This is a genomic window from Pseudoalteromonas sp. NBT06-2 (genome assembly GCF_002276045.1).
GTDB lineage: Bacteria > Pseudomonadota > Gammaproteobacteria > Enterobacterales > Alteromonadaceae > Pseudoalteromonas.
In genome coordinates this window covers 1-57671 of sequence record NZ_NQMR01000013.1, presented here as the reverse complement: position 1 = coordinate 57671, position 57671 = coordinate 1, and the positions used below count along the sequence as shown (strand labels likewise).

43 protein-coding genes and 4 tRNA genes (1 of these 47 running past the window's edge) are annotated in these 57671 nt (G+C 34.0%); 28 read left to right on the top strand and 19 right to left on the bottom strand.

The genetic code is table 11. The annotated features are described in order from the left end of the window. Both bamC and CJF42_RS03975 read left to right on the top strand, forming a co-directional pair. On the top strand, positions 1 to 641 hold the 3' portion of the coding sequence (bamC, locus tag CJF42_RS03980) for an NlpB/DapX family lipoprotein (protein WP_095365437.1). The gene continues 421 nt to the left of window position 1, outside the view; only the last 641 of its 1062 coding nucleotides appear in the window; the start codon falls outside the window, past its left edge; the stop codon is at positions 639 to 641. A gap of 157 nt (positions 642 to 798) precedes the next feature. Continuing rightward, positions 799 to 2172, top strand: a complete 1374-nt coding sequence (locus tag CJF42_RS03975) for a YjiH family protein (protein ID WP_095365436.1) — start codon at positions 799 to 801, stop codon at positions 2170 to 2172. A gap of 46 nt (positions 2173 to 2218) precedes the next feature. On the opposite strand, the gene CJF42_RS03970 is transcribed toward CJF42_RS03975, so the two are convergent. Next, a complete protein-coding gene (locus CJF42_RS03970) occupies positions 2219 to 2383 on the bottom strand; it encodes a DUF2897 family protein (RefSeq protein ID WP_095365435.1) in 165 nt (54 codons plus the stop codon). A 156-nt stretch (positions 2384 to 2539) separates the two neighbouring features. Here CJF42_RS03970 and CJF42_RS03965 point away from each other — a divergent pair, with 156 nt between their 5' ends. Continuing rightward, entirely contained in the window at positions 2540 to 3877 is a 1338-nt protein-coding gene (locus CJF42_RS03965) for an ankyrin repeat domain-containing protein (RefSeq protein WP_141235475.1), read from the top strand. 202 nt (positions 3878 to 4079) lie between these two features. Here the strand turns inward: CJF42_RS03965 and CJF42_RS03960 are convergent, their stop codons facing one another. Then, complete coding sequence (locus CJF42_RS03960; protein WP_095365433.1) at positions 4080 to 5108, bottom strand: LacI family DNA-binding transcriptional regulator; 1029 nt, start codon at positions 5106 to 5108, stop codon at positions 4080 to 4082. 276 nt (positions 5109 to 5384) lie between these two features. Here CJF42_RS03960 and pgi point away from each other — a divergent pair, with 276 nt between their 5' ends. The 4 genes from pgi (at position 5385) to CJF42_RS03940 (ending at position 12587) form a co-directional block, all read left to right on the top strand. Continuing rightward, entirely contained in the window at positions 5385 to 7028 is a 1644-nt protein-coding gene (pgi, locus tag CJF42_RS03955) for a glucose-6-phosphate isomerase (protein ID WP_095365432.1), read from the top strand. A gap of 285 nt (positions 7029 to 7313) precedes the next feature. Further along, positions 7314 to 8024, top strand: a complete 711-nt coding sequence (pgl, locus tag CJF42_RS03950) for a 6-phosphogluconolactonase (RefSeq protein ID WP_095365431.1) — start codon at positions 7314 to 7316, stop codon at positions 8022 to 8024. Between the two features lie 310 nt (positions 8025 to 8334). Beyond that, positions 8335 to 10962 carry a TonB-dependent receptor gene (locus CJF42_RS03945; RefSeq protein ID WP_095365430.1) on the top strand — a complete coding sequence of 876 codons (2628 nt, stop codon included), beginning with the start codon at positions 8335 to 8337 and terminating at the stop codon, positions 10960 to 10962. An 86-nt stretch (positions 10963 to 11048) separates the two neighbouring features. Continuing rightward, positions 11049 to 12587, top strand: a complete 1539-nt coding sequence (locus CJF42_RS03940) for a tryptophan halogenase family protein (RefSeq protein ID WP_095365429.1) — start codon at positions 11049 to 11051, stop codon at positions 12585 to 12587. Between the two features lie 33 nt (positions 12588 to 12620). On the opposite strand, the gene CJF42_RS03935 is transcribed toward CJF42_RS03940, so the two are convergent. Beyond that, positions 12621 to 14159, bottom strand: coding sequence for a tryptophan halogenase family protein (locus CJF42_RS03935; protein ID WP_095365428.1), 1539 nt, complete (start codon positions 14157 to 14159; stop codon positions 12621 to 12623). A 220-nt stretch (positions 14160 to 14379) separates the two neighbouring features. Between CJF42_RS03935 and CJF42_RS03930 the strand changes: the two genes are divergently transcribed. Further along, positions 14380 to 15081, top strand: coding sequence for a SapC family protein (locus CJF42_RS03930; protein ID WP_095365427.1), 702 nt, complete (start codon positions 14380 to 14382; stop codon positions 15079 to 15081). A gap of 589 nt (positions 15082 to 15670) precedes the next feature. Here CJF42_RS03930 and CJF42_RS03925 read toward each other — a convergent pair. Both CJF42_RS03925 and CJF42_RS03920 read right to left on the bottom strand, forming a co-directional pair. Then, positions 15671 to 16651, bottom strand: a complete 981-nt coding sequence (locus CJF42_RS03925; RefSeq protein ID WP_095365426.1) for an ion channel — start codon at positions 16649 to 16651, stop codon at positions 15671 to 15673. 79 nt (positions 16652 to 16730) lie between these two features. Next, complete coding sequence (locus CJF42_RS03920) at positions 16731 to 18386, bottom strand: tetratricopeptide repeat-containing response regulator (RefSeq protein WP_095365425.1); 1656 nt, start codon at positions 18384 to 18386, stop codon at positions 16731 to 16733. An 85-nt stretch (positions 18387 to 18471) separates the two neighbouring features. On the opposite strand from CJF42_RS03920, the gene CJF42_RS03915 reads away from it, so the two are divergent. Continuing rightward, positions 18472 to 19161 carry a M48 family metallopeptidase gene (locus CJF42_RS03915; RefSeq protein WP_095365424.1) on the top strand — a complete coding sequence of 230 codons (690 nt, stop codon included), beginning with the start codon at positions 18472 to 18474 and terminating at the stop codon, positions 19159 to 19161. A 134-nt stretch (positions 19162 to 19295) separates the two neighbouring features. On the opposite strand, the gene CJF42_RS03910 is transcribed toward CJF42_RS03915, so the two are convergent. The 4 genes from CJF42_RS03910 to CJF42_RS03895 all read right to left on the bottom strand — a co-directional run bounded on the left by CJF42_RS03910 (position 19296) and on the right by CJF42_RS03895 (position 19827). After that, positions 19296 to 19380, bottom strand: a tRNA-Tyr gene (locus CJF42_RS03910). 64 nt (positions 19381 to 19444) lie between these two features. Continuing rightward, positions 19445 to 19529, bottom strand: a tRNA-Tyr gene (locus tag CJF42_RS03905). Positions 19530 to 19593: 64 nt separating this feature from the next. Then, a tRNA-Tyr gene (locus CJF42_RS03900) sits at positions 19594 to 19678 on the bottom strand. 64 nt (positions 19679 to 19742) lie between these two features. Then, a tRNA-Tyr gene (locus tag CJF42_RS03895) sits at positions 19743 to 19827 on the bottom strand. Between the two features lie 199 nt (positions 19828 to 20026). Here CJF42_RS03895 and CJF42_RS03890 point away from each other — a divergent pair. Further along, positions 20027 to 20542, top strand: a complete 516-nt coding sequence (locus CJF42_RS03890; RefSeq protein ID WP_095365423.1) for a VC2046/SO_2500 family protein — start codon at positions 20027 to 20029, stop codon at positions 20540 to 20542. 355 nt (positions 20543 to 20897) lie between these two features. Here CJF42_RS03890 and CJF42_RS03885 read toward each other — a convergent pair whose 3' ends face one another. Together CJF42_RS03885 and CJF42_RS03880 are read right to left on the bottom strand one after the other, a co-directional pair. Beyond that, positions 20898 to 21356: a YchJ family protein gene (locus CJF42_RS03885; protein ID WP_095365422.1), complete on the bottom strand. Its 459-nt coding sequence runs from the start codon at positions 21354 to 21356 to the stop codon at positions 20898 to 20900. 66 nt (positions 21357 to 21422) lie between these two features. Further along, positions 21423 to 21857 carry a SulA-like leucine-rich domain-containing protein gene (locus tag CJF42_RS03880; protein ID WP_095365421.1) on the bottom strand — a complete coding sequence of 145 codons (435 nt, stop codon included), beginning with the start codon at positions 21855 to 21857 and terminating at the stop codon, positions 21423 to 21425. 404 nt (positions 21858 to 22261) lie between these two features. On the opposite strand from CJF42_RS03880, the gene CJF42_RS03875 reads away from it, so the two are divergent. Together CJF42_RS03875 and CJF42_RS03870 are read left to right on the top strand one after the other, a co-directional pair. Next, on the top strand, positions 22262 to 23551 hold the full coding sequence (locus CJF42_RS03875) for an NCS2 family permease (protein WP_095365420.1): 1290 nt from the start codon (positions 22262 to 22264) through the stop codon (positions 23549 to 23551). 127 nt (positions 23552 to 23678) lie between these two features. Then, a complete protein-coding gene (locus tag CJF42_RS03870; protein ID WP_095365419.1) occupies positions 23679 to 24743 on the top strand; it encodes a CDP-glycerol glycerophosphotransferase family protein in 1065 nt (354 codons plus the stop codon). On the opposite strand, the gene CJF42_RS03865 is transcribed toward CJF42_RS03870, so the two are convergent. Both CJF42_RS03865 and CJF42_RS03860 read right to left on the bottom strand, forming a co-directional pair. Next, positions 24740 to 25822: an iron-containing alcohol dehydrogenase gene (locus CJF42_RS03865; protein ID WP_095365418.1), complete on the bottom strand. Its 1083-nt coding sequence runs from the start codon at positions 25820 to 25822 to the stop codon at positions 24740 to 24742. The two genes, CJF42_RS03870 and CJF42_RS03865, sit on opposite strands and share 4 nt — an antisense overlap. Further along, positions 25823 to 26242 carry an FAD synthase family protein gene (locus tag CJF42_RS03860; RefSeq protein WP_095365477.1) on the bottom strand — a complete coding sequence of 140 codons (420 nt, stop codon included), beginning with the start codon at positions 26240 to 26242 and terminating at the stop codon, positions 25823 to 25825. Positions 26243 to 26376: 134 nt separating this feature from the next. Here CJF42_RS03860 and CJF42_RS03855 point away from each other — a divergent pair, with 134 nt between their 5' ends. Beyond that, positions 26377 to 26931 (top strand): RICIN domain-containing protein, encoded by a 555-nt coding sequence (locus CJF42_RS03855; protein WP_095365417.1) that lies wholly within the window; start codon positions 26377 to 26379, stop codon positions 26929 to 26931. A gap of 13 nt (positions 26932 to 26944) precedes the next feature. On the opposite strand, the gene CJF42_RS03850 is transcribed toward CJF42_RS03855, so the two are convergent. Both CJF42_RS03850 and CJF42_RS03845 read right to left on the bottom strand, forming a co-directional pair. Continuing rightward, positions 26945 to 27961 (bottom strand): CDP-glycerol glycerophosphotransferase family protein, encoded by a 1017-nt coding sequence (locus CJF42_RS03850; protein WP_095365416.1) that lies wholly within the window; start codon positions 27959 to 27961, stop codon positions 26945 to 26947. A 114-nt stretch (positions 27962 to 28075) separates the two neighbouring features. After that, complete coding sequence (locus CJF42_RS03845; RefSeq protein ID WP_095365415.1) at positions 28076 to 29692, bottom strand: alpha-glucosidase family protein; 1617 nt, start codon at positions 29690 to 29692, stop codon at positions 28076 to 28078. Between the two features lie 709 nt (positions 29693 to 30401). On the opposite strand from CJF42_RS03845, the gene CJF42_RS03840 reads away from it, so the two are divergent. The 11 genes from CJF42_RS03840 to CJF42_RS03790 all read left to right on the top strand — a co-directional run bounded on the left by CJF42_RS03840 (position 30402) and on the right by CJF42_RS03790 (position 44066). Next, positions 30402 to 33254 carry a TonB-dependent receptor gene (locus tag CJF42_RS03840; RefSeq protein ID WP_095365476.1) on the top strand — a complete coding sequence of 951 codons (2853 nt, stop codon included), beginning with the start codon at positions 30402 to 30404 and terminating at the stop codon, positions 33252 to 33254. Positions 33255 to 33335: 81 nt separating this feature from the next. Further along, positions 33336 to 34826 carry a tryptophan halogenase family protein gene (locus tag CJF42_RS03835; RefSeq protein WP_095365414.1) on the top strand — a complete coding sequence of 497 codons (1491 nt, stop codon included), beginning with the start codon at positions 33336 to 33338 and terminating at the stop codon, positions 34824 to 34826. Between the two features lie 130 nt (positions 34827 to 34956). Next, positions 34957 to 36306 carry an SPM autocatalytic domain-containing protein gene (locus tag CJF42_RS03830; protein WP_095365413.1) on the top strand — a complete coding sequence of 450 codons (1350 nt, stop codon included), beginning with the start codon at positions 34957 to 34959 and terminating at the stop codon, positions 36304 to 36306. A 147-nt stretch (positions 36307 to 36453) separates the two neighbouring features. Beyond that, positions 36454 to 38343 carry an alpha-amylase family protein gene (locus CJF42_RS03825; RefSeq protein ID WP_095365412.1) on the top strand — a complete coding sequence of 630 codons (1890 nt, stop codon included), beginning with the start codon at positions 36454 to 36456 and terminating at the stop codon, positions 38341 to 38343. Further along, positions 38336 to 39826, top strand: coding sequence for an MFS transporter (locus tag CJF42_RS03820; protein ID WP_502694771.1), 1491 nt, complete (start codon positions 38336 to 38338; stop codon positions 39824 to 39826). Before CJF42_RS03825 ends, CJF42_RS03820 begins: the two co-directional genes overlap by 8 nt. 191 nt (positions 39827 to 40017) lie before the next feature. Further along, positions 40018 to 40758 (top strand): ABC transporter permease subunit, encoded by a 741-nt coding sequence (locus CJF42_RS03815; RefSeq protein ID WP_095365410.1) that lies wholly within the window; start codon positions 40018 to 40020, stop codon positions 40756 to 40758. Then, positions 40755 to 41672 carry an ABC transporter ATP-binding protein gene (locus CJF42_RS03810; RefSeq protein ID WP_095365409.1) on the top strand — a complete coding sequence of 306 codons (918 nt, stop codon included), beginning with the start codon at positions 40755 to 40757 and terminating at the stop codon, positions 41670 to 41672. Before CJF42_RS03815 ends, CJF42_RS03810 begins: the two co-directional genes overlap by 4 nt. Further along, positions 41650 to 42651, top strand: a complete 1002-nt coding sequence (locus tag CJF42_RS03805) for an aminoglycoside phosphotransferase family protein (RefSeq protein WP_170940470.1) — start codon at positions 41650 to 41652, stop codon at positions 42649 to 42651. Before CJF42_RS03810 ends, CJF42_RS03805 begins: the two co-directional genes overlap by 23 nt. A 12-nt stretch (positions 42652 to 42663) precedes the next feature. Beyond that, positions 42664 to 43038 (top strand): PH domain-containing protein, encoded by a 375-nt coding sequence (locus CJF42_RS03800; protein WP_095365407.1) that lies wholly within the window; start codon positions 42664 to 42666, stop codon positions 43036 to 43038. A 198-nt stretch (positions 43039 to 43236) separates the two neighbouring features. After that, the gene (locus tag CJF42_RS03795; RefSeq protein WP_170940469.1) at positions 43237 to 43701 is read left to right on the top strand and encodes a putative porin; all 465 of its coding nucleotides are present in this window, start codon (positions 43237 to 43239) and stop codon (positions 43699 to 43701) included. 14 nt (positions 43702 to 43715) lie between these two features. Continuing rightward, on the top strand, positions 43716 to 44066 hold the full coding sequence (locus tag CJF42_RS03790) for a putative porin (RefSeq protein WP_095365405.1): 351 nt from the start codon (positions 43716 to 43718) through the stop codon (positions 44064 to 44066). 59 nt (positions 44067 to 44125) lie between these two features. Here CJF42_RS03790 and CJF42_RS03785 read toward each other — a convergent pair whose 3' ends face one another. Next, positions 44126 to 47263 (bottom strand): TonB-dependent receptor, encoded by a 3138-nt coding sequence (locus tag CJF42_RS03785; protein WP_095365404.1) that lies wholly within the window; start codon positions 47261 to 47263, stop codon positions 44126 to 44128. A gap of 385 nt (positions 47264 to 47648) precedes the next feature. After that, positions 47649 to 49487 (bottom strand): M2 family metallopeptidase, encoded by a 1839-nt coding sequence (locus CJF42_RS03780; RefSeq protein WP_095365403.1) that lies wholly within the window; start codon positions 49485 to 49487, stop codon positions 47649 to 47651. Positions 49488 to 49936: 449 nt separating this feature from the next. On the opposite strand from CJF42_RS03780, the gene CJF42_RS03775 reads away from it, so the two are divergent. Next, positions 49937 to 52213, top strand: coding sequence for an acyl-CoA dehydrogenase (locus CJF42_RS03775; protein WP_095365402.1), 2277 nt, complete (start codon positions 49937 to 49939; stop codon positions 52211 to 52213). Between the two features lie 44 nt (positions 52214 to 52257). Here the strand turns inward: CJF42_RS03775 and CJF42_RS03770 are convergent, their stop codons facing one another. Together CJF42_RS03770 and cysK are read right to left on the bottom strand one after the other, a co-directional pair. Continuing rightward, entirely contained in the window at positions 52258 to 52701 is a 444-nt protein-coding gene (locus tag CJF42_RS03770; RefSeq protein WP_095365401.1) for a hypothetical protein, read from the bottom strand. Between the two features lie 228 nt (positions 52702 to 52929). Then, positions 52930 to 53898, bottom strand: a complete 969-nt coding sequence (gene cysK, locus CJF42_RS03765) for a cysteine synthase A (protein WP_095365400.1) — start codon at positions 53896 to 53898, stop codon at positions 52930 to 52932. A 243-nt stretch (positions 53899 to 54141) separates the two neighbouring features. Between cysK and uvrY the strand changes: the two genes are divergently transcribed. From uvrY to pgsA, 3 genes are all read left to right on the top strand, one after another. Further along, complete coding sequence (gene uvrY / locus CJF42_RS03760; RefSeq protein WP_095365399.1) at positions 54142 to 54795, top strand: UvrY/SirA/GacA family response regulator transcription factor; 654 nt, start codon at positions 54142 to 54144, stop codon at positions 54793 to 54795. A gap of 39 nt (positions 54796 to 54834) precedes the next feature. After that, entirely contained in the window at positions 54835 to 56655 is a 1821-nt protein-coding gene (gene uvrC / locus CJF42_RS03755) for an excinuclease ABC subunit UvrC (protein ID WP_095365398.1), read from the top strand. 188 nt (positions 56656 to 56843) lie between these two features. Next, positions 56844 to 57395 carry a CDP-diacylglycerol--glycerol-3-phosphate 3-phosphatidyltransferase gene (pgsA, locus tag CJF42_RS03750; protein ID WP_095365397.1) on the top strand — a complete coding sequence of 184 codons (552 nt, stop codon included), beginning with the start codon at positions 56844 to 56846 and terminating at the stop codon, positions 57393 to 57395. Positions 57396 to 57671: the final 276 nt, after the last annotated feature.

Here is a 57671-nt window from a genome sequence, read left to right as displayed (position 1 = left end):
TTCATACGATAGAAGATGTTTGGTTTTGGGAAGAAGAAAAGGAAGTTAGTAAACAAAAATTCAAATTTACCATTGAACAAAAAGAGCATCAAAGAACGGCTTCAATGACAACTGAATTATTAGATTTTCAAAGTAAAGATGAAACTTTAACGCCTATTTTACGTCAACAACTTGAAGCAGGCGCATTGAATTCTTATGTAAATCAGTTTGATTTTAAATATCGTCAACTCGCGGTTGAGGTGAATAAGCAAAAAGGCATTGTTTCTTTAGAGCTTGGTTTTGATAATCAAGGAAATGCTGCTTTAGTGACTGAACAAAGTTATGAAGCTATTTTTGAACGTTTTTCTTCATTTATAGAAAAATTAAATTTTACAATCAATGAGTTAAAAAATGATAAAGGTTTAATAATTGCAACTTATGAGAAGCCAGACTCCAGTGTTTGGGATTCTATATGGGGAGATGATATTGCTGAATTACCATTAGAGTCAGGACAATATCAAATGTTATTAAATAAAAATAATTCAGGTGGCACCAGTATTACTTGGATGGACGAAGAAGGCGAAACTTTAGAACCTGGTACTATGAATGATTTACAACAAGCATTAGTTAAAGTATTACGTGAAAAAGGTATTGATATTTAAGTATAAAAATTTAAATTATATACAATATTAAAATTTAAGAAATACATAAAAGAGCGCTATTAGCGCTCTTTTATGTATTAGTTTATTAAGCAATTTCATTAATTAATTTGTTAAATCACAATTTAATTAATGAAATTGATGCAGTAGAGGTTTATTTATGAACTCACAACAAATCGATAATCAAATATTATATCATTGGCGCACAATACTGACTTTTATTGTACCTTCTCTAATTGGGGTGTTTTTATTTATGACCCCCGTTCAAACTGGCGAAGCCTTTACCATACCTATTGCGATTTTAGCTAAAGAAATTCAAAGTATTACAAGTGCTTATATTACACATATAGTATTAGCCGTAATTTCGACAACAGTATTATTGAGTTTAATAACCAAAGCATTCAAGCCAAAATTCATAATGAAGCGTGATTTTTTACGCCATTTATTCGATGTTTCTCTAATTTGGCTTGTTACACGTACTACGGGCATGATTTTTGTTTTAGTTACTTTTTTTAAAGTCGGACCTGAAGCTATTTACTCTGCCAATACGGGGACTTTAGTTTTGCATGATCTCATGCCGGTATTGTTTTCTGTTTTTATTTTAGCGGGATTATTATTACCTTTATTGCTTAATTTTGGCTTATTAGAGCTTGCCGGTACTTTATTAACAAAAGTGATGCGTCCTTTATTTAAAGTACCAGGACGAAGCTCAGTGAATTGTGTGGCTTCTTGGTTAGGTGATGGTAGTGTGGGGGTTTTAATGACATCAAAACAATACGAAGAGAAATTTTATACTCAAAAAGAAGCTGCTATTATAGGCACAACTTTTTCTGCTGTATCAATTACATTTAGTTTAGTAGTAATTGGTCAAGTGAAATTAGAGCATTTATTTGCACCATTTTATCTTACAGTTTGTTTAGCTGGGGTTGTCGCAGCTTTAGTTGTACCAAGGTTACCACCACTTAGAAATAAAAAAGATGTGTATATAGATGGCACGGTTAGGGAAGGGGAAGTCGAGGCTTTACCAGAAGGAAAAGCATTATTTAAGCATGGATTACATGTTGCGCTTAGAAAGGCCTATAAATCTAAAGGGGTCAAAGGTACATTATCAGAAGGCCTCAAAAATGCAATTGATATGGTATTTGCAGTATTGCCAGTTGTTATGGCTATTGGCACTTCTGCTTTGATCATTGCTGAATATACACCATTTTTTCAATGGTTAGGAATGCCATTTATTCCTTTATTAGAGTTATTACAAATCCCAGAAGCGCAACAAGCTTCACAAACAATTGTTGTTGGTTTTGCTGATATGTTTATTCCATCAATTTTAGCTGCTAATACAATTGAGAGTGATATAACACGTTTTGTTATTGCAGCGATGAGTGTAACGCAACTTATTTATATGTCTGAGATCGGCGCTTTAATTTTAGGCAGCAAAATACCTGTGAGTTTATGGGAACTATTTTTAATATTTTTACTGCGTACTTTAGTTACGCTCCCTGTAATTGCTTTGATGGCTCACTGGTTAATTTAATTATTTTCTAGAATGAAAAAATCCTTGCAGTTATTTGCGAGGATTTTTATTTTTTAGCGTCTTTTTCTTTTAATGATGCTTTGGCTTTTTCTATCGGATCTTGATTGAATTTTTTCACATCAAATTTTGTAGAATATTTTAATAACGCGATATTGCTCCATATCACAGCTAAAACAACGACGATAATGAGTATAATTTTCCAAGTTTCCACTTTGTTTCTCTTTTATTAAAAATACCATGATAGCATTTAGTACAAATAGGATAAAACCCTGTTAAACTAACTGCTTTGTTTTATCGCTAGGTCATTTCAACTGAATCTTATATGTTGAAGTGATACCATATTGTTAATTGATGTTGTTGGAGTAAAGTGTTGAAGACTGAAAATGTCTTAATGTGGCCAAAAGAATATATCCTTCTTTTAAGAGGATTATTAGAACAAAATGGTGCTTTCATCTTGGATGCATTAGAAGCTTGGCCAAATTGCAATGAATCAGTAGATGCACAAGAAGTATGCAGTATCAGTTTACCGCCAATATATTACATATTATGGCAAAAACCAGCTGAACCTTTCGAAGATCTATATTGTCAGCATATCAGTGATTTTGATGATAAATCCCAAGTATATATCGAATCTGTATTTAGTGATTTAAAGCAACAATTAGATTCCGATGAAGCAATAACAATACTTTTATTGCAAAGACTCGCAAGTTATTGTGATTTTCAATCACAAATGTCAATAGAGTCTAAGTTAAGCATAGTAAACTTAGCTAAGCAAAAAAGATTCTTTAATGTATTAAATATGTTACTTGAATCTGGTTTAAAGCTATCAACTTCTGATGTCATGTCATTACTTAAGCACTCTGAATTACATTTTTTGGTACTGCCTTTCCTTGAAACTAATCTGAGCGATAAACAAGAGGTTGTTGCATTATTAACCGAACAACTTTTACAAGGTGAAGATAGATTTGATTTTTTAGTTAAGCTACAAGGTGAAACGTTAGAACCTGAAATATTAGATAAAGCTTTATTACAACAGCTTCGACACGATTCTTCAAAGCAAAGTATTTGTAAACGATTTTTGCAGCAAGGCGCTAAGGGTTTAATTGCAGATGAAAATGGAAAAACATCAGTAATGTGGGCAGTTCAACAGGGCTTTATAGATGTATTAGAAGCGCTTTGTTCAGCTGAACTATTAGCGCAACGTGATAATGAAGGTAATACAGTTTTACATTACGCAATAAAAGCAAAAAATGAATTAGCAATTCGTTTTATTTTAAACCAAAATATTGATTTTACAATAAAAAATAATTTAGGCTTTACAGCATATGGTTTTGCTGTCGAACTTGGCAATATAAAAATAGTTGATTTGTTAGAAATTGAATTTGGTATTAAGGAGTTAAGTGAAGCAAATAAATTTAAAATAATTAATTTAGTTCACTCGCTTCATGCGTTTATTGGTTTTTTATTACCAATGCAATTGTTTTTCTTTTTTGATCCTCAATTTAAGGCAAAAAGTGAATTATCTTTTTTTCTCGCACTCGCCTCAATGTTAATTATGTTTTTTGCGATGAATTTAAAGCGATGTAGTTTATATCCTGATATAAAATCTACATGGAGTTTATCTATATTGCGGGCCTTGTCACCGATAAGTTTATTATTTCAATTATTACTTTTATTAGTTGTAGTTATTGCTGCTTTAACTTAACAGCTCAGCTGAAAGCCATTGCGAGGCGATTTTAAAGCGGTTTTAAATCTACGGAAATAGCTGTCATTTTTGATCAAAGTATGTCAGCTATTTTGGTTTATATCTATGTAGGCTCATAAACTCAGATCTTTAATTTTTATATTTAAACGCTACTCCTAATTATGAGTTTCATTATTGCTTGATATTAAACAGAAGTCGTATATCAACTCTTGTTGGCAGGCCCGGTACTATCACGTATTACCAGCTCAGGTGTGAAAGTTTTTATAATTTCTTTATCTTTATTTCTTTGACCACGGGTTTTAGAAAATAGTAATTTAGCTGCATGTTGTGCAATGGTTTCAATTGACTGGCTTGCAGTTGTAAGTTTTGGCCAGGTTTGACGTGAGAATGGTGAGTTTTCAAAGCCGGATATAGATAATTGTTCAGGGATTTTAATATCCATTAATCTTGCTGCAAATAAAGCACCTGCCGCAATTTCATCATTACATGCGATAATTGCTGTGACATTATTATTTAGATTAATAACAGACTTCGCATTTTCAACACCGGAAGAAAAAGAATATTCGCCTTCTAAAATGAGTGATTCATCAATTTCAATGTTATTTTCAATCAGAGATTCTTTATAACCTGCAAGTCTTTCGTGTGTTGATTTATGCCCTTTATCACCAGATAAGAAAGCAATATGTTTATGACCTTGCTTGATTAAATGGTTTGATACTTCATATGCTGCATTGTGATCATTTACATAGATACAATCAGTTTGCTGGGGATCTGCTTCTTGACCGGATAATATTCGTACATAATGAATATTTTGATCATCTAGCATGTTTATGACTTCGCTATTTTCAGACAAAGGAGGTGTTAATACTAAGCCAGAAATTCGAGCGCGTCTTACCATGGTTTTTAATTCTTCAACCATATCTTTATTTGCATATGAACATGGGTGAATAAGTAATTCATAACCCTCTGTTTTACAGCATGATAATATGCCATTCTGCATATCTAATACATAATATGCATTTGGATTGTCGTATACTAAGCCTATGGTAAAAGATTTACTTCCAGCAAGGTTTCTAGCGGCTAAGTTAGGCTGATAATTTAGCTCTTTAACAGCAATCATCACTTTATCAGAAGTTGCTTTTCGTACTGATGGTTCATTATTAATAACTCTAGAAACAGTCTTAATTGAAACACTGGCTAATTTGGCAACATCGGTTATTGTAACTTTCATCTTAATTCTTTTTGCTTTTTAAAAGTAAAACATAATTAGGGATCATTTTACTTAGTTTATTTAAATTGTATGCACTATGGCATATTAATTTTTGTTTTAATAATCAAATTAGTAACAATTTATCGAGAATTAAAATTGACAGCGTTGTCATTTTGGCATATTGTTATCATAAACGTGGTCAGGGTGAACCTAAATTCAAATTATCACTTAGATAAAAATTTTGTTAAAATAATCTATTACGAATAATTTGAAAAATAAAAACAGGTAGTAAAATTTATGAGTTGTCGTTCACAATTGTCAAGTTGGCAATCTTTGCAAGAATTAGCTAATAAAATGAAAAATACTCATTTAAAGGACTTATTCTCTCAAGATAAATCTCGTTTTGATACTTTCTCAATTCAACTGCCTGGCTTATTATTCGACTATTCTAAAAATCTAATTACAGCTAATGAAATGAATGCATTACAATCATTAGCTCAGCAGACTGAGTTAACAGCTTGGCGTGATAAAATGTTTATTGGTGAAAAAATTAATTTTACTGAAAATCGTGCTGTATTACATGTTGCTTTACGTAATAGGAGTTGTGCGCCAATTTTTGTTGAAGGTAAAGATGTATCTCAACCTATCGCGGCTGAACTTTCAAAAATGCATGCCTTTGTAAATAAAGTGCGTAGCGGTGAGTGGAAGGGTTATACTGGAAGAGTGATCACTGATGTTGTAAGTATCGGTGTAGGGGGGTCGAACTTAGGCCCGCAGATGACGACTGAGGCGCTGCAAAATTATGCTGACGAGACATTACGTATTCACTATATTTCTAATGCTGATGGTGTACAAATATCAAAAGTATTAAAGCAGCTTAATCCTGCATCTACATTATTTGTCGTATCTTCTAAAACTTTTACAACTTCAGAAACAATGGCTAATGCTAAGACTGCAGTCGCTTGGTTAAAATCTGTTGCAAATGATGATGCAGCTGTTGCAAAACATTTTGTTGCCGTCAGTACTAACCTTGCAAAAACAGCTGAATTTGGTATTAGTAGCGATAACGTATTTACAATGTGGGATTGGGTAGGGGGTCGCTTTTCTATGTGGTCTGCAATTGGTTTACCTGTTGCGTTATATTTAGGGTTTGATGCATTTATTGAATTATTAGAAGGTGCCTTTGAAGTAGATGAACACTTTAAAGATGCACCATTAACAGAAAATGTGCCTGTAATAATGGCTTTACTGAGTATTTGGAATACCACATTTTTAGGTGCTAAAGCCCAAGCAATATTACCGTATGACCAAACCATGCATATGTTACCTGCCTATTTACAACAAGCTGAAATGGAAAGTAACGGTAAATCAGTTACATTTTCAGGCGAAGTTGTACCGTATACCACTGTACCTCTGCTATGGGGTATGACTGGTATTAATGGCCAACATGCATTTTATCAATACTTACACCAAGGTAATACAATTGTTCCTGCTGATTTTATTGGTTCGATTAAACCTGTTGTTGAAGTAAACAACCATCACGAAATATTAATGTCTAACTTCTTTGCCCAAACAGAGGCATTAATGTCTGGTGTTACAACAGAGCAAGTAAGAGAAGAGTTAACAGCTAAAGGCCACAGTACTCAAGAGATTGAGAACTTAGTTAACCATAAAGTACATAAAGGAAACAGACCAACAACTTCTATTTTATTAGATAAAGTTGATGCGAAACATTTAGGTAAATTAATCGCTTTATATGAACACAAAATATTTTGCCAGGGAATTTTATTGCAAATCTGTTCATTTGATCAATGGGGTGTTGAGTTAGGTAAAGGTTTAGCGTCCAAGATCCAAAATGAATTAGAAAACGATACTATTACTGCAGAACATGATTCATCGACTAACGGTTTAATTAGTTATTTTAAAAAGAAAAGAGTTTAAGTACGTAAAAGAATACCTTGAACGGGTAGTTCTGGAGCTATTGGGATCTGTGGTTTTGTGAGAGGAACGCAGACTCCCTTTACTCATTTTTTATAATGCAGCTATTTCTTTCAACACAAAGATGTGAAAAGAGCTTTATTATCCCTCAACTCCGTTTATCCTCCCCCTTTTCATATTGCGTTCCACTCTTATTATTTTATAAAAATAAATACTTCTCAGTTCCTAACAAAAATAGTTACAATACCATTCATTTACATCTACATCGATTGTATCAAGGACTTATAAATGTCGAAAATTACTGAAAAATTTTTTAATTCTAAAGATGAATTAACTGCTGCTTTAGCACAAGATATTGAGCTGCGTCTTATTGAAGGGATCAAAAATGATAACCGTGCAGTAATATGTGTTTCAGGTGGCTCATCACCAAAGCCTGCATATCAATATCTATCAACATTACCGCTTGCTTGGGATAAAGTTGATGTGGTTATGGTTGATGAACGTTGGGTTGAGCCAAGCCATGAAAAAAGTAATGAAACATTTATTAAACAAACATTACTACAAAATCAAGCAAAAAAAGCCAATTTTCTGCCTATGAAAAATGATTATGATACTGCTTTGGAAGGACTGGCTGAATGTGAACAATCATTTCAGTCATTAAAACAACCATTTGATATTACGATATTAGGAATGGGACCTGATGGTCATACAGCATCATTGTTTCCACATGCACAAGGTTTAGATAATGCTTTATTTACAAGTGATTTAGTATGTGCTATTGAAGCGATTAAAAGTGAAGTGACAGGTGATATTACACAAAGATTGTCTTTATCACTTCATGGTATTAAGCAATCTAAAGTTGTTAAGTTATTAATTAGTGGTGAAGAAAAACTAGCAGTATATAAACAAGCAAAACTGGGAGGTAAGGTTGAAGATATGCCTTTACGTGCGATTTTGAATCAAACGGATGTAGAAGTTCAAGTTTATTGGGCACCATAACAGTTAAAAATTGAGTTACATCTTTACACACTATCATTTCTTTATGTAATATCCCTCAGGTAAAAGGAAATACTCACGATATTACTGTAGGTTTGGGTATAGTGTAATGGTTTATGTGTTACTTATTTTATAGTTAATCGTAAACTTGTTCGAAAAATATAAAATAAATGTAGCCAAGATGTAATTACGTGTGTATTGTTTGTATTTAGATGACAGCGTTGTCAAGTTTCCAGTATGTTCTGTGACAACGCTGTCATTATCACTGGGCAAAAAGTGAACTAAAAAAACTAAATGATTCGAGGGGAATCCTGTGTTAGCTAAAAAATTTAAAAGAAATCTATTAGCAGTTAATATTGGTTTAGCAATGAGTGCTGGTTTTACTGGTACTGTATATGCTGCTGATGAAGTTAAAGTAAAAGAAGATGTTGAAGTTATTGAGGTACGTGGTATTCGCCGTTCATTAGAAGCTTCAATGAATACTAAACGTTTTGCTAATGCGGTTGTAGATGCTGTAACAGCTGAAGATATTGGTAAATTTCCTGATAATAACGTAGCTGAAGCACTAGGTCGTATACCTGGTGTGAGTGTCTCGCGTCAATTCGGTGAAGGTTCTTCAGTTTCTATTCGCGGAGCATCTAACCAATTAACATTAACATCTTTAAATGGTCAAAACGTAGCCTCAACAGGTTGGTATTCTCAACAAGCCATTGATCGTTCATTTAATTACTCTATGCTTCCACCAGAAATGATTGCTGGAATGGAAGTTTATAAATCATCACAAGCTGATTTATTAGAAGGTGGTATTGGTGGCACAGTAGTTGTTAATACTCGTAAGCCACTTGATTTAGATTCATTAACGATTTTCGGTTCTGTTAAAGGTTCTTACTCATCAGCATCTGAAGAAACTGACCCATCTGCTTCAGGTTTAGTTAGCTGGAAAAATGACGATGAAACATTTGGTATTTTAGCTGCTGTAGGTACTTCTGAGTATTCTTTAGTTCGCCGTGGTGATGAAGCATTAACTTCTTGGGGCGGCCGTATTGCTCCAACTCATTTTGAACAAAATCGTGATCGTACAGCGTTTGATGTTGCACTACAATATGCACCAACTGATGAGTTAGATTTTGGTCTACATTACATGAATCTTGAATTAGCTGCTGATAGTGTAAATAGCGCTGTTTGGGTTCCTCAAAACTTAGAAAATTGTAGCTCTACAAACGCACAAGGTGTACCAACTAAATGTACTACTGTTGCTGAAGATAACCAAAGCGGTTATTACGATGTACGTCCTCGTAATGCAACGATGGAAAGTGAATTAATTGCTGCAGATTTCACATATCAAGGTGAAGGTTTTAAACTAGAAGTTCAAGCAGGTTCATCTAAAGCGACTGGAGGTACCGATTTTGAAACTAACTTTGGTTACTTATCTGGCATTAATGGTGCTGTAGGTACTATTGATGCAACTGGCGATATGATCAAGTATGACCTAGACCCAGCTGATTACGCATTGCCTTCTGCCGGTGAATATGCGAGTTGGGAAGGTTTACAAACTGGTGGTATCGTAAATCAACCAAACTCTGATGAAGAAACTTACGCACAAGCTGATTTGACATTCGATGTTGAGTTTGGTGCTGTTACTTCAATCAAAACAGGTGTTCGTGTATCAAATCATGAAGTAACAAAACAGCAAAACCGCCCTGATTTAATTGGTTATGATGGCGCAGTTGAAGCAGCATTAATTGACGGTTCTCGTTTTACAAATGGTACTTTAGATGCGGGTTCTGCACATCTTACAATCCCAGCTCCAAATGCAGCTGAAATGATTGCGTATACTAAGACTAAAATAAACTCTTGGACGCAAGAACGTTCAGGTTATGCTGTACTTGAAGAAGATAGCGTTTCTGCATATATAATGGCTAACTTTGAAGGCGATGGCATTCGTGGTAACTTTGGCTTACGTTATGTAAGTACAGACGCGACTTCGACTGCATATGAAGTTGATCCTACATATGTAGATGCAAGCAATTCATTTAATAATGGCTATTCAACAAATCTAGTTGAAACTGATGGTGATTACAGTCATGTATTACCAAGTGTTAACTTAGCAGTTGATGCAACTGCAGACGTTATCATTCGTTTCTCTGCAGCATCTGTATTAGCACGTCCAAACTATGATGATATGTTCAGTAATTCATCGCTAGTTGGTTATTCTGATACGATCCCTGGTAATGAAGCTGTTGTTGTAGGTAACCCTGCACTTAGCCCATTTAAAGCTTTCCAATCTGATTTAGGTGTTGAATGGTATTACAGCTCTTCAAGTATGGTTGCACTAACTTACTTTGTTAAAGAAGTGGGCACATTTACTACTTTCTCTAATACAGCTGATCAATCTATTGGAATTGTTGACCCAGATACAGGCGTTGATAACTGGTTAGTACAATCTAAGAAAGATGGTAACGGTGGTACAATTGAAGGTATTGAATTCCAAATCCAACACGCATTAGATAATGGTTTCGGTACCGTATTTAACTACACATTTGCTGATGCGCAAGCCGATGAAAGTAACTATGTTGATGGAAACGCTATTTTCTCCGATTCATCTAAACATACTGTAAATGCAGTTGGTTATTATGAAAATGATGATTTCTCTGCTCGTGTAGCTTACTCATGGCGTTCAGAGTACATGATCCGTGAAACTGGTTTCTATGGTGCACGTGAACATAAAGATTTTGGAACGCTTGATTTAAGTGCTTCTTATAATCTAACAGATGACATTACAATCACAGCTGATGTAACTAATCTTCTAGAAGAAGACAGCATACAAGTTGGTCGAGACCAAGGTACAACACCAGTTAACTGGAGAACATCTAATGGTTACCCTACAGCAAGCTATGAAGGTGAAGCACGTTACTCTTTAGGTGCACAATTCCGCTTCTAAAAGTAATTTATATTATAATAAACCCGGCATTGTCCGGGTTTTTTTGTATGATAGATAAAGATATAACTAGCGAAATGGATTACTAAATGAATATTAAAAAAATTGCAATTGTAGGTGGTGGCACAGCTGGCTGGTTAGTAGCAAATCATTTAGGGAAAGCGCTTTTAGAACGCTTAAATACATCACTTACTTTAATTGAATCACCAGATATACCATCGATTGGTGTAGGTGAGGGCACTGTCCCAATGATGCGTGAAACTTTAAAAAGTTTTGGCATATCGGAAACTGATTTTGTTCAACAATGTGATGTGACATTCAAACAATCTATAAAGTTTGTAAATTGGTTAGATAAAAATAATCATGGTGAAAATAACTACTACCATCACTTATTTGATTACCCTTTTCCTTTAGGTGATGATTTAGCGCCATTTTGGCTATCGACAGATAAAAAAATACCATTTGCTGATATCGCATCATTTCAAGGTGCAATTTGTGATGCTGGGCTTGGGCCTAAAACAATATCGACTCCAGAATATCAAGGCACAACAACTTATGGCTATCATTTAAATGCAAAGAAATTTGCACAATTATTAGCTAAAAATGCGTGTGAAAAATTTAATGTGACACATCGATTAGCAAATGTTACTGATGTCAACCTTAAAGAAGATGGTTCAATAAAATCACTTAAATTAGATTCTGATAATTGTAAAGATGATACTGAGTTTGACTTTTATATTGATTGTTCTGGTTTCAGCTCATTTCTTATGAGAAAAAACCTAGATGTGAAATTTATCGATAAATCAAACGAATTACTGATCGATACTGCGATTGTTGTGCAAGTTCCTACGAATAGTGAAGATGACATCCCATCATATACTATCGCAACCGCGCACCAAGCTGGTTGGATTTGGGATATCGCGCTACCAAAAAGAAGAGGCGTAGGCTTTGTATTTTCATCAAAGTATATGAATGAAAGTCTTGCAAAAGAAAAGTTAGCAAAATATTTAGATAAAGATTTATCTGAATTACCCCATCGCAGTATTCCAATGAATATAGGGTACTTAGAAAAATTTTGGCATAAAAACTGTGTTGCGATTGGATTATCTCAAGGATTTGTTGAACCCTTAGAAGCCACTGCTATTCTACTTGCTGATTTTTGTGCCAAACAATTAGCACAAAATTTTCCAGATGAACAAATTCAGTATGAGCACTTATCTAAAATGTATAACAAGCGCATTACATATTGCTGGGATAGAGTAATAGATTTTATTAAGTTACATTACTGTATTTCAGATAGGACTGATTCACAATTTTGGCTAGATAACAAAAAAGAAGAAGGTATTTCAGAGCATTTAAAACAGCTGTTATTACATTGGCAATCATTTTCACCTAAAGCTTCTGATTTCTTTTCAAAGTTTGAAATCTTTGATGTTGAAAACTTTTTGTATGTGCTATATGGCATGAAGTACCAGACTTCTATTAATAATTTAAGTAAAAATTATTACACAAAAGCAAAATCTGATGCGGAGCAAGTGAAGAAGCATGCTAATGCTTTAGTAAATGAACTACCTAAGCATAGAGAGTTAATAAACAAAATCAATCAATTTGGGATGCAAAAAATTTAGCTGCATTTACTTGGTAAGTACAGCTAAATAATATTACTTACCTGAGTAGAGTTCGATCAATTTTCTGTTTGTATCGAGCTTTATTTCAGCACTTTTTCTCATCAACTGTATTGATTCAAAGGCTTTATCTAATATTTCATCAGGTAAAGTCCCGCACTCTATATATTTAGGAAAATACTCCATGCCGTAGATGATATATTGCCAACTTGAAATATTGAATATGTCATATTTGTTTGGAAAGTCGCCTTCTGTGGCACCATAATGCTTCCATGCTTCAAGCTTATCTTGCAAAGTTTCAGGTATGGTTTTAGGGTTTGTTTGATCAACCCAGAATTGCGAGTCTTTTCGATTTGTTAAGCAGTAATGCAACTTTACAAAATCAATAATGTTATTCCATCTTTGTGTGAAAATTGCGTTGTATTGTTTTTGCCTTGTTTTCATGGCTTCGCGACTTTGTGGAAATCTCGCCGCTAGAGAGCGAACTCCGGCTTCTACCATCGCAATGGCTGTTGCTTCTAAAGGTTCAATAAATCCACTCGAGAAGCCTATGGCAACACAGTTTTTCTCCCATGACTTTTCTCTATGTCCGACATCAAAACTTAAATGTCGGAGTTTAATGTCATCACTAGCAGGAATATTTAAATATTTTAGTAGCAATTCCTCTGCCCGTTCAGGTGTTGTATGTTCAGATGAATAAACATAACCTGTGCCTCGCCTCGATTGTAAGCTGATATCCCAAATCCAACCAGCTTCTTGCGCTGTTGAAATCGTATGCGTTGGGATGGGGGTTTCAAGGTTCTCATAAGGAACTTGTAGGGTAACAGCACGATTAACTGACAAGTACTTACTTTTTTCTATGAAGGGGACTTTGAGTGCTTTACTTAATAGCAAAGAAGAGAATCCTGTACAATCAACAAAAAAATCAGCCGAAAATACAGTATTTTCATCTGCAATGACAGATTCAATAAAACCATCGTCATCAAGTTTTACTTCTGTGATATCAGCAAAAGAGTGAATTACCCCTAAATTTGTCATAGCGTGCTTTTTCACTAATTTACCTAATTTAGCTGCATCTAAATGATATGCATATTTTGCCATCCAGGCATATTCTGGCGTATTTAAATCTTTAGGCGCTAAATTTTGATCACATAAGTGTGCCTGAAGACACACTGAGTGAGCAAAATCGTTTGAAGTTTTGTTATTGATTTTATTTCTAACCCAATATGCAGATAAGTCTATACCTTTTGGCATCGCTGTTGGATCAAATGGATGGTAATAGCTGTGCTTTTGTTTATCGGGTTCATGTAACCAATTACAAAATTGTGCGCCTTGTTTAAAGCTCGCATCACATTGTGAAAAAAAGTCTTTTTCGCTTAACCCGATATCATGTAAGGTATTTACGATAGTGGGGAAGGTGCCTTCGCCAACGCCAATTGTAGGGATGTTTTCTGATTCAATTAAATGAACAGTAATATCAAGGCCTGTTTTCTTAAAAGAACTAGCTAACATTGCTGCACTAAGCCAGCCTGATGTACCGCCCCCAATTACATTTACACTTTTAACTTTTTTCATTTTTAAATCACCACTTTATTATTAATGTAATTTAAATATTAAAGACAGCGTTGTCAAATTGTGTTTATGTTATATCAACATTGATTCTTAATTTGTTTACATACTCGCAGCACTAATTAATTGACTGGCATATTAAGTTATGTAATATGGAGCCATTATTTTATATGTCACACAAATCTTAATTCTTTAGTGGCAATTTGTTATACGGAGAGTAGTACCCATGGCGGATAATATCCAACCTTTACATAACCAAACACATGCTAAAACAAAAATAAAAAATGGCATCAATATTGAATTCATTAAAACTCAGCATTTAGTGCCAATCGTTGCACATGAGTTCTCACGAGTTGCAAACGAGTATCCAATCGTTTTTGTTAAAAACTCAGAATCAGGTGAATTTCAACCTGTTGCTATGTTAGGTTTAGAACCAAGTGAAAACCTAATGGTTAAAGATGAACAATGGCAAGGTACATACGTACCTCATGCTTTAACACGTTACCCATTAGTATTGTCAGCAACGCCAGAAGATAAAACAAAACTAATCGTAGGTATTGTAGAATCAAGTGATTTAGTAGGTGAAGAAGAAGGGCAAGCTTTATTTGATGAAAAAGGTGAAGAAACAGATTACCTTAAACGTCGTAAAGACTCTTTAATTTCTTTTGTTGAATTTTCTCAAGTAACAGCTGCATTTTCGAAATTTTTAGCAGAAAAAGAGCTGTTAACTGCTCAAACTCTGACATTAGAAATTAAAGGCGAAAAACGTGATATTAACGGTATTTATTTAATTGATGAAAAGAAATTAAATGAATTATCTGATGAAGATTTCTTAGATATTCGTAAACGTGGCTATTTAGGTCCAATTTACTCTTTCTTAACTTCAATGCATCAAGTTAATCGTTTAGCACGTCTTAAATCTGTATAAATTTATATATACTCAAGCTACTTGGAAATACATGATTTCAGTGGGAGTTTAAATGGTCAAATACAAGACATTTATTGCAGCTAATGGTTATTCCCTTATCAACATAAATAACGCGGTAGTTGACCATTTAAAACCCGCCCGTAGGGAGTTTATCAGGTAAGTAATCACTACGTTACATCAGTTTAAAAGGCAATAAGCATTCCTAAAATGATATGCCTTGTGCTAACTCACCTGATAAATTCTGAAACAAGCATTATCAAGTGGCTTGGGTATATAGTGGTGTAAATAAAAGCCCAAGTCTTCTTGGGTTTTTATGTTTATTATATGCATAATTATTATTTCACTGGTCAATACTTTATATTCTAGCAATTATTGGCATTAAATATGCATAGTAAATATAAGGAGTATTCTAAGGACTTTTATTATGTTTAGTAAAGAGTATTGTCGAGCGTTAGAGTTAAGAATGTTTAAAAAAAGCAAAGAAATTCAGAAACTCAGATCTCAATTATTTTTCTTAAAAATAATTAGCTTTACATTTATATGTTTGTTTTTTGTAAGTCAGATGCAAATTGCAACTTAAATTGAATTTTTAACGTGTTAGTTTTTTGACAAATACAACAACAAATAAAGCTAAGGTAAAACTCCCTGAAAATGCTTCACAGGCCGCTATGAGCCTTGATAAACCAACAGGTGTGATATCTCCATAACCTAAAGTAGTAAAGGTCACAATACTAAAGTATAAACTATTCAATAATGCTGAGAAGTTATCACTTACTGAGTTATCTAAACTAAACCCGATAATATCGTTGGCATAACTGACACCGAAGATAAAATATAATATTGCACAACAAAATATTAAAGATAGTGAAAAGAAAATAACATTTAACGGTTTTTCTCCATAACCACATAAGACATCTATAAATTTAGAAAATATGCGTCGTTTAGACCATTTTGGATAACGATATCGCCTCATGATGAGCTCTTGATGAGTAAATTTTCCCGATAATTCAAACAACCCCTGAAATTCAGCTGCTTTACGTAAATCTCTATAAATCTCCTCTGATTGTTCATAATAATCTAAAGCAACATCAAGTTTACCTTCCTTAATAGCACTTTTAGCTTGCTTCTGTTGTAATATATTTGTTCCTATTTTTATATTATCTATTCGTGCACTAAATAACTTGATACCTAATAAGTTAGTATTAAGCAGACTGCAGCAGTGTAAATTTGCGCCTTTTAAATTAGCTTTCATCAATGATGCATTTTCAATTTTAGTATTGAAAAGGTGTGCACCTTTTAAGCTAGCGCGATAAAAGTCACTTTCGCTTAAATCATACCCTTCTTTTGAGCCTCTTTTAACCAAATTTAAGCCATCTAAGATAGAACGCTTTAATTTCAAACCACGTAATAAACCTCCTGATTTGGCATATCTTTCTAGCTTATCCTTTAAATCAAGGCCACTTTTATCAAATTTCTCATCATGCCAAAAACAGAATCCTGTGCCCATATCGACTTCTTGGCATTGCTGTTCATCGGGTGAAGTGTATTTACATTTTGGTTTTTCTGTCATAAACATCAGAAATTGGATGATATATATTAATATAATGGTAGCAGGAATCTAACAGCTTGCTAAAAAATCAATCAGTGAGTTATTTTTGTTTTATGGTTGCGGAAATTCTTTTGAAATCATTTCTTAAATTAATGTATCTTTCTTTATGGAGGTGAGGGAGCTTAATACCATCAACTAATTTAAATGTTTCTAAACATTTCTGATTTATTTTTTGATGATCTTTTTCAGAATGTTGTAATACTTGTAATAATGCTTGAATTAAATTTAATGTACTTCCTGTATTTACTGGAGCAAATTTAAGTGCGTTTTCAAAAAACTCTATTGCTAAGCTGAAATTGCCCTTTTTATATTCGCTAATGCCTTTTTTATTATGCTCCTCAAATAAACTTATACTCTCTTGAGATTTTTTTGTTTGATCTGTGAGCATCGCCTCTACAAATGCAGTATTAGAGTTATTATTTTTTAAACTCTGTTGCTGTTCAGATGCAGCTTCAAACTCACCTATTTGCATTAGCGTGAGAATAGACTCTGGATATAAATCAAAAGATAAACTTTCATCATTTTCTTCTAATTTAAGCTGCAGATCAGCTAAACCTTTTTTAGCATTTAAATATTTTCCTTGAACAGCATTGATCCTTGCTTGGCATAACGCTTCGAATGTTGAAAAAGAAATTGTTTCAAATAATTTTTTTTCATTTTTAGCTTGTTGTATTGCTAATTTAGTTTCTTTTATATAATGCTCTTTATCCGGAACATTATCTGTATTTTGTGCAGCTTCGAGTAAAGAGCGAATATAGTTTAATTGGTGCTCAATTGATTGGTGAATTGATTTTTTACTCATCACTAATAATGACTGACATGCATTTACTAAGCTATTATATGCATTATTTTGCCTAGCAATATCTGCAAATAAAAATTGTCGAGTAAATGAGTAAGGGGAAATAGATGAGCTTTTTTTAATGGTTTTTAAGGCCGATTTCTTTTCACCTAACGCCAATAAACACTTTGCTTTTATATCGTGAGCTTCTACACGAAACCTATTTTGCTCTAATACTTCGTTACACAGTTCAAGTGCATCATTATATAGATTTTGTTGGTAAAAAATATCAGCCAAAGATATCAGTGCCCAAGGGACTCGTTTGGTACTAAGTTCATTGACCAGTATTTTTTCTGCTAGGCTGAAATCTTTTTTTTCTTTATGTAGGTTAGATAATAGTTTTAAACAATATTGACGATATCTATTATTTTGTGAAATCACTTTATTTACTTCTTCAATAGCAGAATTTTTGTCATTGTTTGAAAGGGCTATTAGCGCAGGTTTTAATGTCAACTTTCTACTATAAACTTTATCAATTCTTTTTTTTAATAGGCCTTGAGAGAAAGGCTTTATTAAATAATCATCCGGCTCCGCTTCAACAGCCCCTAAAACCATAGGTCGAGTTGTTTCACCTGAAACAATCATATAGATAGCATCAACAACAAGGCAATTTCTGGCCTTGAGTTCTTCTAATAGTTGACGGCCATTTTTCCCTAGACCTAAATTATAATCTATAAATAACAGATCAAATTTTACGGTCATGCATTGTTGTATTGCCGATTCACCAGTATCTGCAAAATGTATATTTCTTGCCCCTAAGCCAAATAGCATGCCTTTAAGTAAAGTTTGAAAAGATCGTTGATCATCTACAATTAAAACTTTTTTATCCTTAAAATTAATAATATCTTTTTTGAGCATATAACTTATTTGTTTAGCCTTTAACTATGATGAATAGTAAACTATTTAGCTTCAAAGTGCGTTAGAAATTTAATTAGAGAACACCTTGTTTATAGATTACCATTTAAAAAAAAGCTACAAACGTAAAACAATTTCAATTAATATCAAAAATTCTGAAGTTACCGTTTTAGCACCCCATTTTGTGGCAAAGTCTTATATTGATGATTTGATCATTAAAAAACATCGATGGATACAAAGCAAAATTGAAGATCAAAAGTTAAATGCGGTTAAAAGTAAAAATAAAAAATCTGCTTTGGTAAATATGTATTTTCAATTATTTGGGAAAAAGATTACGATAGAATGTGCTAGAACTAAAGTGTCGAGCATACAGTTTGATGGTAGAACCTTATTCTTAACGGCGGCATCTCGCGTAAGAAATGTTTCAGAACATTATCAAAAACAGTTAAAGGAGTTTTTGCAAAAGTGTCTACAAGCATACCTAGATATAAGGCTAGCTGAAATTTCCACAGCGATGAATCTTCATTTTAGTCGTTGCCAGATAAAAACATATAAAAGAAGGTGGGGTTCTTGTAATTCAAAAAAAGAATTGAGTTTTAATGTTTTATTAGCTGGTGCACCAAAGTGGGTGATTGATTATGTAATAGTACATGAAATCGCGCATCTTAAATATTTAAACCACAGTCAGAATTTTTGGCATTTGGTAAATAGCAATTACTCGTATGTAAAAGATGCTGAAGTTTGGTTGAAAGAAAATGGAATTAGCTTACAAATATAACGATGTAAATTTTAACAATATAAGAGATTAAGATTTTTGATTGATTTTGTTGAATCTTATAATGATATCAATTCTATTAAGTTAATTATCAAATTTAGAATGAGCTCAGGTTTAATGGAGTTAGTATGAATAACTGGTGGAGGGAGGTGGATTCGAACCACCGAAGGCTGAGCCGTCAGATTTACAATCTGATCCCTTTGGCCACTCGGGAACCCCTCCGCAGTATGTTTATATAATAATTATTAATTTCTTGTATTCACACTCTAATCAGCCTAAGAAAAACTGGTGGAGGGAGGTGGATTCGAACCACCGAAGGCTGAGCCGTCAGATTTACAATCTGATCCCTTTGGCCACTCGGGAACCCCTCCGCAGTATGTTTATATAATAATTATTAATTTCTTGTATTCACACTCTAATCAGCCTAAGAAAAACTGGTGGAGGGAGGTGGATTCGAACCACCGAAGGCTGAGCCGTCAGATTTACAATCTGATCCCTTTGGCCACTCGGGAACCCCTCCGCAGTATGTTTATATAATAATTATTAATTTCTTGTATTCACACTCTAATCAGCCTAAGAAAAAGTGGTGGAGGGAGGTGGATTCGAACCACCGAAGGCTGAGCCGTCAGATTTACAATCTGATCCCTTTGGCCACTCGGGAACCCCTCCAGAACACGGAGCGGATATTAACAAAAATAATTTATCTGTAAAGCTATTTTTTTAAAATAATGTTTTTTTGCTTGTTTAATATTCGTTTAGGGTGAATTTTAGTCTGAAAGAGACTATGAAAGATAAAGTTGTAAATATAATTCAAGAAGTTGATGTTTAGGTCGATACAGTCTTCATCTATGTTAAACCGAGCTATTAAATGCAACTTGAAGGTATTTTGATAAATGAAATGCAGCTAGGCAATCAATTGTCTCTTTGTGTTGCGCAAAATCGTCGAAATGATTTTTCAATACTTTTGTCTATGTTGTCAAAAGATGCCTTAGATTTTTCACAGTTTCATCTTCCACAAAGTGAAGAAAAAAACTTGGATAATAAAGATACAAATCTTAGATTATCCTTAGGTGCTGGTGTAGCGCAAAAATTAGCACCTGAAGAGTTCAATATGTTAATCGGAGAGAGTAATGCTAAAATTATTCAAAAGCACGGTTTAGAGCAGTTCAGGCTTATTAATTGTTTATCGCCAGAGCCTTTAGCTATAAGAGATGATTTAACTCATATACATAGTCAAATAATTGATAATTGTGAATTGTCAGTAAGAAAAAGAATCCAACCTAACGATATACAGCTAAGTCAAAACCAAATGAATGCTGTAGACTTTTATAATCAGTTACAAGAACCTCAACTTCATGAACCTTTAACTTTACTTCAAGCATAAAAATCACACCTGAAGCTTAGTTTATACACTATACCCAAGCGACTTCAAGGTATGAATTTCAGGACTACTGAGCAACTCATCATCTAGGTACATCTTTTTATTAATGGTTGCTCCCTTAAAAATAAGATGGACCGGCAATATGCTTCTGAATTGCTCTAGTACCTATATTTATACAGGCAACAACGAGCATGATTTGCTCATAAGTCCCCTATGGATTGGTTTAGAAGCGCTTCAGCTGCGTTGTTGATCTTGACAAAGGGAATAACAATTCTTTGCAATCAATGTATTGCCTAAAGTGTTTCTAATTCCAACTGAATTCTGCATCTTGAAGCTGTTTGGGTATATAACTAACCCATTATTTATAATGACACTTTTTAAACTTTTTATTACTGCCACATGGGCAAACATCATTTCTATTTAGCTTAACTTCAGGTGTTTCCTTTATATCACCATCTAAATAAAACCAAGCACCATCTACTTTTATGAATTCAGACTTTTCATATAAAGTGCAGTAAAGGTTTCTAAATAAGTAATGAGCTTTAAATTCAACATATCCAGTTTCTGATTGGTCTTGTGAATCTATCATCTCTAATTTTATAAATTGGCAGCTATTGGCAAATTCAGATATTTCTTTAATAGGATTTTCGGCTTGCTTTTCTTGAGCATAAGTATTGTAAATATACTTTGCATTACCTAGAGTATATGCACTATATCGAGATCGCATTAATGCTTCTGGTGACGGTGCAATTTTTCCACCATTGATATAAGGTTCACAACACACTTCAAAGTTTTGCTCTTGACCACAAATACACATAAATAATTTAATCTACCATTTAAAAATTTTTGTGTTAGTTTAGCAAATTTTTTTTAAATTAACTTTTTAACTTGCGTGCTGATTGTTTATTGTTCGTTTTTGATCATTAAAACAATATAGATTTGTATTTGATGATATTTTTGTTTTAGCTAATAAATCCAGTTGGTATTCAGTGAGCATATTTGTCCAAGTGATCACAGCTGAAAAATTACCATTGTTTAATGCTGAGTTGAGAACGTAATCTAAGTTAGATAGATGTTTTTTCCTGATAACTAACAGTTTTGATTTATCAATTGAGCAAGAGTCTAACAGTGATTTACTTGGTACTTGATCAGGTGCTATTAATAATGTCCATCCGCTTTGACTGTTATACTGATGCAATATTTTCATTAGTTCAAAAGTAGCTGAAATTTCATCTTCAATTTCAATTAAGTTTATTGAAGATTGAGTTTGATTTAAATCGTAGCTTTTTATAGTTCTAATATCAGTTGTTTGCAACATAAGTTATCTCACTGGTTATTTATACAGTAGTTATTGTATACAGTAGTTCATACAGTGATGTGATGCAAGCATTTATTGATAATTTTTTAATCAATTTAAGCATTATATACCCATGCTATATGGAAATGCGCGATTTCAGCGAATCGAGAAGCGTGTCAAATGCGAGGAATAAGATGTGTCGTTAAGTCATTCTCAACAAATATCTTATAACAACGCAGTTGGCCGCTTATCTTCTTGCCTTACGGGAGTTAGGGTAGAAAATGATTACGGCGTTATGATTAATAATCAGGGTATAGACAGCGTTAATGAAATAAAATCTACTATTAGGGTTTTTACTCCAAGTCATACGTACGGTACAATAGTCTTCAATCAAACTATATTACATAATAAAAAGAAATAACTTCATGCTTGAATCCATTTTTAAAATCAAATCCCAAGGCTCTTCGGTTAAACGAGAGTGTGTAGCAGGTTTAACAACCTTCATCACTATGGTTTATATTGTATTTGTAAATCCTGCGATGTTAGCTGAAACTGGAATGGATCAAGGTGCGGCTTTTGTTGCAACTTGCTTGGCAGCTGCAATAGGGTGTTTTATTATGGGATTTTGGGCTAATTATCCTTTAGCTTTGGCACCGGGGATGGGGCTAAATGCATTTTTTACTTATGGTGTTGTGTTAGGTATGGGGTACTCATGGGAGTCAGCTTTAGGTGCCGTGTTTATTTCTGGGTGTATCTTCTTATTATTAAGCTTATTTAAAGTGAGAGAGTGGATTATAAATGCAATACCACTAGTATTAAAACAAGCGATTGCAACAGGAATAGGTGCGTTTTTGGCTTTAATCGCTTTAAAAAATGCAGATATTATTGTTTCAAGCCCTGCGACATTTGTTCAACTAGGAGACTTATCTTCTTCAGGACCTTTATTAGCAGTATTAAGTTTTTTCGTCATTGCTGCTTTATTACATCGAGATATAAAAAGCGGTGTATTATTTAGTATTTTTATTGTGACATTCATTGCTGTAGCGTTTGGTTTAGTTGAATATCAAGGCATTGTTTCTATGCCTCCTTCTTTAACCCCTACATTAATGCAATTAGACATCGCTGCAGCATTTGATATTTCAATGTTGAGTGTGATTTTTGCTTTTTTGTTTGTTGATTTATTTGATACATCAGGCACTTTAGTTGCTGTAACGCAAAAAGCAGGTTTAACCGATGATAAAGGTAATATACCAAGATTAGGTCGAGCTTTAAGTGCTGATAGTACAGCGACTATCGCAGGTTCTATGCTAGGTACTTCAACAACTACATCTTATGTTGAATCAGTTGCTGGCGTTTCTGTCGGTGGTAGAACTGGTTTAACAGCTGTTGTTGTCGGCATTTGCTTTTTATTGATGCTATTTTTTGCGCCTTTGGCGGCTATGGTACCTGCTTATGCAACTGCTGGTGCTATTTTATATGTATCAGTATTGATGTTATCAAATCTTAAATTTGTAAATTGGGATGATATGACAGATGCGATACCTGTATGTGTTGTTTTATTAATGACACCACTTACTTTCTCTATTGCAAATGGTATTGCCCTAGGTTTTATTTCATATACAGCCGTGAAAGTATTATGTGGTAAAAAAGAGCAAGTAAGTATTAGTGTTTGGGTATTAACAATTATGTTTGTTGGTAAGTTTGCATTTTTATAGTTTAATTTAGACGAGGTAGTACACCGCGTTTTTTCTATTGTTTTATTAAATTGATGATGGAATTGTGATAACATTTTATTATCATTATATCGTTTTAATAAAGCCTCATGAGACAAATAATTTCAATATGAAAATTCTTTTTGATGTAAAACACTTATATTATCTACCACAATACATGCCAGTTTATCAGGAATTATTAAAAAAAAACGTAGAGTGTAGATTTATATTTTATAATCAGGAAGATGAAAGCTTACAATACGTTTGTCAAAATGTAGAAAAGCAGGAAAAGTTACCAGTGTATTGGGTGAGTTCTTGGGGAAATGCATTTGAGTATTATCAAAAGGAAAAAGCTGATTGGATTATCTTTGGTAATGCAGTTGATAATATTCATCAATTGCATCGTGTTAGTAAAACGGTGTTAATGCAACATGGAATAGGCCCTAAAAGTTGTTACTATGATGTATCAAAAAATTTAACAACGGTGCGTTTTGTTGAAGGGAAACATAGATTAAACCGTTTATATGATTTATACCCTTCGGGGAACTTTGTTGATACCGGATACGCTAAATTAGATCCAATTTTTTCAAAAACGAATAATGTTAATCAATGCTCTTTAGTAGATTTAGGACTAGATCCAAATAAAAAAACAATTTTATATGCCCCCACTTTTTACCCAAGTTCTTTAGAGTGCTTTAGTAAGAGTTTTCCTAAAGAATTTGAAAACTATAATATTATTGTAAAACCTCACTTTTTTTCTGTTACTAAAAAGAAATACGCTAAACAAAGAACGTTACTTAATTCATGGGATAAGTTTAAAAATGTGTATTTAGCGCCAACATCTTCATATAACTTGCTGCCATTTATGGCTATATCTGATGTAATGATTTCAGATGCTTCTTCTGCCATTTTTGAGTTTTCAGCTTTAAATAAGCCTGTTATTTGGTGTGACTTCTATAAACTTCGCTGGTCTTATAGAGGTTTTTTTAGTTGTCGATTTAAAAAACGCCTCGATTCTGATATTGAATTTTTCCATCAATTATCTGATCGCGTTGCAAGCTATAAAGAACTATACGATGTAGTTGAAGGTGTCATTTTAACGCCAAATAAAAAAATCAAACTAATAGAACAATTAGCAGGGAAAACTGATGGTAATTGTTCTGTTAGAATTGTTGATTATCTCTTCAAAGATTAGCTGAAAGCTTTATCAAAAGCTTCTAATAACAGTTCATTTTTCAGTTCAGGGTGATCTAAAATGGTTATTCTGTCTGGCCTCATTTTTTTTGCAATAGAAACGGCTTCAATAAACTCATTTTTATTAATAGATATTTTATTAGGGTGGTATGGTAAACCACTTACTTTAATGAAGTTTAAAAACTCTGGTTTTAAAGTTTCTTCATTTAAGAGGGCTCTTAAGGAGTTCATATAAATACTTGTTATTGCAACCTGCTCTCCATGAAGACCATTTCCATAATTTAATTTATCAATAGCATGGCTAATTAAGTGTTCGGCGCCACTAGCTGGACGGCTATCTCCAGAAAATCCCATTGAAAGCCCTGAAATTAAAAGGCCTTCTGCCATCAATTTTAAATCTTCTGTATTTGAACATTTAAATTTATTATTTTTTATCAAAGCATTACAGCTTGAAATTGAGAGTAGTTTTGCAAAATCATCTATATGTGTATTGGATGTTTTTGCCGCATAATCCCAATCTAAAATCGCAGATATATTAGAGATCAGATCACCAAGGCCACTCAAATTAAGTCTTTCAGGTGCTGAGGAAATCAAATTTAAATCAATAAATACAAACTCTGCAAGTGCGGCTGCAATACTTTTGGTTTGCCCATTTTCTTTTATCACAGCAACAGGGGAGGTGATGCAATCACTAGAGAGACATGTAGGTAAAACAGCAAAATTGATATCCCTTTTGTTTGCCGCGACTTTACAAACATCAATTACTTTTCCGCCACCAATTGCGAGTAAAATTTCACTTTGATTTGCCGCACATTGTATATCTACCGCAACAGCTTGGTCTGTTGTATTATCTAGTATTTCAGTGTGGTGAACTTTAAATAGCTTAGACAAAGCTGAGCCGATATTAACTGCTATTTCTCTTGATTTACCTGGTCCACTGGCTATGGTAATTGAACCGTTTAGGTCATTATGAAATGCAGTTGTAATATGCTCAATAAGCTCTTTGGGCTCACCTGAAAGTATCTTTAAAACTTTTGGGATGGTTAAAAAGCGATTTTGTGCTGTTCCTGAAAATTTCATTTATCTTTGCTTAATCTCTTTGATTAAATCAGATGTGCTTATGCCTTGTGTATAAGGCACTAATACTATTTCACAATTTTGTTGTTTTAAGTATTTTTCAGAACATCGAATTTGTTTGAGGTAGGAATTAATCTCCCAGTCATCACCATGTACCACTTTAGTTATTTTAAACTCTTCTATATAAGGTTTTATATCAAATTCGTTAGAAATAACTGCTGCATCTACAATATCAAGGGCTTCAATTAATCTTTTTCTATCGCTTTCATTGATATAAGGTTGCCTTTTGTACTCGGTTGTCATTTTATCACCGTTAACTATGATAAAAAGTTTATCACCTAAGGATTTTGATTTTTCTAATAAAGATAAATGGCCTACATGGAATAAATCAAAAACACCTACAACTAATACATTTTCTGACATTAAAAAATTAACCTTAGAATAATTAAATACAGGTGACATTTTATTACACTTGAATCAAAGAATCTCTAATTTATATTGTAAACGGGTTTTAAAATACATACATCGTACCTACTTTAGTTACATTAGGGGAAAGTATGCTTAATTTAAAAATCGGAACACTTTGTTTTCTCGCTAGTATTTCTTTGCTATCTAATGATACCTTTGCTACTGAAACATTTTTAATCAAAAATACTTTACAAGAGAAATGCCTTGATGTGAGTGGATATTCAGGCGGAAAAGGGCAAAATGTACAATTATATCACTGTGATGGATACAGTGATCAACGATGGTATTTCGCGGATCAATTTGGAAATCCAGTATCAATAGATATAGTCGAAAGTAATAGTTCTTTTGGCGCAAATTTCTATAATTTAAGAAATGTAAAATCGAATTTATGCTTAGATATTTCAGGTCATGGTGGTTGGCAAAATGATAATGCTAAAATCTGGACATGTGAATCTAACACAGATCAACTTTGGCGTGCTGAGTGGACCTCATATCACGGTAATATGATTTTAAAAAATGGTAAAAGATTAAATATTTTAGATGTAGCTGGTACTTCAGGTAACTCAGGTAACAATGTTCAGTTATGGGGTTATGATGATAACCCCGATCAATATTGGTATTTCAGTGATATTAAAAATAATTAAGATATTCTGCATATCATTTTAAATAAAAATAATTCAAAGCCTTTCTAATTTTGTACTTACGTACAAGATTTAAAGGCTTTTTCTTTACCCCCTGGCTAATTACTTTATCAACAGCCTCTAATATTCTGATTGAACTATTCCCATCTTGATAAGGGTGAACTTGAGAGACATAATCTTGGATAGATTGTGTTTGAATTGGTGTTAAATTTAATGCCTGCTTCACCATCTTAGTTAAGTTCTCTGGTTTATCAAAATTTAATAAACACGCTTGGGGCTGGCTATTTTTATAGGTAATAACACATTTTCCAATAATAAGAGACTCATCTACAACACTTGATGTATCTGAGATAACAACATCTGCTTCTTGTATTAAAGGCACTATATTATCTGCATCACATATTTCAAAATTATCATGTTTAAACTCTGAATAAAGTTTTATCCATCCTTGCTTCATTTTTGGATGAAATTTCACCTTGATTAGATAATCATTAGTTAATGCTAACTGTTTAATTTCTTCAATTAAATCTAACGCTGATGTAAGGCTAGGTGAAAAAGTTGGTGCATATAATAATACGGGTTTGCTGTTATTCACTTTTTGGTAATTTTTTACATAAGGATCTAACTTAGGCCAGCCAGTTTCAATTACTTCAAAGTGTTTGTGTATTTCTTTTAATTTATCAAAAGGAATTGTAGTCAGTGGACCATGTGTACAATACAAATCATAAAAATCACGGATCACAAAGTGACCTTGTTTTTTATATTCCAAGCCATGAAATACTTGTACTTTAATACCAGGAAAAAAGTCAGGTACGATATTGCCTGGTACAAATACTGCGATTGGATTATAGCTTTTAACTTCTTCTACACTTGTTAAATATTTCTCGTCATTATTTAAGCTATTAATAGATACATTTTTACCATTTAGATACCAAACAACCTCATCTCCACGAGATAAAATTTCAGTCTGAAGAGGTCTTAAAATAGCAAAACTATAAGGTTGCTGTACAAAAAATAGATATCTTTTTATCATGAATTAATTTAAAAGTATAGAAAGGTAAACTTCTAAAAACAGTAACAAAAAAACGATATTGAGGCAATTAAAAAAGGCGAGCAAATAGCTCGCCTGTATGGAAGAAAGTGCTATTTAGCAAATAGCATAAAAACAACTAAAACCGGGCAAGGTGATTTTATTTACTTTATATCGACCTTTGTTGTGTGACAAAGCGTTCAATGGAGTACTTTTAAATGTCTCAGTTATTTCAAGTTCAGCAGTTTGAGCACTTAAGTTAAAGCAACATAGTACTTTTTGTTCATCTGTCTGGCGCCAAAATGCAAGAATAGGTTCTTGAGTTACTAAAAACTCAATTGTTCCAACAACCAATGCAGGGTAGTTTTTACGCCAAGTTAAAAATTCACGATAAGCATTAAGTATTGAGCTTTTATCTGACTCTTGTGAGCTGACACATTGTTCTAAATGATTGTCGTCTAGCGGTAGCCAAGGTTTTTGAATTGAAAACTCGCCATTTAATGTATTTGTCCAAGGCATTGGGGTTCTGCAGCCATCTCTACCTTTAAAGTTTGGCCAAAAAGTTTTGCCATATGGGTCTTGTAAATCTTCAAATTTCACATCTGCTTCACCTAGACCGAGCTCTTCACCTTGATACATGCATACACTACCGCGTAATGACGCGAGCATTGCTGTAAGCATTTTAACTTGCTCAGGGTTAACACCTGATTTATTCCAACGAGATGCAACACGTTGTACATCATGGTTGCTAAATGCCCAACATGGCCAGCCTTCAAGCATTTTTGATTCTAACCCTTGTACTGTTTCACGAATATATTTGGCACTATAATCATCAGTTAATAATTCAAAACTATAACCCATATGTAGTTTGTCCCCATCAGCTGTATATTCAGCCATAGTCGATAAGGAGTCCTCTGAAGATATTTCGCCAAGTGATACTGTGTCAGGATATTTATTTAATAAATTCCGTATTTCTTTTATAAAACCTAAGTTTTCAGGCTGTGTATTATTATAGTAATGGTATTGAAATGCATAAGGGTTATCTTCACTAAAACCACGGCCTTCACGTTTATCTTCAGGTTTAGCTGGATTATCTCTTAGTTGTGCATCATGGAAACAAAAGTTAATCGCATCTAATCTAAAGCCATCAACGCCTTTTTTAAGCCAAAATTCAATGTTATCTAATACGTGCTTACGTACATCTGGATTATGGAAGTTTAAATCAGGCTGCTCTGTTAAAAAATTATGTAAATAGTATTGCTTACGTCTCGGTTCCCATTGCCAAGCAGGGCCGCCGAATATAGAAAGCCAGTTGTTAGGCGCTGTACCGTCTTGTTTTGCATCAGCCCAAACATACCAATCTGCTTTGGTATTTATTAAATCTTTACGGCTTTGTGTAAACCAGGTGTGTTGATCAGATGTATGACTAAGTACTTGATCAATAATTATCTTTATATCGCGCTGATGGGCTTGTGCTATTAAATCGTCAAAATCGGCTATATTGCCAAATAATGGATCTATATCTCTGTAGTCACTAATGTCATAACCAAAGTCTTTCATTGGAGATTTAAAGAATGGTGAAACCCATATAGCATCAACACCTAGGCTTTTTATATAGTCTAAACGGCTAATAATTCCAGGAATATCCCCTATACCATCATTATTAGTATCTTGAAAACTGCGAGGGTAAATTTGATATATAACGGCTCCTTGCCACCAATCTTGCTTAGCCATACTCTTTCTCCAAAACCTCATTAACCACAAGTATATTTACACCTAGTTAATTTATTTTTTATTAAATAATTTGATCTTGTAAAAAGCATACGTGATCCAATTTTTACTGTAAAAACCCTACATACGTATGCATAAAAATTAATTTATAAAATATGAGCCAAAGATATTTTTGAGGGAGTTTTAATAAAGAAAGGTTGTTTTTTAAGTTTATATTGACCAATTTAATTTTCTTGAATTTAAGTAATGCACTTATTTGTAATGGAACTATCCCTACAGTCTATTTTTACTGCTTTTTATTATTTTTTTTAAATTAAAGGATTGGTATTACCAATTGGTTTATTTTTGTATTTTATCGAATTACAAAAATTTAATAAATTGTTGTGATTTTCACCGATAATTTATAATTAATCAAATGTAACTGTTTGCTATATATAATCAGCTGCTAAGTGTTGTTACTGAGATTAAAATGTATAAGAATGCAACTAATATACGCTTAGCCTTTGTTTTTAAGTGATATGCAGCAAAGTTTGTTATTAACTTGTAAATAAAAATGTAACTAAATTTTACTGAATACGTATGCAGTGAGTTGTCTCAGTTGCAATGTGTCCGTTATGATTTTTATGACAACAAATGCAACCCATTTTGGTGCAAGGCTAGTTTGTAATGGCACTTAAATTGGAACTAATAAATGGTTATTCGGGGTAATAAAATGTCAGTATTCAAACCAAGTATATTAACACTCGCTTTATTAAGTGCTGGAGTAGGTTCATTTTCAGTATATGCAGCAGAAGAAACACAAAAAGAAAAAGAAGCAGCTGCTAAAGAAGTTGAAGTAATAGAAGTACGCGGATTTCGCCGTAGTATTGTTGAATCTATTAATACTAAACGTTTTTCATCAAATGTAGTTGAATCTATTTCAGCAGAGGATATCGGTAAATTACCAGATTCATCCATTGCAGAGTCAATTGCGCGTTTACCAGGTTTAGCAGCACAGCGCTTAGATGGTCGTGCAAGCAGGGTTACTATTCGTGGTTTTGGTGAAAATGAAAGTGGCACTACATTTAATGGCCGTGAACAAGTTTCAATTAGTGATAACCGTGGCGTAGAGTTTGATTTATATCCATCTGAAATCATGAGTGGCGTTATTGTTTATAAAACACCAAATGCCACACTGGAAGGTGAAGGTATTGCGGGTGTGATTGATATGCAAACTATCAAACCTTTGTCTCAAGATGGTCAAGTGATTCAAATTAATACCCAATTTGAAAAGACAAGCTTTGATAAATTAAATCCAGATGGTGAAGATTCTGGTTTTAGAGGGACTTTTTCATATTTAGATCAATTCGCTGACGATACAATTGGCGTTGCATTTGCACATTCAAGTATGAGTTCGCCAAATCAAGAGAAACGTTGGAATGCATGGGGATATCCTGAGTTAGGATATAAATCATGTGATGAAACTTCAGGTGAATGTGTACAATATAAAGATTCTTCAGGAAATGATATAGATCCAAATGCTTCAGTCTTGGGTGGTGCAAAACCATTTGTACGTTCATCTGAATTAGAACGTGATTCAACTATGTTAGTAATTGAAGCTACGCCAAATGATCAACTGCATATTACTTTTGATGCATTATATGTTGATTTTTTAGATACTAAAATTTTACGCGGTATCGAAGTGCCATTTGCTTGGGGTCAAGGTTCTTTTCGTGACAATAATGCAATTGTCGACCTAGATTCAAACTTTATAACTAGCGGTACAACTGAAGGTCAGCGTGTTGTTGTACGTAATGATCATGAAGAACGTAAGGCTGAATTAACATCATTTGGTTTTAATACGCAATACGACTTAAATGATAATTGGTCATTAGAGGTTGATGCAAGTTATTCAAATGTTGATCGTAAAATTTGGAGCATGGAAAGTTATTCAGGTACTGGGCGAGGTAATGATCAAGGTATAGCAGATAATATTGGTTATGAGTTTAACTCTGGCAATACAGGCGCAACATTCTCCCATGAACTTGATTATAGTGACTATAACTTAATTCAACTTGGTGGTCCGTTATCTTGGGGTGGTAGTACAGCGCTTAATAATAAGTTAGGTATTAATGGTGATTCGCCATTAAAAGATACAGGTCAAGACGGTTTTATCAATACACCTACGATAGAAGATGAATTAAAAGCATTAAAGTTTGCCGCAACACAAAATATTGAGTCTGATTTTGTATCAAAAATAACTTATGGTGTATCACGTAGGGAGAGAGAGAAGCAAAAAGTGTCTGAAGGCTACTTTATGACATTAAATGCTTTTCCTGGCACTTTAGTGGTACCAGAGCAATATCGAAAAGGCTCAGTATCACTCGACTTTATAGGCATGGGTGACATGATAGCCTATGACTCTAAAGGTCTAATTGATGATGGTTATTATTCGTTACTGGCAGAAAGCTTAACTGATACTAAACATGCAACTTCTTCATGGACAGTTGATGAAAAAATTTCTTCAGCATTTGTACAAGCTGATATTGATACTGAAATAGCTGATATGGCATTAACAGGTGGTGTTGGTTTACGTTATGTACATACTAAACAGTCTTCTACGGGGGCTTACGTTAGTATAGATTCGAGTAAGTTAGTTGCATTAACCCCTAACTATGAGAGTCATAGTTATTCGCACCTTTTACCTAGTCTTAATTTAAATTTGAAGTTAGATGAATCTCAGTCATTACGTTTTGGTATTGCTAAAACTATATCTCGCGCAAAAATGGATGAAATGCATGCTTCAATAAATGCAACTTATAACGCAGAGCAAGTGAATAATGAAGGGTATTATTGGAGTGTAAGTGGTGCAAATACTCAATTAGAGCCAAAAGAAGCAACGGGTATTGATTTATCTTATGAAAACTACTTTGATGATGAAGGTTATTTCTCTGTTGCATTATTCCATAAAGATATTAATCAGTGGATATTTGATGAAACCTTTGAAGTAGATATGACTGGCGTTGCAGATCCGGCAACAGGCATAGTGCCAGAACATTCTAAAGGTAGTGGTAGTCGTAAAGTGAATGGCGGTGGTGGTGACCTTTGGGGTTACGAGCTAGCAGTTACTTTACCGTTAAATTTATTTGCTGACTCTTTAGATGGTTTTGGTTTAATGGCTAGCCATACGGGTATTGAATCTGATATGGAAGACCAAAATGGTGAAGAATACGAATTACCAGGTTTATCAGATACCATTCAAAGCTTGACATTTTACTATGAAAAATCAGGTTTCCAAGCCCGTGCTAGCATGCGTAAACGTAGTGACTTTAAAGGCGATGTATACGGTATCGGTTTTAAATCTCAACAAGTTGATATCTTAGGTGAAACAATTTGGGATGCGCAATTGGGCTATAGTTTTGAAGAATTTGATAATGAAAACCTTCAAGGATTATCAGTATCATTCCAAGTTCAAAATATTACGGAAGAACCGTTTACCACATTAAGTGGTGATAACAAGTTACAAGTACGTGATTACCAAGATTATGGTCGTACTTATTTACTTGGACTAAGCTACAAGTTTTAATAAAAGTTTATAATGAAAAACATAAGCCCTTGAAATTTATTTTTCAGGGGCTTTTTTGTTAGTGCGAGATTGGAGAGGGTAATGCATAACAATAAAATTCAAAAAGTCGTTATTGTAGGTGGCGGTACAGCGGGCTGGATCACTGCGGCTTTAATGGCAAAAACGTTAGGTAAAACAGTTGATATCACACTTGTTGAATCAGATGAAATTGGCACTATAGGCGTTGGCGAAGCGACAATCCCTCCTCTTATTCATTTAAATAATGCCATCGGCTTAGATGAAAAAATATTTATACAAGAAACAAAAGCGACAATAAAACTAGGCATTGAATTTGATAATTGGGGCAAGCTAGGCGATAGCTATATGCATGCATTTGGTGGCATAGGTAAAAATTTTCCTTTTTGTGATTTTCATCACTTTTGGCTAAAAGCCAAACAAGGTGGAAATACTTCAAATTATTGGGACTATTCAGTTAACTATCAGGCAGCCAAAAAAAATAAATTCAAAAAGCTATCTGGTATTGAAGGTACAAATTTACCTGGTGTTGAATATGCCTATCATTTTGATGCAGGTTTATATGCCAAACTACTGAGTACATTTAGCCAAAGTATGGGGGTAAATCGCATTGAAGGTATTGTAAATCAAGTTAACTTAAATGATAACTCTGGTTTTGTTAAAAACATTGTTCTTGAAGCAGGAAGAATAATTGAAGGTGATTTATTTGTAGATTGTACAGGTCTAAAAGCACTTTTAATTGAACAAACTTTAAGTACAGGATTTGAAGATTATTCTCATTGGTTACCTTGTGATCGCGCAATAGTAGTACCGTGCGAGTCAGTTGAGTCGCTAACGCCTTATACGCGTTCAACAGCCCATGAATCGGGTTGGCAATGGCGAATTCCTTTGCAGCATAGAATAGGTAATGGCTTAGTTTATTCAAGTAAATATATGACAGATGAACAAGCTAAAGACAAATTACTTTCTCATTTAGATGGCAAGCCTTTAGCTGAACCAAAAGTTATCCCATTTAAAACTGGAGTACGACGTAAACAATGGAACAAAAATGTTGTTGCGATAGGGTTATCAAATGGTTTTTTTGAGCCATTAGAGTCAACTAATATTCATTTAATTCAAACAGCAGCAATTCGTTTAGTTAAACTCTTTCCACATAGCGGTATTAAATCAATGGAAGTAACGGAATTTAACCGTCAATCTAAAATAGAGTCAAAACAAATGCGAGACTTTATTATTTTGCATTACAAATTAAATCAAAGAGATGATAGTGATTTTTGGCGGGCATGTCAGAGAATGGAAGTACCAGATACATTAACAAAAAAAATGGCTTTATTTGCACAATCAGGTAAAGTTTTTCGTGAACAAGATGAGTTGTTTACTGAGATAGCTTGGCAACAAGTCATGATAGGTCAGAATTTAATACCACAAGATTATCATCCTATAGCCAACTCTTTATCAGATGAACAAATTTTTGATTTAATGAAGAACTTAAAAATATTAATAGATCGAACAGTAGATAATTTAGCTTCACATAAAATATTTTTAGAGGCTTTATAGTCATAATTATTGATAAGTACACAGTAAAATAGAAAAACGGTAATAACAGGAAAGTATTGCTCAGATCATTCAAACTTTGGCCGATATAAAATCATACATTTAAAACTCACTACCACGGATGTGTATTGATATGAAAATTGATAATTATCGGCTCGATATGGCTGTTGAACATTCTCGCCATTCACTTGACTTTGAACAACGACAACTTATTTCGTCAGCAACTCGAAATACTGAAAACCAAGACGGTATACAGCTTGCCGGCTCGATTTCGGTTGTTGATACACAATATACATATACGGCTAGAGAAATCGCAGCTAACAGAAATCGGCAATTATCATCTTCAAATATAACCAGTTTAAACTCTAATTCATATTCGTTACGACATGAAAGTAATATAGAAAGCTTAATCTCAGATTTTGTTGGTCAAAACTTATCAATTACTTCATGGCAAAATAATTCAGAAAATGTAGCCTCTACTTCACAAAACCAATCATTAAGTTTAACTCAAGGTTCTTTACAAAACAAAAGTGAATCAGTAAGTTTTCAAGGAAGCGAAGATTTACAAGCTGGTCAGTTTTTTATGTCATCTCATTTTATTGAATATGAGCTAGAAACAATGCAATTTCAAGCACAAGGAGAGGTGATTTTAGCTGATGGACGAACTATTAATTTTGATTTATCACTGTCAATGGAACGAAGTTACTTTAAACAAGAGCAACTCAGTATTTCAAATACTACAAGCCCATTCGTTTATGATCCCTTAGTACTCGATATCGCGGGAAATGGTCCTGCTTTTAGCCAAGTTAAATTTGATTTTGATATTGATAATGATGGTGACAAAGAGAATTTAGCTTTTATTGGACAAGGTTCAGGATTTTTAGTATTAGATAAAAATCAAGATGGTGATATTAATAATGGTTCTGAAATGTTTGGTGGTGTGTCGGGACAAGGATTTAAGGAATTAGCGGTACATGACGACGACGGTAATATGTGGATTGATGAAAATGATGCCATTTTTGAACAATTACAGATTTGGCATTTAAATGACAATGGTGATAAACAGTTAACGTCTATTAAAGATGCGGGAATCGGAGCCATTTATTTAGGTAGTGCAGATAATAACTTTACTTTAAAAGATAGTCATAATAATGCTTTGGGTACGATCCAAAAGTCTAGCGTTTACTTAAAAGAAAATGGTGAAGTATCAAGCATCAGTCAATTTGATTTGGCAGATCAAAGTAATTTAAATGAAGGGCTAGAAACAAAACTGGATGATGTTGAAGCGGATCAAAAGGTAATTAAGCAACAAGAATCACTCGATGCATTTGTGTCTTGGTTTGGCTCTGAAGATTCATTTGCAGCTCAAAATAATTTAGCTAAATTAAGGAAAAAATTTGGGAGTGAGGATTCTGAAATAGATGTGAGATTTAGCCACTTATCCCAGTTAGTTGATATGCTAAGTGCATTAGAAGAGGATTAAACCAACAAAGTTTGCTCTCGAGTGTTTATTAATTATGGTGTGATTAAATAAAAATAAGATTAATTCACACTGAATACGTATGCAAGGCATGTTAGTCAGCGCAGGTTAAGATTAGTATTTTGATACAGGCAACTAAAGGTTCATAAAGTGACGTATCAAAAAACATTAAAACAATCGAAACTTGTACTGCTGTCATGCTTAGTAATCGGTGTTGGCACATTAACGTCTTGCGAAAGTGCGAGAAAACAAGCTCACCCTCAAGTACTAACCCAAACAAAGCCGGTGATATACCAGGTGTTTACGCGTTTATTTGGTAATAAAAATACAAATAATAAGGTATGGGGAACACTTGAAGAAAATGGTGTAGGTAAATTTAATGATTTCACAGATGTCGCTTTAACAGAAATAAAAGCCCTTGGTGTAAGCCATGTTTGGTATACAGGGGTATTACATCATGGTGTAATTGCTGATTATTCTAAATTTGGTATTAGCCATGACGACCCTGATATCGTTAAAGGACGTGCGGGCTCACCATACGCCATAAAAGATTATTATAATGTTAATCCAGATCTTGCAATAAACCCTAAAAACCGCTTAAACGAATTTGTATCACTGATCAAACGTACTCATCAACATGATATGAAGGTCATTATAGATATAGTACCTAATCATATTGCGCGAAATTATAAGTCATTATCTAACCCTCAAGGAGTGTCTGATTTTGGTGCCAATGATGATACTAGCCTAGAATATGCTAAAAATAATAACTTTTATTATGTTGTTGGAGAAGATTTCAAGGTGCCAGAGTCTTTAAATGATTATCAAACATTAGGTGGTGATAAACATATTTTAGCGGACGGTCAGTTTTTAGAATCACCAGCAAAGTGGACAGGTAATGGTAGTCGTAAAGCACAACCTCATTTTAATGATTGGTATGAGACTGTAAAAGTTAACTATGGTGTTAAACCTGATGGCAGTTATGACTTCCCAAGTCTCCCTAAAGGTTATGAAAAGTTGGGTTATGAAGCTCATTTTGATTTTTGGCAGAATAAAGACTTACCTGATAGCTGGTATAAATTTCGTGATATTACGCTTTATTGGGTAGATAAGGGCGTAGATGGATTTAGATATGATATGGCAGAAATGGTACCTGTTGAGTTTTGGAGTTTTTTAAATTCTTCTATCAAAGTAAAAAATCCAGATGCCTTTATTCTTGCTGAAGTTTATAATCCAAGTTTGTACCGTCCATTTATTCAATTAGGAAAAATGGATTATTTATATGATAAGGTCGATTTTTATGACACGTTGAAAGCTATCATGCAGGGTAAACAAGATGCAAAAACACTTTTCACCTCATTTGAAAAATCTTCAGATATTTCTGAGCACATGTTACATTTTTTAGAAAATCATGATGAACAACGCATTGCTAGCCCCGAATTTGCAGGGGATGGCAATAAAGGTAAACCGGCTATGGTGGTCTCTAGCTTAATAAGTGCTGCACCTAATTTATTATATTTTGGTCAAGAGTTAGGTGAAGATGGCTCTGAAGATGCAGGATTTGGCAAACCGAGTCGCACAAGTATTTTTGATTATATTGGTGTACCTGCTCATCAACGATGGATGAATAAAGGTAAATTTGATGGCGGCTTGTTAACTGAGAAAGAACAAATCTTACGCACTTTTTATAGTCGTTTATTAAACTTATCTCACGATAGTATTTTTGCAGATGGCGCGTTTTCACCACTTGAAATAAAACAAGAAGAAAAGAAATCATCATTATTAGCTTTTACCCGCTTTAATGAAAAACAAAGCTATATCGTGATCAATCAATTTGATACATCAGAAGCTAAACTTGAAGTATCAATATCTAAAAAATTAATAACACAATGGCAACTGAACAATGGGCAATATACTTTAGTAGATGCGTTATCTGGTGATACTAACGCACTTATAGTGAAAAATGGTCAAGGATTAATAAAATTAAATATACCGGCACTCGGGTCTTTAGTTTATAAAGTGAGAAAAAATAATGAATAATAAACCTAAGTTAAGTTTTTGGCAGATATGGAATGTTAGTTTTGGTTTTTTAGGGGTGCAATTTGGTTTTGCATTACAAAATGCAAATGTGAGCCGAATTTTATCAGATTTGGGTGCAGATCTGCATTCACTGTCATTATTTTGGTTAGTAGCGCCTATTATGGGGTTATTGATCCAACCGTTAGTTGGCTCTGCATCGGATCGTACTTGGAATCGATTTGGCCGACGTAACCCTTATATATTAATAGGTGCAATCTCTGCCACTGTTGGCATGTTATTAATGCCTAATGCGCCGTTATTTGTTGCATTTATAACGCCGATGTTATTTGGTGCCATGATGTTAGCCGTAATGGATGCATCATTTAATATTGCTTTTCAGCCATTTCGTGCCTTGGTATCAGATATGGTACCAGACAAGCAAATGAATCAAGGTTATTCAATTCAAGCTTTCCTAATTAATATAGGTGCCGTTGTTGGTTCAATTTTACCTTTTGTACTAACTAATGTTGTGGGCCTGGAAAATACTTCAAAAGCAGGCAGTATTGCGCCTTCTGTTGTGTGGGCATTTTATATCGGTGCTACTGTACTTTTAGGTACTGTGCTTTGGACTGTATTTAGAACAAAAGAATATGCACCTAAAGAATATTATGCATTTAAAGGTATGGATAGTGATGAAGTCGCTAAAGAACAAGCACAAGAGAAAACACTGACTGAAAAACTGAAAGATTTTGTTGGTTTAATGAAATCTATGCCAGTAGTAATGAAACGTTTAGCTGTAGTGCAATTTTTTTCTTGGTTTGCTTTGTTCATTATGTGGGTATATACCATGCCTGCAATTGCGCAACATGTTTGGGGAATAGACGTAAAGTGGTTTGATCCTACTTATATTCAATCTGCTGGAGGTGTACCAGAACATATCGCACAAGCTAAAGGAGCGGCTGGCGATTGGGTAGGTATATTATTTGCCGCATATTCTTTATTTGCGGCTTTTTTCTCAATCGTTTTAGCAAAATTGGCAAATACGTTTGGCCGCAAGTTGGTGTATTCACTTTCATTATTAGCGGGTGGTTTAGGTTATTTAAGTTTTATGCTGATTTCAAACACTGAGCCTACCTTAGTTAATTTATTTATCACTGAAATAACAGTACCTAAAGGGGCTGTTACACTATTTATTCCTATGATAGGAGTGGGGATTGCTTGGGCGGCTATCCTAGCTTTACCTTATGCTATTTTGGCTGGTTCATTACCGCTCCAAAAAACGGGTGTATATATGGGAATATTTAACTTTACTATTGCTGCACCGCAAATTGTTTCGGGTATTTTAGCTGGTTGGATCTTAAGTACTGTTTTTGAAAATCAGGCGATTAATATTATCATGCTTGCTGGTGGCTCTATGGTTTTAGGCGCTGTTTCAGTGATATTTATTAAAGAAACGAATTCTGAGTTTGTCCAAACGAATAATATTGAAGTGACTAATGCTTGACCCACAATAAATTTTAATGTTTTTTTACAAAAGAAAGCTCGCTATTTTAGTGCCTCAATATTAGGGTAACTAAAACAATAAAATAGTGAGCTGTTATTTTGCTATCCGTACAACATTTACAATCTAGTTCCTGGCGCATTTGGGCCTTAATCAAATTTGAATTAATACGTTTATTTTTTACCAAACGGGGCATGTTGGCAGTACTTGCTTTTGCAACAGCTTGGTTTATTATCTTATATTACCCAGTAAATTCGGCTGTGAGTATTGTTTCTTCAGAAGGCTTTAAAGACATGGCCAAACAAATGTTTGGCGTGTTAGGCTTATCTGAATTACTCAATTGGCCAGTTTCGGAGTTATCACTTTATTGGTTAATTGCCATTTATTCATTTCCAATATTTGCTGTGATTGCAACAAGCGACCAAACTTGTGCAGATAGAACGCGTGGCACTTTAAGGTTTATCTCTCTTCGCGCAAGTAGGAATGAAATATTATTTGGTCGATTTTTAGGACAAGTGATGATAATTTCAGTACTTATTTTACTGACCTTGTTTGCAACTACTATAATGGCAATTTGGCGTGATGCGAGTTTATTTATACCTGCTTTAACTAAATCAATTTACTTGTTTAAAGAATTATTTATCGCTGTATTACCTTTTATTGCTTTAATGGCATTTTTTAATAGTTTTGTGAAATCTGCAAAATTAACAGCAGTGATGACACTGTTATTTTTTGGCTTGGGCTCAATATTTGTTGGTATATTAGAGTATAAAATTCCTACGGCGGCTTACCTTAACTATGTGTTTCCTGGAATGCAATTGGATGAAGTTGTTGGTCAGCAAGGACTTGGCTTAAGTCATTATATTATTCCTTTAGTACAAACATCGGCATATTTAGCGTTAGCCAGCATCTTTATGAAAAGGAGTGCATTATGAGTGCTTTACAAAATCAGCCTTTAATTAAAGTCTCTAATATCGATAAACTATTTGGTGCAAAACAGGCATTAAACAATGTGTCTTTTGAAATTAACAAAGGTGCACCTGTGGCTCTTGTTGGACCAAATGGTGCAGGTAAAACCACTTTATTTAGTATTTTATGTGGTTATATTCAGCAAACTTCCGGTGAAGTCTCAATAATGGGACATAAACCTGGTAGTGCAGCTACATTTGGCAATTTAGCCGCTTTACCTCAAGATGCACAGTTAGACCCGCGATTTTCAATCGCACAACAACTTAAGTTTTATGGACAATTACAAGGATTTGATACTAGAAAAAGTAAATATGAAGCACAGCGTACGTTAGATTTAGTTGGTCTAAAAGAGGTTTTAAATGAAAAACCAGAGGCGTTATCTCATGGTATGCGAAAGCGTGTAACCATAGCTCAAGCTTTAATAGGTGAACCAAAAATTGTGATGTTAGATGAAGCTACCGCAGGGTTAGATCCTTTACATGCAAGGGAAGTCAGAGAGCTTGTTGCAAACTTGTCGGGTGAAACGACCTTTATATTAAGCTCTCATGATTTAAGTGAATTAGAGCGCTTATGTGAACAAGTATTGTATTTGGAAAATGGCGTGTTAAGGGAGCATCAAACTTTAACCAATGAAGCTGACTTATCATATATTACTTTAAGAATGGCAAGTGTGATTCCTGATTTTGAACAAAAGTTAAAATCCATCTTACAAGTGACACAAGTTAAAAAAACGCAAGATAAAGAATATTTAATTAGTATAGAACCTGGAAAAAATGACTTACCAATAGATATTCAGATTTTACAATTATGCCATGATAATGATTGGCAATATAAACAAATGATTAATGGAAAAACACTTGAAAACCAACTTTTTAGCTGATTATAACAGCGCATTATCATTGCCTGAAAATCCAGATTATGATTTAGCTTGTGACATGATAGATCATCTAGATTTTGAATTTTGGCACCCTTTAGTAGCGCATTTAGCCAATATCAACAATCTTCAGTTTACTCACTGTGAAAGAGTGGATGAAGGGGCTAATCCAGTTTTTATTTTTACAGCTGAAGAAAAGTATGTTCTAAAACTTGTGCCACCAAACTGGTCTCAACAAGCCATAGCTGAAATTGCTGCTCTAAAGTTATTTGATGATGTCGAACTCGATTTAGCTATACCTAAATTAATGCTTCATGGAAAGTATCATAATTGGGATTATATTTTTATGAGTTTTGTTGAAGGAGAAATATTATCAAATATTCTTACTGAAACAACGCAAGCTGATAAAGTTGAAATTGCTAAACAATTAGGTCAATTTTCTAAAGTATTACACGATCTAGAAGTTCCTGAATTACCAGAGATCACACTTAATTGGCCAGAATTTCTAGAAACACAATTTAAAAATGTGTATGTGAAACGTGAAAGACAAGGATTAATCCAAAGGTTTTTATCGGATTTAAAGCCTTATTTAGATTCTATCAATATTGAATATAAAACAGGAAAGAACTGTTTTATTCATACTGACCTTCACCCTGGGAATCTATTGGTAAAACGTACACAAAACGGCATTGAATTATGCGGCATTATTGATTTTGGTGATGCAGTTGTATGTCCAGAGCCTGTATTTGAATTTACATCACCTGGTTTACTGCTTGCTTTATCTGATAAAACTATTTTTGAAAGTTATTTAAAAGGCTATGGCTATAATTTAGATAATCCACAGGCTTTAGTGGAGCAATGTATGGCATTGTCATTACTGCGTCATACGGGTGAATTGAACTATATTATCAATACAGTACCAAATGTAATACAAACAAGTAATTGGAAAGAAGCTGAATCGAAGCTTTTTCCGCTCAACTTATAAAAGGAAATTAATATGGGTCTTTTAAGTGGTTTACTAGGTAATGCCAGTGAAGTAGACAGCGATGATTTAGACAAAGTACTTGGCGATTGTTTAATAGATGGCGAAGCAATACAAAAAGCATATAAAGTAATTAGAGATATGTTTGTATTTACTAATAAACGTTTAATTTTAGTTGATAAACAAGGTGTAACTGGATCTAAAGTTGAGTTACTTTCAATTCCGTATTCAAAAGTAACTAAGTTTAGTAAAGAAAGTGCAGGGCACTTTGATTTAGATGCTGAGTTAAAAATCTGGATAGGCTCAGAGCTTGAACCTTTAACTAAAGAATTTAAAGCGGGTGATAATATTAATGATGTGTATAAAATCTTAAGTCAGTTTGTACTATAAAATACAAATATGAAACTTAATAGGGAAGCACAACAATTTAGCTTCTCTATTAAGATCTATTATTTCCAAATGGAAATATTTACTACATTTTCAAACAGTTAATAACTTACCATTATTAAATATCCGAATTATTATACATACCAACTTCAAAATGTACTTATAAAGTCAGGTATATATATACAATTAGGAATGTATAAAATGAAATTGAAACCATTATTAATAATCACCCCAAGCCTTCTTTTATCTGTCTCAATTGTAATGGCTGAGGAATATCAATCTTTTTCTTCAATAGGATACACTAATGTAGATAGTAGCCGTTCTTATGATGCAACAAGTGTTGGCATAACATATTTTTTCGAAAAACAACAAACATTAGGGCCGTTAGATCAATTTAAATATATTAACTCATCAACCAATGTATTTGGAAATTATTCTCACTATGATAATTCTGAACGCTTTAATGGTGGCGGTAATTTATTTATTAACAACTTTGTAATTGGTGGATCTTATTCATATTATGATTATGACTCAGGTAGCTCAGATCATTATAACGCGAGAGTTGGTTATCTTATTTCAGAAGATTTGATAGTTAACGCATATGCAAATAAATCAAAAGGCTTTGATACAGATTATCACTTTTCGCTTCATATAATCACCAATTAGAGGGTAGAGACTACATTGGTTTTCCTTACAATACGGATGATGATTTTAATCATCAAATGCTTTCATCTAAATATTTTCGTGCTTTAGATGGTGGTCAGTATTTAGTGGCAGGACTTAGTTATCACCATCATGATGATGATTATGATTATGATTATGATAATGACTTATCGGGTAATTTAGCTTTTTACTTTAATGATAAAACATCTATATCAACTAGCTATAATGATGAAGATGATTATTCAATAGGCGCAAAACACTTCTTTAACCAAAACTACGCTTTAAGTGTAGGGTATCAATCGAATGCATCTGATGATACCTGGTCAGATTATGATATCTATTCAATTAATTTCTCTGCGCAGTTTTAGTTTGTAAAAAACCAGTCTCTTGACTGGTTTTTTAATATAGATAGCCATGTAGTTGCTATTTAAAATGTATATTTCACGCCTAATCTAATTTCCCAAACCGAAGGTTTAAATTGTACACTTGTTCCAGCTGGGTTATGGAACTCGTTAAATTGATATTGGCCATCTATAACTTTAGCAGTAACAGCAGCTTGCATGCTATCGCCATTTTTAAGTACACCCCAATCAGAATTTAATAGGTTGCCAACATTCTTAACTACAAAGTATGCTGATCCTTTATGCTCATCAGTATAACCGGCAAATTCTTGTTCAACTTTTAAGTCAAATGTCAGCCACCAGTCACCATCTATTTCATTACGGTCAGCTATTTGACCTCGTGTTAACCCTTCACTACTTACCCAGTTGTTAAAAGCTTCTAGGTCAAAATCTTCACCGTATGTAACTTTAGAATCATTTTCAGTTGGTACGTATAGTAATTGACGATCTTCATCATTAAAGCCTAAACCACGTGTATTTCTCGAAAAAGTATACGAGTATGGATTTGTTTGGCTTGCTTGACCAAATAGGTTAAAACGTGTTTTATATCCAGCCATAAATTCATGACTATAGCCCAAGCTCAAGGTAAATCTATGTGGAATTTCATAATTTGAAGTGCTTAAATCCGGATTTTGAGGGTTTGAAACAGCAATATTATGATAGTTAGAGAAGGCTACAGAGCTAGTCATTGGATGAATTTCTTCTGCTACGGTATAAGCATATGATGCTGCTACATCGATACCATTATCAAAAGATTTATTCACCGAAAATGATAACACATGTGAATAAGCATCATCACCTTCAGCATTTGTTAACAAAAAGTCTGACTTATATTTATGGTTTACGCTATCATAAACTGGGCGTCCGTCGGGTGCTAAAGAAACCACTTTATCAGCTAAGTTATAAATTACTGCTGAATCCTGTTTATTGGTATATAAGTAATCAACGTTGAAGACATAATCAGATTCATTGATATAAGTAGCACCTAGGGATACTTTCCATTCAGATGGAATTTCAAAATCAGGATCTGTTACATTAGTACTGTCATCAGCCCCACCTTGTCCAACTTCATTAAATAAATCTACAGGGATATCGTAACCTGGGCGCCCTGTGCCATTAAAGGCAACAGCATCAGGACCAAGAATTTGCATATTTTTTTGATTAACTTGAATATTACGAATACCATCATTTGAATAGCTATTAGAAATCCAAACATTTGGGTTACCGCCAGAGTACAAGCCTATACCACCACGAATTTCGAGTTGATCATCATAACGCCAATTTAAACCAAGTCTTGGTTGTAATAAGCTCACACCATCTAAATTTTGTTGGTTTGAATAACCATAACGCGCTTGAAATGCGTCATTTTGGTTTGGTATATCATTACTTGTATACCAGTCATAACGTAAGCCCATAGTGATAGTCATGTCGTAATCAACTAAGTCAAACTTATCTTGTGCGTAAAGCGTATTTAAAGCGTATTTAAATTCACCGGCTGCGTCTATAGGGTTATGAGAGCTTGCATTACCATAGTAAACACGTGCGACACCATTTTCAAAATTCTCAATGGCACTGATTGTTTTTTCTATGCCATTTTCAGTGATTTTTGTTTTACTAAAGCGATATTCGCCTTCATTGTGTTGTACAAACATATTAAATACATCAAGTTCTTCCATTTCGTATCCAAATGAAAGTTCATGGTCACCTAGGTAGTAATTACCTGCGAGTTTTAACGATAAATTATCATATTTTAATTTGTTTGCTTGGCGAGAATCATCAGGTCCTAAATAAACACTTCCATTTTCAGTTTCCACTCTAAATTCACCGAAACCTGAAGTACCATCAAGAGAAATTTGACGGTTATCTAACTTTGAATAACCAACTCTCACTTCTGTAGAAAAATCATCGGTCCAGTTTGAATAGATAGATGTGACATATGATTGAAGTTCAGCACCACGTTCATAAAAATGATTCGATAAAGAGAGGCGACTAGAGCTAGCATCAGATTGGCTTAAACTAAAACCATCGTTGTAATTATAAACAAAACTAGCACGGTGATCGTCGTTTATATTCCAATCAAGTTTAATTAATAGCTTTTCATCTTCAACAGGCATACTTGGTACCAATGTACCGGGATCATAATCGTATTTAGTTTTTGCAATATCAATAATACGGTCAATTATGGATTGATCAATATCATTATCACCAGTACCAAAAGCGTTGTACTCAAAAATTTGAGAGCCTTCTAATTTTTCATATGAAGTGAATAAAAATAAAGTATCTGCTATTAATGGTAGGCCTACGTTAAAACCGTAGCGTTTTTCATCATAGCTGCCGATGTCTTTTGAAACATCATCGGCTTTATCACCTGATAATGAATCGCTGGTATAATCAACAAAAACACCACCATTAATTTCATTAGTACCAGATTTTGATACAGCATTGATGTTACATGAGGTAAAACCGCCATATTGCACATCAAATGGTGCAAGTTCTACAGCAACTTGTTCAATTGAATCAAAAGAAAAAGGCATACGCTCAGTGGGATAACCATTACTATTTAGACCAAAGTTATCGTTCATACGAACGCCATCTAAAGTCAAGCTATTGAATCTTGGGTTACCACCGGCACATTGAATCGCACCACTGCTTGATTCATCAATGTATATACGCGGATCAGTTCTAACAATATCTTTTATATCACGATTAATTGCAGGGCGGTTTTCAATATCACTTAAGGTGAAATGTGTTGCAGGACCAGTACCACCTGATTGCATTGATAGTGGACGACCTGTAACAACTATCTGCTCCATATCTGATTTTGATTTTAGTTGCACAGATATTGGGTATGTCTTACCTAAAGTTAAGAAAATATTATTAACAACAGTATCTTCAAATTGCTCTGATTCAACTTCGATTTTATATGGACCACCAACGCGAAGACCTTTAGTGCTAAAACCACCTGACTGACCAATGAGTGTTGTTTTAGCAGAGCCTGAAGGAATATGAGTAATGGTTATCTTGGTACCTGTTGCCGGATTGCCATTTGGCCCTATGATTGAACCTTTTAATGCTGAAGCAGTATCATTAGCAAAGGTATTCACTGAGCCTAGACTTGCTGCGATAGCAAATGGTAAAAACTTTTTGCGCACTTGCATTTTCATTTTAGCTTCCTGTAATGAGTAATATTGTTGATTTTGTTGTATTTTGAAATTCAGCTTGTCAAACTTTGATGACAGTTTTAAGAATGATAGACTAAAAATTTATAACTTTATTAAATTCATCGTATTTTTGTAATTTGTTAGGAAAGTATTTTATAGAATATTTATTCTATTGAACAGTTATCATTGTTAATGATTTAGGAGAGTGCTTTTGCTTTTTAATTTAATTTTCCGCGCAATTTTAATTAATAGTAATTTACTCAATAAAGCCAGCCACTAGAGTAAATAGTCGCTGGCTTAATTATTTTAAAATAATTTTGTAAAAAGTAAGAAAAGACAGCTTACTTTTTACAAAGGGGATTAACTAAAAATACGTTGTCGATTTAGTTTACCAACCACATTGACGGTCTTTATTTTGCTCATCTAGGTATTTTTTAAGCGGTGCAAAATATTCTAAAATGGCAGAGGCATCCATTTCAGGCTTGCCAGTTACAACTGCTAATGCTTCTTGCCAAGTTTTACTTGAACCCATTTCTAACATGGTATTTAAACGTTCACCAGCTTCTTTAGAATTGTATACAGAACATCTGTGTATCGCTTCTTTATTACCTGCAATTTCACATAAAGATTTATGGAATTGGAATTGTAATATATGCGCTAAGAAATAACGTGTATAAGGTGTATTTCCTGGTACGTGGTATTTAGCACCTGGATCAAAATCGTTTTCAGTACGTTCAATTGGTGCCATTACGCCTTGGTATTTTTGACGTAAATCCCACCAAGCTTTATTATAGTTTTCAGGTGTTACTTCACCTGAGAATACCTGCCAGCGCCACTGATCAACCATTAAGCCAAATGGAATAAATGCAATTTTATCCATTGCCATTTTCATTAATAGGCCTAAATCTTTAGATTCATCAGGTACTTTATCTAATAAACCAATTTCTTTTAAGTAACCAGGAGTAACAGATAATGCGATAGTATCGCCAATTGCTTCATGAAAACCATCATTCGCACTTTCTTGATAATAAAGTGGTTGATCTTTATAAGCACGTTGATAGAAGTTATGACCTAATTCATGGTGAATAACTGAAAATTCTTCACCGGTACGCTGAATACACATTTTAATACGTAAGTCGTCTTTAGCATCTATATCCCAAGCTGACGCATGACATTGTACATCACGGTCTTTTGGTTTAGTAAATAATGAACGTTCATAGAAAGTGTCGGGTAATGGCTTAAAACCCATTGAAGTAAAGAATTTTTCTGCCCCACGTACCATTTGAACTTCATCATAGTTATGTTTTGCTAATAGCTTAGTTACATCATAACCAGGATCAGCATTGTCAGGAGCCACTAACTCGTAGATGTTACCCCAGCTTTGAGCCCACATATTACCTAATAAATGTGCAGGAATAGGCTTATTTTGAGGTACTTTATCAGTGCCATATTTATCACCTAGTTTTGCACGAACATGACAATGTAATGAATCATATAAAGGTTTTACTTGACTCCAAACTCGGTCTAACTCTTTTGCAAAATCATCAGCTGGCATATCATATTTACTACGCCACATAGCACCGGTATCGGCATAACCAAACTCTTTAGCACCTTCGTTTGTAAGCGCTACTTGTTGTTCATATAAAGGACGCATAGGTTTTGCTATTTGACGCCAACCTTGCCATAAATCTAATAGTTCATCGTAATCACGACTTGTCGCCATTTTAGCCGTCATATCACCAAGACTTAGGCATTCTGTGCCGTCTTTACAATATTTACCTTTACCGTATAGACCACCAAGTTTTGCAACGAGTTGAGATAATTGTGCTGTTTTATCTGCATCTTGTGGAGCAGGTAAAGTGAGTGCAAGTTTTAACTTGTCTAGTTTTCGACGGCTATCTGTATCTAATGTAATTTTATTAAATTTAGTTGCTTCATTTGCTAACCTAACAACTGTTTCAGTCATTTTACGATTTACTTCAGCAGAAAGCTGAGATGTATCTTCGGTTATGAAGTTTGCGTAAATCCATTCAGCGCGACTTGCTTCAAGATATAAAGCAACTAATTCTTTTTCAGTGGATTCTAGAAATAATGTTGCATCAGCTGTAGTTACTTGTTGAATAACACTTGTTGTTTTTTTATCATCTTTATTGTTACAAGCACTTATCATTAAAGTACTTGCAACAACTAAAGCTGTAATGCTTGGCTTGAATATTTTAGTTTTCATTGTAAACCCTAGAATTGTGTGTTTTTATCGTGGTTATCATAACAGTGGGATAAGATTTGGTAAATTATCTTTGGCATATTTAATAAAAGAGAATTTATTAAGTAATAAATAAATCATAAAGTTATAAATTCTTGCTAGACTTATACCCGTAATACTTGGAAGTGTAGGTTTCAGAGCTTGGGTAGGAGTCGAGTACAAGGGGGGATTTGTAATTCATGGGATTCCCTGACGATGAATCATCACACCGTAATCGTTTTTTACCCAAACTCCCTAGGGCAAGACGATAAGCGGCCAACTGCGTTGTTATAAGATATCTGTGAGAATGACTTAACGACACATCTTATGCCTCGCATATAGCCGCTTCTCGACTTGCTGAAATCGCGCATTTTCATGTAGCATGGGTATAAATAATGGTTTTAAAAAAACAATGTTTTCAAAGGAAATTGTAAATGTTTATTTTGTTATTACTAATAGTGACTGTCTTTATTATATTTTTTGTCAAAGATATAAGAATCAGCTTGATCACGCGGCCTGCATTTAAAATGTTTAAAAAGGTATTACCGCCTTTATCTCAAACAGAGCGTGAAGCAATGGAAGCAGGTGATATTTGGTGGGATGGCGAATTATTTAAAGGCACTCCTGATTGGCATATATTACACTCGTATCCAAAACCTACCTTATCAGATAAAGAAAATGCGTTTTTAAACAATCAGGTAAATACACTGTGTAATATGTTAGATGATTACAAAATAGTGCATGAAGATAAAGATTTACCAGAAGATGTTTGGCAATATTTGAAAAATGAAGGTTTTTTCTCGTTAATTATTCCTGAATCATTTGGTGGTCGAGATTTTTCAGCGATAGCGAACTCTACAATTGTATCTCGTATAGCCACATGCAGCTTAAGTGCGGCAGTAACTGTTATGGTCCCAAATAGCTTAGGACCAGGTGAATTATTAATACACTATGGAACACAGCAGCAAAAAGATTTCTGGTTACCTAAACTTGCTAATGGTTCTGAAGTACCTTGTTTTGCACTGACAGGACCTGAAGCAGGATCTGCTGCAGCTAGTATTTCAGATACGGGCATAATTTGTGAAGGGGAATTCGCAGGTAAAACCGTGATTGGTATTCGTCTAAATTGGTCAAAAAGCTATATTACTTTAGCACCTGTAGCAAGTGTTTTAGGGTTAGCATTTAAAATGTTTGATCCTGATGGTTTATTCGGTGATAAAAAAGAAATCGGCATTACGTGTGCTTTAATCCCAACTGATCATAAAGGCGTTATCATTGGCGAACGTCATAATCCTATGGCTATGGCGTTTATGAATGGTACAACTTATGGTAAAGATGTTTTTATTCCTTTAGATTGGATCATTGGAGGGCCTGAATTTTGTGGTAAAGGTTGGCGCATGTTAGTTGAATGTTTAAGCGCAGGTCGAGGTATTTCACTACCCGCAATGGCAACAGCTATAGGGCATACTTGTTCAAAAATGACAGGGGCTTATGCATATGTACGTAAACAATTTGGCTTATCTATCGGTCAATTTGAAGGTATACAACATTCATTAGCTCGAATTGGAGGATTTACATATAGCTTAGAAGCTATGCGTACTATGACGGCAGGGGCACTTGACTTAAAATTGAGCCCTTCAGTTATCACTGCAATCGCAAAGTATCATATGACAGAAATGAGCCGTAAAGTTATTAATGATGCACTAGATATTCATGGTGGTAAAGGTATTCAGTTAGGGCCAAATAATTATTTAGGCCATGCTTATATGGGCATGCCAATATCAATTACCGTTGAAGGTGCAAATATATTAACACGTAATTTAATGATTTTTGGTCAAGGTGCAACGCGCTGTCATCCGTATATATTAAAAGAAATGGCTGCAGCGAGTGAGCCTGATTTTGATAAAGGATTACAAGGTTTCGATGATTTATTAATCAAACATGTTTTATTTGCAATTACTAATGCCGGTGGTGCATTAGGTCATGGTTTAACACGTGCTATGTTTAGTAGATCACCTGTAAGTGGTCCTACTGCGAAATATTATAAACAACTTACTCGCATGAGTCGTTCTCTTGCAATTTGTACTGATATCACCATGCTAACCTTGGGAAGCGATCTTAAACGAAAAGAGATGATTTCTGCTCGGCTTGGGGATGTATTGAGCCAATTATATATTTCTTCAGCGGTACTTAAACGATTTGAAGATGAAGGTCGACAACAATCTGATTTGCCTTTTGTTTGTTATTCTTTAGATCATAGTTTGTATCAAATAGGTCAAGCTTTTGATGGTTTATTTGAAAACTTCCCTTCAAGAACGTTTGCTTTCGTTTTAAAACGTTTAGTTTTTCCTTTAGGTAATCATTATAAACAAGTACCAGATGATGTATCAAAATCAGTTTGCTTTCATATGCTACAACCTGGAGTGATGAGAAATCGTTTATCGCATTTATGCCATGAGGGCGATGCAGGTGGTATGCATATTATGGAATCAGCATTTGTTGCTATGCACCAGTGCGAAGGTTTATTTAATAACTTGAAGCAAGCGATTAAAGAAGGGAAGTTAAGTTCAGATTTAACTTTTGAAGATTCAATGAAAAAATCACTAAAGATTGGCTTGTTCACATCTGTTCAAGTAGATGGAATGATTAAAGCTAATGCTTTAAGAATGGCTGCTATTTCGGTTGATAATTTTAAAAAGAAGGAAATTTAATGAATTTAAAGCAGTATGGGTTCTTCATACTGCGTCAACACTTTTTACCTAGCGTAAGGATCGTCAATAATTTTTTTAATAAACCATTTTCCTTTTTTATTTATTAATTTAACACTACGCATATCATCTACATTACGACCATTCAGGGTACCTGAAAAAATAAGTGTAATTGTTGCTTTATCGCCATAACGTTTACGAATACTTTTACTTGTTCTATCTATTTCTATATTCACAGTATCGAACTGCATGTTAATCAAGTTTCTCGCAAATTGTCGAGTGCTGCCATATGACTTAATAATTCTGGCTAGCTTAGGTGTTGCTAAAGACATGGTTTTTTTCAAATCTTTTTCTTCATAAATGGCATAGAAGAAAACAGTTGCCGCATATTCTGGAGAAGCATTATCACCAGATACTTCTGGACCATCATCAGAGCAGGCAGTTAAAATTACCATAAGAAAAATAGTGAAAAAAATTCGTACTGGATGCATCTATAAACCTTATATATTTTACGGTTATTAAGAGGTATTAATTTAAGTTTAATGTTAAATAATGACTTGTAAAGTCTTGAACTGAAATGAAATGCTATTTTATTAGCCGAGGGCTATAAAAAGGAAAAGTCAGCTTAATATTTAAGCTGACTTTTATATCAGATATTATAAATATATACCCGATCTCTGAAACCGACATTTCCAAGTAACACGGGTATAGATATTAGATTATTGTACTAATTCATCGTCGCTGAATTGATCTGCGAATAGTGGGCTTGATAAATAACGTTCTGCTGAGCTTGGTAAAATAACAACAACGTTTTTATTGGCATTTTCTGGTTTTTCAGCAATACGAGAGGCGGCAACCACTGCAGCACCTGATGAAATACCAGCTAAAATACCTTCTTCTTTCATAAGCCTATGAGACATTTCAATTGCTTCTTCGTTAGTAACAAGTGCAACTTCATCTATCATTTCTAAATCTAAGTTACCTGGGATGAAACCTGCACCGATACCTTGAATTTTATGAGGACCTGGCGTTAAGTCTTTACCTGCTAATTTTTGCTGAATAACAGGTGAGTCAGCAGGCTCAACTGCAACAGATTTAATATCTAGATTTTTTTCTATTTTAAGGTAACGGCTAACACCAGTAATTGTACCGCCAGTACCCACGCCGGCTACAAAGTAATCAATTTTACCATTAATATCTTTGAAAATTTCAGGTCCAGTAGTTTCAAAATGGATCTTAGGGTTAGCTGGGTTTTCAAATTGTTGTAATAAAATGAATTTTTCTGGTGCGCTTTGTTGAATTTCTTGTGCTTTTTCAATAGCCCCTTTCATGCCTTTAGCGCCTTCTGTTAAAACGACATTCGCGCCAAGTGCTTTTAATAGTTTACGACGTTCTAAACTCATCGTATTTGGCATAGTCAAAGTTAATTTATAACCGCGTGATGCTGCTACAAACGCTAAAGCGATACCTGTATTACCAGAAGTTGGCTCTATTAACTCTTTACCAGTTGTTAGCTCTCCTGATTTTTCTGCTTCCCAAATCATAGAAGCGCCAATACGACATTTTACGCTAAAACTTGGATTACGAGCTTCTATTTTTGCAAGTACATTACCTTTAGTAACGCGGTTTAGTTTCACTAAAGGAGTATTGCCAATGCTTAGTGAGTTATCTTCAAATATGTTAGACATAGTATCTCTTGTTATCAATTAAAATATAAAGTCAATGTATCAACAATACAACGTATTAGCCAAAATTAAAGTAAAGTTTGGCTATAACTTATATCAAAACGATAAATTAAAAATAAAATATTCATTAAATGGTATAAGAATAAGTCGAAAGCAGCCACATCTTTGTTTACAGCGCGGTGAGTTTTGATTATTCTGGCATAGTTATAACTTATGTTTAATAATTTATCCGAAAAGGAAAGGCCTTTGATAAACGTGTTGTTAGTTGATGATCATGAGCTGGTTAGAACGGGGATCAAGCGTATTCTTGACGATGTTCGCGGTTTTAAAGTTGTAGGTGAAGCTAAAACAGGTGAAGAAGCTGTTCAGTTTTGTCGTCAAAATCATCCTGATATTGTATTGATGGATATGAATATGCCTGGTATCGGTGGCCTAGAGGCAACTAAAAAAATATGCCGTTTATGCCCAGATGTTAAAGTGATCGTATTAACAGTCCATTGTGAAGACCCCTTTCCAAGTAAAGTGATGCAGATGGGTGCACATGGCTATTTAACTAAAAGTGCAGGTTCTAATGAAATGGTTCATGCTATAAAAGCGGTTAAATCAGGCCAGAGATATATTGCACCCGAAATAGCGCAACAAATTGCTTTAGCGCAATTTAGTGGACGTACTGATAAAAATCCATTTATAAGCTTATCGGACCGTGAATTACAAATCATGCTAATGATCACTAAAGGTGAAAAAGTACAAAGTATTGCAGAGCAATTAAATCTAACATCTAAAACGGTCAATAGTTATCGCTATCGTATGTTCGAAAAGTTAAATATAGGTGGAGATGTTGAATTAACACACTTAGCAATCCGCCATAAAATGATTGATATTGATTCTGAAGGTTTTTAATTGGTTTAGACCTGAAGTAAAAATAGTTTGAGTACATTAATGCAGTCATTTGATCAAAAAACATTTTTAAAATCTTTATCTGAAGAACCGGGTGTTTACCGGATGTTAGATAAGGAGCAGCAAGTAATTTATGTTGGTAAAGCAAAAAATTTAAATAAGCGGGTTTCTAGCTACTTTCGGGAAAATATACCTGAAAGTAAAACCCGCGCACTCGTTAAAAATATTTATGGTATAGAAGTCACCCTTACAAATACAGAAACAGAGGCGCTGTTATTAGAAAATAACTTTATAAAACAATATCAACCTAGATATAATATTTTACTGAGAGATGATAAGTCTTATCCTTACATATTATTAACTGATCATACTCATCCCAGATTGACCTTTCACCGTGGCGCACAAAAAATCAAAGGTGAGTATTTTGGACCCTATCCAAGTTCAGGAGCGGTATCGCAAAGCTTACGTTTAATGCAAAAAATCTTTCCCGTACGCCAATGTGAAGATGCTTATTATCGTGCCCGTAGTAGACCTTGTTTACAATATCAGTTAAAACGTTGTTCGGCACCTTGCGTAAATGAAATCAATGAAAGTGATTATATGGAGCAAGTTGCTTTTGTTCGTTTGTTTTTAAGTGGTAAATCTTCACAAATCATATCAGAGCTAGTTAAAAAAATGGAAGCGGCAAGCACAGAGCTAAATTTTGAAAAAGCAGCCACCTTTAGAGATCAAATTCTTGTATTGAGCAAAATGCAGGAGCAACAATCAGTTTCTGGCACCCATGCGGAATTAGATGTGATAGGGTTTGAATCAAAGAATGGCTTAACGGCAATTCATATTTTGGTTATTCGTGATCATAAGATTTTGGGAAGTAAAACTTTTTACCCTAAAATCCCTAAAGATTCGACTGATACTGAAGTTTTATCATCTTTTTTATCGCAATATTACCTTTCTGTTACTAACGGATCTCGCGTACCAAAAGAAGTTATTTTACCTTTTACTTATGCTGAGCAAGAAGAATTAGAAATTGCATTATCACAAGTCAGCGAAAGGAAAATAAAATTACAGACTGTATCGAGAGGAGAAAAATATCAATATCTGCAATTAGCAAATAAAAATGCATTAAATAACATCGTCATTAAGCAAAGCGAAAAAGATTCAATTACCAAACGATATGATTTATTAACAGAAACACTGCAATTAGATAATATTAATCGTATGGAGTGTTTTGATATTAGTCACACTATGGGAGAAAATACAGTAGCTTCCTGTGTCGTATTTGATGCTAATGGACCTAATAAAAAAGAATATCGACGTTTTAATGTCACTGGGATCACAGGTGGAGATGATTATGCCGCCATGGCCTTTGCATTAAATAAGCGCTATAGCAAAATGATTGATGAATCAAAAGTACCTGATGTTATATTTATAGATGGTGGTAAAGGGCAGTTATCTCAGGCGGAAACATTTTTTCAAAATTGGCATCTAGAAAAGTTGCCTTTGTTAATAGGTGTAGCAAAAGGAACAAGCAGAAAACCTGGATTAGAGACTTTATTAATGGATGGCGGTAGAAAAACCATTAATTTAGATTCACATTCACCTGCATTGCATTTAATTCAGCATATAAGAGATGAATCTCACCGATTTGCAATTGCTGGACATAGAAATAAAAGGCAAAAACAACGCAATCAATCGATATTAGAAGAAATATCGGGAGTAGGTCAAAAAAGAAGACAAGCAGTATTGAAATACTTGGGAGGAATACAAGGTGTGATTGCTGCAAATATTGAACAATTAAGGAAAGTACCAGGGATCAGCCCTGAATTAGCCGAAAAAATTTATAATCACTTACATGATAAGTAACAAAAATCCATGTTGGGAAATATGAGATAGGAGAATTTCAGAATAAAAATAAGGAGAGCTTGTAATAAGCTTATTATCGGGTTTGACTTTGGGTTAGTAATAAACAAAGAGTTAAATTTAATTTTAATCATTTGTATGGTAAAGATAATTCTTCATGCGAATATACAAAAAAGTAAACACAAGTATTTATGTGGAATATACCTAATATTATAACAACCTTCAGAATTTTTCTTATCCCCATTTTTTTGGTGATATTTTATTTACCTTATTCATGGGCCTTTTTAGGCGCAGCATTTGTTTTTTGGTTAGCAGCTGTTACCGATGTCCTAGATGGATATCTAGCCCGTAAACTTGAGCAATCAACTCCCTTTGGAGCATTTTTAGATCCTGTTGCTGATAAGGTGATGGTGTCAGTTGCATTAATTGTATTAGTAGAGCATTACCAAAGTATATATATAACAATTCCAGCTGTTTTAATTATAAGTAGAGAAGTTATTATTTCAGCTTTAAGAGAGTGGATGGCAGAACAAGGTAAAAGAGGTACTGTGGCTGTATCTCAATTAGGGAAAATAAAAACAGCTGCTCAAATGTTATCCATAATGGGACTCACTTGGCAATATGATACTTGGATGACTTATTTAAGTTATGCCTGTTTATATTTAGCAACGGTTCTTACTTTATGGTCAATGGTGCAATATTTACATGTTGCATGGTCAGATTTAAGTGAGAACGCGGGTTAAGTGTGCATTTTTACAACGCTTTAGCTGAAAAATGAGCAAACAGTTTAAAAGTGACATTTTAGTGTTGACGCGTAATATAATCTCTGTAGAATGCGTTCGTGTTGAGAGGGGAGCAACTCATAAACATAAAAAACAAAGTGGTTGAAGACAAATTGCTAGAACACAACCTTTTAAAGATAGTGTTCATGAATTGAGTGTCATTAATAACTTTAAAAATTAATTAACACTATATGTGTTGTTAATTTAACAAGCGGTTTTGTTTTTTATGGCAGCGCA

What these genes read in the sequence shown, in the direction of transcription:
- CJF42_RS03835 (WP_095365414.1), top strand. Translation starts at nt 33,336, where the DNA reads ATGCATAACAATAAAATTCAAAAAGTCGTTATTGTAGGTGGCGGTACA.
- CJF42_RS03800 (WP_095365407.1), top strand. Translation starts at nt 42,664, where the DNA reads ATGGGTCTTTTAAGTGGTTTACTAGGTAATGCCAGTGAAGTAGACAGC.
- CJF42_RS03820 (WP_502694771.1), top strand. Translation starts at nt 38,336, where the DNA reads ATGAATAATAAACCTAAGTTAAGTTTTTGGCAGATATGGAATGTTAGT.
- CJF42_RS03785 (WP_095365404.1), bottom strand. Translation starts at nt 47,263, where the DNA reads ATGAAAATGCAAGTGCGCAAAAAGTTTTTACCATTTGCTATCGCAGCA.
- CJF42_RS03795 (WP_170940469.1), top strand. Translation starts at nt 43,237, where the DNA reads ATGAAATTGAAACCATTATTAATAATCACCCCAAGCCTTCTTTTATCT.
- CJF42_RS03855 (WP_095365417.1), top strand. Translation starts at nt 26,377, where the DNA reads ATGCTTAATTTAAAAATCGGAACACTTTGTTTTCTCGCTAGTATTTCT.
- pgl (WP_095365431.1), top strand. Translation starts at nt 7,314, where the DNA reads ATGTCGAAAATTACTGAAAAATTTTTTAATTCTAAAGATGAATTAACT.
- CJF42_RS03775 (WP_095365402.1), top strand. Translation starts at nt 49,937, where the DNA reads ATGTTTATTTTGTTATTACTAATAGTGACTGTCTTTATTATATTTTTT.
- CJF42_RS03960 (WP_095365433.1), bottom strand. Translation starts at nt 5,108, where the DNA reads ATGAAAGTTACAATAACCGATGTTGCCAAATTAGCCAGTGTTTCAATT.
- CJF42_RS03850 (WP_095365416.1), bottom strand. Translation starts at nt 27,961, where the DNA reads ATGATAAAAAGATATCTATTTTTTGTACAGCAACCTTATAGTTTTGCT.
- pgi (WP_095365432.1), top strand. Translation starts at nt 5,385, where the DNA reads ATGAGTTGTCGTTCACAATTGTCAAGTTGGCAATCTTTGCAAGAATTA.
- CJF42_RS03840 (WP_095365476.1), top strand. Translation starts at nt 30,402, where the DNA reads ATGTCAGTATTCAAACCAAGTATATTAACACTCGCTTTATTAAGTGCT.
- CJF42_RS03780 (WP_095365403.1), bottom strand. Translation starts at nt 49,487, where the DNA reads ATGAAAACTAAAATATTCAAGCCAAGCATTACAGCTTTAGTTGTTGCA.
- uvrC (WP_095365398.1), top strand. Translation starts at nt 54,835, where the DNA reads ATGCAGTCATTTGATCAAAAAACATTTTTAAAATCTTTATCTGAAGAA.
- CJF42_RS03975 (WP_095365436.1), top strand. Translation starts at nt 799, where the DNA reads ATGAACTCACAACAAATCGATAATCAAATATTATATCATTGGCGCACA.
- CJF42_RS03925 (WP_095365426.1), bottom strand. Translation starts at nt 16,651, where the DNA reads ATGACAGAAAAACCAAAATGTAAATACACTTCACCCGATGAACAGCAA.
- CJF42_RS03860 (WP_095365477.1), bottom strand. Translation starts at nt 26,242, where the DNA reads ATGTCAGAAAATGTATTAGTTGTAGGTGTTTTTGATTTATTCCATGTA.
- CJF42_RS03770 (WP_095365401.1), bottom strand. Translation starts at nt 52,701, where the DNA reads ATGCATCCAGTACGAATTTTTTTCACTATTTTTCTTATGGTAATTTTA.
- CJF42_RS03830 (WP_095365413.1), top strand. Translation starts at nt 34,957, where the DNA reads ATGAAAATTGATAATTATCGGCTCGATATGGCTGTTGAACATTCTCGC.
- pgsA (WP_095365397.1), top strand. Translation starts at nt 56,844, where the DNA reads ATGTGGAATATACCTAATATTATAACAACCTTCAGAATTTTTCTTATC.
- CJF42_RS03930 (WP_095365427.1), top strand. Translation starts at nt 14,380, where the DNA reads ATGGCGGATAATATCCAACCTTTACATAACCAAACACATGCTAAAACA.
- CJF42_RS03810 (WP_095365409.1), top strand. Translation starts at nt 40,755, where the DNA reads ATGAGTGCTTTACAAAATCAGCCTTTAATTAAAGTCTCTAATATCGAT.
- CJF42_RS03940 (WP_095365429.1), top strand. Translation starts at nt 11,049, where the DNA reads ATGAATATTAAAAAAATTGCAATTGTAGGTGGTGGCACAGCTGGCTGG.
- CJF42_RS03935 (WP_095365428.1), bottom strand. Translation starts at nt 14,159, where the DNA reads ATGAAAAAAGTTAAAAGTGTAAATGTAATTGGGGGCGGTACATCAGGC.
- cysK (WP_095365400.1), bottom strand. Translation starts at nt 53,898, where the DNA reads ATGTCTAACATATTTGAAGATAACTCACTAAGCATTGGCAATACTCCT.
- CJF42_RS03865 (WP_095365418.1), bottom strand. Translation starts at nt 25,822, where the DNA reads ATGAAATTTTCAGGAACAGCACAAAATCGCTTTTTAACCATCCCAAAA.
- CJF42_RS03890 (WP_095365423.1), top strand. Translation starts at nt 20,027, where the DNA reads ATGCAACTTGAAGGTATTTTGATAAATGAAATGCAGCTAGGCAATCAA.
- CJF42_RS03870 (WP_095365419.1), top strand. Translation starts at nt 23,679, where the DNA reads ATGAAAATTCTTTTTGATGTAAAACACTTATATTATCTACCACAATAC.
- CJF42_RS03920 (WP_095365425.1), bottom strand. Translation starts at nt 18,386, where the DNA reads ATGCTCAAAAAAGATATTATTAATTTTAAGGATAAAAAAGTTTTAATT.
- CJF42_RS03885 (WP_095365422.1), bottom strand. Translation starts at nt 21,356, where the DNA reads ATGTGTATTTGTGGTCAAGAGCAAAACTTTGAAGTGTGTTGTGAACCT.
- CJF42_RS03815 (WP_095365410.1), top strand. Translation starts at nt 40,018, where the DNA reads ATGTTGGCAGTACTTGCTTTTGCAACAGCTTGGTTTATTATCTTATAT.
- CJF42_RS03875 (WP_095365420.1), top strand. Translation starts at nt 22,262, where the DNA reads ATGCTTGAATCCATTTTTAAAATCAAATCCCAAGGCTCTTCGGTTAAA.
- CJF42_RS03845 (WP_095365415.1), bottom strand. Translation starts at nt 29,692, where the DNA reads ATGGCTAAGCAAGATTGGTGGCAAGGAGCCGTTATATATCAAATTTAC.
- CJF42_RS03880 (WP_095365421.1), bottom strand. Translation starts at nt 21,857, where the DNA reads ATGTTGCAAACAACTGATATTAGAACTATAAAAAGCTACGATTTAAAT.